The following is a 57,671-nucleotide window of genomic DNA, read 5'->3' as shown; positions in this document are numbered from 1 at the left end:
AAGGTCGGCGGCATAGGCGTGGGCGGGGCCCTCGGGGATCTCGCTTGCCGGGAATCGAGCGGCCGTCTGATCGCTCGTGAACCGGCTGGTCCCCGGGGCCATCCCGGAGGCGACCTGGACCGAGCCGTCATCGAGAACGACGAGGAGGTCGGCCGCACCTGGCCGGGTGAATGGGCCGAACGTGGCCGCCCGGGGGGCGCGGCCGAACGGTGGGCGGGCGCGGATCGGGTGAAATGGCTTGCCCAACACCGAGGTCCGCGCGATCTCGGAGGCGCCGTCGCCGTCTTGTAAGGCAACGAGATCGGCGCGGCCGTCGCCGTCGGCATCGCCCGCCAAGAGGTCCCAGTTGCCGACCGCCCAGTGGTTGGTCCAAATCTGCGGAGCGCTCAGGCTCAGGGCAGTCACCTCGTCGGCCCCGCTGGCCCCGCTGAGCAGCAGGAGGATGGTCCCGGTCAGCCTGATCGGCCACTGATGTCGGCTCATAACGGGTTCTTACCTATGTTGCCCGCCGATGAAGGGTCGAGGCATCCGGACCACGAGCCCTGGGACGGAACCGGATCTCGGCATCCCCGACGCCCCCAAGCAATGCCAACGATTGCAGCGTTGCTTGATTGGGAGGTCGTGTCGGGGTGTTCAAGCCCTCGGACTGACTCTATCATGATTACCATCGCAGATTGAATCCAGCAGAATGAACCTTTTCGACTTGCACACCCAGGGGTGATCTTATGATGCGGGAACGGTTCGCATCTCAAGCGGATGGACAGCCGGTATCAGACGCATCCGCACGGGGAACGGGGCTGGCGCGAAGCGCGAGCCTGGGGGGCGTTGTCGGCTTCCTCGTCTGGATCGGCATCGGTATCGGTCCGGCCTGGGCGCAATCGGCGGCCGAACCCAAAGCCGAATCCCCAAAGTCGGAGCCAGACGGCGCCCCGCGACTGATCAAAGGGCATACCGACTGGGTCTGGGGTCTCGCCCTTTCGCCCGACGGTAAGAAGCTGGTCACAGGCGCGGGGGCCAAGGATCACACGGCCCGCGTCTGGGACTTTGCCACGGGGGTCGAGCAGCAACGGCTCAACGTGCGAGGGGCCGTTTATAGCGTCGTGCTCCTGCCCGGCGGTCGCCGGGCCGCCGTCGGATGCGAGGATGGTTTTATCTATCTGTTCGACACCGAGAATGGAAAGTTGCTCGGCCGCCTTCAAGGGCACAAAGGCGAGGTGTTCAGTCTGTCGTTATCGCGGGATGGGCAGGTCCTGGCCAGCGGCAGCCAGGACGGCACTGCGCGACTCTGGGACCCGGCACAAGGGGGCGAGCTCCTTCGTCTCAAGGTCTCGGGACGGGAGGTCCGGGCCGTGTCATTCTCCCGCGACGGCCACTGGCTCCTGACCGGTGACTTCGACTCCTTGGGCCGGCTCTGGGACACGACGACCGGGCAAGAGGTCGTCCGCTACGAAGGGCACACCAGGGCCGTCGCCTGCGTGGCCTTCACGCCCAACGGTCGCCAGGTCGTTACCGGGAGCCACGATAAGTCGGTCCGACTCTGGGACACGGAGAGCGGGCGCGAGCTTGGCAACTTCGACGGTGTGGACGACCAGGTGTACGACGTCGCCGTCTCCCCGGACGGCCGCCGGGTCGCCGCCGGACTGGGCAATAAGAAGATCCTGCTCTGGGACGTCGCCCATGGAAAGCAGCTCGCGTCCTATAGCGTCAAGGAGGGGGGCGTCTTGAAGCTCCTCTTTACCCCCGACGGACGCAAACTCGTGGCCGGCTGTGGCGACGGCTCCGTCTGGATCGGCAACCTCCCCGCGAAGTTCCCGGGCGAAACCGCGTCCTCGACCAGCGAGAAGCCGCGCGGCAAGAGCCGGACGAAGAAGGGCAAACCGTGACACTGCTGTCGCGACCGTCAGTCGCGCGGCGACCTTGCAGCCCCGGAGGGGTGACCGTCGGAGCCAGCCTTCGCATATGACGGTCGCCACTTCGGGGCTGCAACATTAAATTTAGATTTGCTCTCGTCTTGCTTCCAGGGGCTTGCGCCCCTGGCCAAGCGCGGACCTAGACTTTCTTTGTATTGAGATATGCGTAAGCCTTGGGTGCCACGGGTTGTACCCAACCCGTGATCCAAAAACCCAGGCTATCGTTCACGGGTTGAGTACAACCCGTGGCACCCAACGGCGATTGCATCACCGCGGTCACCTATCAGAAAATCAAAGAAAACTGAGACCAATTGCTTACCTTAGTTCAAGTTTCGCATAAACAGGGACGGATCGGGAGCGGCCCGAGGCCTGTTATCGACCCCGGCGACCCCTTGATCAAGTGCGAGTGAGGGCCGAAATCTCCGGCCGATGTCGGCTCAGCCCGCGCGGCTGAGAAACTCGGTGAGCTGCGCAATCCAGGCTTTTAGGTCATACCGGTTGGATAGCGCTCCCTCGGTTTTCTCCTCATAGCTGACCCGCCTCAAGGTCGTCAGCAGGTCGGCAAACGAGGCCTCTTGCTTCTTCGGATACCACGGGCGGACCGGAAAACGAAGAAATCGATGACCGGTCTGGTGGAACCAAACCACCACCAAGCTGTAGAGAAACAACGCCATCGGCGCGGTTCGCTCGATGGCCTTGGGGAGGCGATTGGCGGGATCCTCGAGGCCGAGAAGTTGCTTGGTATTTTCAAAAGTACATTCGATTGCCCAACGGTACGAGTAGGCCGAGAGAATCTGCGGGACGGTCCAATCGAGCTTGGTGCAGTAGAACATCTGATCGGGACGTTTCCCCTGGAGGTCACGCACCAAGACGATCGTCAGGAGTCGGTCCTTGCCGGCCTTGTAGTAGAGGGCCTGGATCGTCTTGACCGCCAAGCTGGCATGGAGCCCGAACTGGTCAAAGTCGTGTGGGGTCCAGGGTTGATTCGCATCCTCGGCCCACTCCTTCATGCCGGGGAGGCGCTGGCCTTTCTTGCGGGGCGCCCCTTTGGATTTCTCCTCCTTGGGAGGCGCTGGCTCATAGAGGGCCCCCTTGGGATGGACATGGCTAATGAGATGGACCGTGGGCGGAAGTTGGCCGAGGATGCTCTGGCCCCCATAGGCGCTGTCGCCGGTGATGACGATCTCGTCGTCGGGGAACCAGTCCGCCGCCAAGTGGATCAATTCCATCGCGAGTTCGGGGCGGGTGCGATGATTGGGATCGGGCTTTGCCTTTTTCTTTTTCTGGTTCTTTTTGCCCTTGGTTAAGCCTTGGCGGTTGACATAGAGCCGCATGGCGATGGGCAAGGCAAAGACTTTGGTCGGTGCCCAGAACGGGTGGACGACGATCAGGCAGAGGACGACCCAGTCGTGTCCCCAACTGACGAGAGCTTTGGCTCGACTGGAGATGAGTGGGTCGTAGTGCATGCCGGCGCCGTAGAGGGTGAGTCCGCGTTTTCGGCAGAGGGTGTCGTCGACGGCCCAGTAAAAAGTGGCGCCCGGTGCGAGGATGGAGACGACAAGCTTGGCCAGGGACATCGAGAAGTGATCGAGGTCCCAAGCGGCATGGCTGAAGAAGCGATGGAAGCGTGACCAATGTCCGATGCCAACCTGGCCGCTGGAGAAGATGAGTTCGGTAATATAGCGGTGGCGATTCGAGAGGATCCAGCCGGAGGCGATCAAGGTGAAGGTGTGGAAGGAGGGATTGGTGAAGACGGGTGTGAATTGCTGTAGCAAGAGGAGGAAGGAGGGTGTAAGTTCCATGGGTCGGCGTCCTGTGTCAGGGGAAATTGTTCGGTGTAAGGCCCAAACAATTTGCCAAAAACTGACAGAGACGCCGACGTTTTTTTTGGAGCCCTATTGAATCTACAAGTCGGAATTTGACATTTGGGAAAAGTGCGAAACTTGAACTTAGGAACGGTCGTCGCTCCAGGGCTGCAACGGACCCGCTAGAGCGCCTCACAGTTGCATAGCATACGCCGCACGGTCCTGGAACCATCCGGCGATGTTTTCGGGGGTGACGTCATGCAAGGCCGAACCGAACGCCGCATAGACCGTCTCCTTCGTTCGCGCCGCCGCCGACCTCATCGCACCCTTGACCTTCGAAAACATCTCCTCAATCGGTGTCAGGTCCGGACTCCACGGCGGCAACGGCACCACCTCCGCTCCGGCCGTCTCGACGGCCTCGATCGCATCTTCCGACTGGTGCGGCTTGAGATTGTCCCAGATCACCACGTCCCCCGACTTCAACTCCGGGACCAACACCTGTTCCACGTAGGCCTCGAACACGTCGGTGTTGGTGGCGCCCGGGAAGGCCAACGTCGCCGTCACCCCGGAGAGGCGCATCCCGCTGGTCAGCGTGATCGAATCCCAGTGCCCGGGCGTCGTGGAGTAGACGCGTTCTCCCACCGGGGCGCGGCCGTAAGTCCGGGTCATCGCCGTGTTGGCCCCGCATTCGTCCACGAAAACCAGGCGTTTCGGGTCCACGCCAGCGAGTCGCTCGCAGAATTCGCGCCGCTGCTCCTGGACGTCCGGGCGGTCCTGCTCCTGGGCACGGGGCACCTTCTTCTTGCGTGGCAGCCCCAATTGGCTCAAGGCGCGCGAGATGGTCATCAGGCAGCACGAGAGGCCGAGTCGTTGGCGGCATTCCTCGAGTGTGGCATCGGGTTGCTGGCGGATCAATTCTCGAAGCCGTTCCAAGTCCTCGGACCCGAGCACGGCGGGGTTGCCACCGCCGTGCGGTCTGGGTTCGACCGAGCCGGTCGTGCGATGGAGTTGGAGCAAGCGTGTGACGAAGGAGATACTGACCAGGAACCGTTTCGCGATCTGGCGTACCGACCCGTCACCGCGCTGGATCGTCTCGAGGACCCGCAGTCGGAGATCTTGAGAATAGGGTGTCATCGGCCACCTCCTAACTCAGATCTCCTTTCAAATGGCGTGCCATCCAACTGTTAGGCGCTCTAACCGACTTCAGACACTGTCGCCACGTTACCGGGTTTTCCGCCCGGACCCGGGTGGTCCGGATCTATCCACCCGGCGCCTTGGCCACAGTGTCCATTGATCATACCTTTGTCAGGGCTTGGCGGAGGCGGTCTTCGTCGCCGCAGGCTGTGCGGGGGGCTCGATCTTGCGGATGACCTGGGCGTTCTGGCCGTTCCAGACGAAGAGGACGCTGTCGGCGCCACCGGCGGCGATGCGGCTGCCGTCTTTGGAGACGGCGACGCTGAAGACATAATCGCTCGGGCCACTGAAGGTGCGGAGCACGGCACCGCTGCCGCCGACCCGGCGCCGGCGCTGGCCTTTGGCGGCGGCTTCGGCATTGGTGGTGACGTTCCAGAAGCGGACGAGGTTGTCGCCCGAGGCGCCGGCGACTTCGCTCTTGCCGGGCACCCAGCGGACGGCCGTGATTTGCTTGCCGGCCGGCGGAAGCGTCAAGAGTTGCTCGCCCGAGTCAAAATCCCAGACCTTGATGACATTATCTGCGCCTCCCGAGACGAGTTCCTCGCCGTCGGCCTTCCAGTCGACGGCCAGGACGTGATGGGTGTGCCCCTCGAACGATTTCAGCTCCTTGCCGTCGGCCACATTCGTGACCTTGAGGAACTTGTCGGCCGCGCCCGAGGCGAGCTTGGTGCCGTCGGGGCTGAACCGGACGCCGAAGACGGTGTCGGAGTGGAGCGAGTCGAGTGCGCGCACCAGGGTGGCCTGCTCGACGTCCCAGATCTTGATCTCGCCCGACCGCGACGGTTCGCCACCGCCGGCGGCGAGGAGCTTGCCGTCGGGGCTGAAGTCGATCGAGAGGACCCGGAAGACGTGTGGTGTGAGCGGCTTCATCTCGGACCAAGTACCCTCGAAGGCCCAGGTTTTCAAGGTCTTGTCGGCCGAGGCCGAGACGAGTGAACCATCACTCGAGAAGGCGACCTTGAGGATCGGCTGGATCGCGGCGTTGTCGGGCGCGGAGTGGCCGAACGCGATCACGCCACGGCCGTCGGCGGTGTCCCAGACCTTGAGGCCACCGTCTCCCCCGGCGGTGACCACGCGATCGCCCTTGGGGGCAAAGCCGACCGCTTCGATTGGCCCGTTGTGGCCGGTGAGCGTCGTGCGGAGTGTCCCGGTGGCGAGGTCGAACAGGCGGGCATTCTTGTCGGCCGAACCCGTCAGGAGCGTCTTGCCGTCGGGGCTGACGGCGACGGTCAGGACCGGACCGGAGTGCTGGCCCTCGATCGACCGCGACGGCTTGCCATCCGCGACGGTCCAGAACCGGACCGTCGCATCGTCGCCGCCGGTGATGAGGAGCTGGCCGTCAGGCGTCACGGCCACGGTCTGAACCGGGCCGTTGTGGCCTGTGAGGACCAACGGATCGGTGAGCTTGACCTCGTCGGGGGTTTTCGCGGCCTGGAGGTCGGCTTCGGTGGGGAGCGTCCAGATCCGCGCGGAGCCGTCGGACGAGGCGGAGGCGAGCCGCGTGCCGTCGGGGAGGTATGCGAGGCCGTTGACAGGTCCCGTGTGCCCCTTCAGAGTGGCGGTGAGCTTGCCGTCGGCGGCATTCATCAGGCGGACGCTGTTGTCCTGGCCGCCGAGCGCGAGCGTTTTGCCGTCGGGCGAAAGCGCAATCGCCTGAACGGGTGCAGGGGCGTTCATCTGACGGACGAGTTTGCCGTCGGCCAGGTTCCAGACTCGGACCGTTTTATCGGGGGCGGCGGAGAAGGCGGTCTTGCCTTCGCCCGAAACGGCGAGCGCCTTGACGGGCTCGGTGTGCCCGGCAAGCGTCTTGTCGAGGCCGCCGCTCGGGACGTTCCAGAGCGTGACCACTTGATAGCTGCCGGCCGCCAGCCGCTTGCCGTCGGGGCTGAACCGGACCGACTGGATGATGTCTTTGTGGCCGCCGAGCGAGGCGATCTCGAGCCCCGAGGCGGCGTCGTAGACTTGCACCACGTTCGCCCGACCGGCGACGACTCGCTCGCCGCTGGCTGTCATGTCGACGGCGACGATCGGCTGGACACCCGGCGGCAGGGTGCCGAGCTCGATGGTTTTGGGCGTCTCTTCGGACGAGTCGTCCTTGGCGCCCGCGTCGATCCAGACTTTGATCAAGCCGAGCTCGGCGGACGTGAGCGGTTCATTGCCCTTCTTGTCCTTCGGCGGCATGACCGGTTCGACCCGATGCGCGGCCATCTTGAACAGGAGGCTTTCCTCGGCCTTCCCCGGCACGATCGCGGGGCCATGCTTGCCCCCTTTGAGCATCCCGGCCACCTCTTCGATGTCGAGCTTGCTCTCGGCCAGGGCCGCGCTATGACAGCCGACGCATTTGTTGGCGAGGATATCAGCAACATCATTGGCGTAGCTGATCGGCTCGGTCCGGGTCGGGACCGTCACCGGGATTGGCGTGGGGGCAGGGGCGGGAGCGTCGGCGGCCAGCAAGAGCAGGGCGACGAGGCAAAGGGCGTAACGCATTGGGATCTCTCTCCTCTGTCGGATGCGAGCGGCGTGAGACTTACGCCCTTATTTGCCAAGAGTCAGGACCAGCGGTTCATCCACCTCGATCGGCTCTCCCCGGACCGTCGCGACCGCGCGAACGGCCACTCCGGCCCCGGCGCCGACGGGGCTGTCGGCGGCCGCCTGGACCACGAACTTGGCCGTCGTCTGGCTGGCGCTGATCGTCACCGGCGGGGCCGAAAGCTTCAGGGCAGGGGGGGCGACGAGGGTCACGGTCAGGTTGTCGGCGAACCCACCGAGGCGGGCGATTGTCAGGTCCACTTCCAGGGTACCCCCTTGTTTGAGGGCTCCCCCTTGATTGTTCACCGTCAAGGTCAACGGCGCGGGGCGGACCACCAGCCGGATTGCGTTCGAGGGTTCGTTCAGAGTGATATTCGACTTTGTCTTCGCGTTCGGATCCTTACTGAACGGGAAGGGGCCGGTGCCTCGAACGAGGAACGTGTATTCGCCGGGCGCGACGGTCTTGGCCACAAAGAGCGGGAGAGTGCCGGTCGTCTCCGTCTTGGCGATGGTGGCGGTCCCATTGACGACGTTGGCGGGCAAGTCGGCGGCGGTGACGGTAACGGACTCGGCAAACGCGTTCCGTCGCGCCACCGCCAGGGCCAGGTTGAGCTGATGGCCTTGGGCCACGATGACGGTTTGGGGCGAGGCGGTGAGCGTCAGCGGGCCGGCTTCGACCACGGCCAGGACGAACCCACGACTCACTCGCGCGGGGGCCATGGTTGGGGTCGCTGCATTCCCCGGAGGCCAGATCATGGTTCCGGCGATCGCCGGGTGAGCGAGGTCCGGCCCAAGCTTGGTTGCCCCCGAGAAGTAACTGAGCTCCTCCTTGCGGTCGCCGAATCGGCTTCGTCCGACGAGCTGGACGGTGCCGACGCGAGGCTTGGCCGACTCCTCGGCCTCGAAGACGACCGGGGCCACGACCTGGCCCGCGGCGATCGTCACGGGCTCGCAGCGCACGCCGGGCGGCAAGTCGCGTGCCTCCACGCGGATCGGGCCGGCAAAGCCATCGGTCCGCCACGCCACCACGGTCGCGGTCGCTCTCCCCCCCGCGGCGATTGTCAACGAGTCAACCAGAGTGGCGCTGGCCGGAACCACGAAGAGCCGGAAATCGGGGCGTTCGGGGCGGATGTTGAGCCGGTAGACCAGCCTTGGGTCACCGCGTTGCGAGGAGTAGAGGTCGTTGACGACCACCTGGTAGGTGCCATCCTCGGGAACCTGCCAGCGGAGCGAGGCATCCACCGAGCCGACCCCGAACCGCGCTCCGCCCCCTTGGTCGGGCGTGTCCTCGGCCGAGCCCAGATCTTTCGGCGGGGCCTTATCGACGACCTGCTGGATCAGGAACGCCGGATCGGCGGGAGAACCGAGTCGCTCCGCCGTGGCCTCGATCCACCAGACTTCGCCCTTGCGCGCGGGGAATCGGTAGATGTCGCTGTCATTGGGAGCGCCGAAGCTGCCGGAGATGTCGCAGGGGAGCGTCACCGGCTGGGCGTGACCGTCGTCGTTGTTCGGCTCCGCCTCGAGCACGACCGGATCGGTGGCCTCGGCGATGAACAACGCGTTCGACGTTCCCGACGGCAGCGTGATAGCGTATTCGAACCCCCGGCGCGGGGCGGCCGGAGATGGGAAGAAGCGGAGCGAAGGGGCCAACGGATCGATTTCGCCCGAGGCGGGGGGCGTGATCGTGACGGTCTTCCGTTCGATCGGCCGCCCATCGATCCGCAAGTCGGGGGCGGGCGTTCCCCCGAGGTTGCGCCCGATCAGCGTGAACGAGGTGGGAACGCCGGGCGTGGCGACCGTGGGGAGAATCGCGTCGAGATGGGGGCCGTCGCTCAAGGTCAGGCGGTAGGAGTGGTCGGCCGAGCCTCCATAAACGACGTCGTGGACCTTGATATGGTAGCGGCCGTCGACGGGCAAGGTCAGGTCGAGGAACGGGTCGACCCCCAGCGCGTCGCGGCATTCCGCCAGCACTCGTCCGTCGGCGTTGAGCAGGTGGATCGTGGCGTCGAGCCGACTCTCGAGCCGTTCGGCGGTCAGTTCGATCAGCAACCGCTGGCCCGCCTTGCCGTCGAATCCGAAGACGTCGACATCGGCCGCGGTGATCAGGCCGTTGATGACCGAATTAAGTGCGATGACGTTGGCCTGACTGACCACGTTATTGGGCTCGGTCTCCACCGACTCGGGCCGGTCACCCAGAACGAACGTGCGGGGATTGGTCACTCCGTAGCTGCCGACGGCGCGGAGGTCGTGGTGGCCGACCGGGGTGCCGGGCGCGGCGACGACCCGAAACGTCGCTCCTTTGAGATGGAACGCCCGGAGCCCGGGATGATCGAACCAGAGGGTATGGACCCCTTCGAGGTCGGTTCCGTTGAGCGTGACGTCGACCGACTCGCCGACGCGGCCGCCGAGTCGAGAGAGGCTGTTGAGTTTGGCCTGGGGCCACTGGGCATGGACCGGCCTTGGGGATCCGAGCATCCCGAACAGCAGGACGATCAGAGTCGCGGAACGGAGGGGGGTGGTCATGGCCGCTCTCGAGGGCAGGGGCCTTGGCATCGTATCAACGGGCATCCGTTGATGGCAGGTAAGAGCGCAGGCAAACGATGAAGATGGCGGGCGCGGCTTATCCGCGGAGGAGTTCGGCGATGGGCTGGCCCTGATTGAGAACCGCCAGGGGACGGCCGGCTTCGTTGGGGAACTCCGCGGCGGGATCGATACCGAGGACGTGATAAACTGTACGGAGCAGGTCTTCGGGACGCAAGGGGCGATCCGTCGGCGCCTCCCCCTTCGCGTTGGTTGCTCCCACGGCTTGTCCGGTTCTGAGCCCGCCTCCCGCAATGAGAGCACTCATGCAGCCGGGCCAGTGGTCGCGTCCGCCCGTCCCGTTCACTCGCGGTGTGCGGCCGAATTCGCCCCAGACGACGAGCAGCACGTTCTGGTCGAGACCGCGATCGTGGAGGTCCTCAACCAGGCTGGCGATCGCCGCGTCGAGCGGCGGAAGCTGCTTACGGCACTGGGCGGCAACCTGGGAGTGGTGATCCCAGCCCCCGTCCGTGACCGTCACGAAGGTGACCCCGGCCTCGACCAGCCGGCGGGCGAGTAAGCAAGCCTGACCGATCGAGGTCCGGCCGTAGCGGTCGCGTATCTTTGATTCTTCGCGAGACAGGTCGAAGGCCCGACGCGCGGCCGGTCCGGTGACCATTGCGTAGGCCTCGGCCGTGAACCGGTCGATCCCTTCCATCATCCCCGAGGCATCGCGGCGACGGTCGAGCCGGTCGAGCTTGGCGAGCAAGTCGCGGCGGTCGTCGAGCCGGTCGAGCGAGAGGCCCTCGGGGGGCGCCAGGTTCGCGACTTTGGCCGTTGTGGCCGGGTCGCCATCGAGCGAGAACGGATTGAAGCCGGGGCCGAGATACGCGGCCTGCCCGAACCGAGGCGTTCGCGGGATCCCGGCGTAAGCCGGCAGCCCCGGCCGTCGCGCCCCGAGCACCCGGGCCGCGATCGAACCGGAACTCGGCCGCTCGTTGCCGCGCGGGGTCGCGTCGCTGGACGGATACCCTGTCATGACCCAATGCGTTCCGCCCGAGTGGTCGGAGGTCGTGTGGTGCAGGCTTCGTAAAATCGCCAGCTTGTCCATCACCCGCGCCTGGCGTGGAAAGAGCTCGCAGAAAGCGATCCCGGGGACCGCGGTCGGAATCGCCCGGAACTCGCCGCGGAACTCGGCCGGTGCATTGGGTTTCGGGTCGTAGGTCTCGATCTGGGACGGCCCGCCATCGAGGATCACCTGAATGACGGCCGTCTCGTTGCTCCGGTCGAGGCCACTTGCGCTGGCAAGGCGTGGAAACCCGGTCAACCCGGCCAGTGCGAGCCCCCCGGCGCGAAGGATGCTCCGTCGGCTCACCCCGGCGCAGGTCCTGTCGTACCCCCCGAACACCTCGATCATGAGTAGTGCCCCTCAACATCGAGCCGACCGCTTCGCCCAGCTTACCCGAGCCCGTTGCCGACGCCAATCGCACTCGGAGCGAGGACGTTCTCGCAGCGCAGCGGAGTAAGCGATCGGGTTACGCTCGGTATCTCGGATCGTCAATCTGTAACCGCTTACTCCGCTGCGCTGGGTGCCACGGGTTGTACTCACAATAGTGTCCGGGATTCCTGATGGCGAGGAGGCTTTTCGTCAGGACATCCCAGAATAATTCGATTTGAACAGCCTTGCAGCCGCCTCCTTCGGTTTGGAGGGCGATCCCGGCGCATGCCGCGGCATGACCTCGTCCGCAGCGCGTGGACGGGCCCTGATCGCTTATTTGGGTTTTTCGGCACGCTTCCGCGCAACGCGGTCACGCTGTAATTGGCACTGACGCTCCCGCTCGCGAAGGATCGGCATGATCTCGTCCATCGTCGCCGTTCCGTTGGCCACCATTCCCAGCAGGCTAAACATATACTTGCTGGGGCGATTTCCTGTATGGATGCACATGAGCGTGACGCCGATCACGGCGACGTAGAAGCTCAACAGCACACCCTCGCGGCTGTGACTGATCAGATGATCGAACCGGGCGTAGCTTTTCAGCCAGCGGAAAAACAGTTCAACTTGCCATCTATGACGATATAATACTCCGATGATTGATGCGTCAGGCTCGAGCAGGGTCGTCAAGAGGTAGACCGGATTCTCGGGGTCATCCTTGGGGACGCTGACCACTTCGCGAAGGACGATGCCCAGCGGTTTGCGATGCGTCGAGCCGGGAAAACGGACCAGTCGATCGGAGATGACGTCCGCGTCGCGGGCCTCTTGGGTGAGTTCCCTCGTCTCGGTCGTCTCGAGGTTGGGGGTGCGTTCTCCGGGTTTCCGGAACCGCATCACGAAATCCGCCGCCGGTTCTACGTGGGCCTTGATCAGCTTGAAGCTGAAGATCCCCCGGTCGTAGAGATGGATCGCCCCGGGGGTGATGGAGTACGCGGCGGTGGTCGCCTCGCTCTGGCCGGCCTCGGGGACGACGATCAGCTCGGGGAGCCAGGTTTGGGCATCGACATGGAAGTCGAGGCGAGCGCCGGTCTTGCCGCCGCGGCGGCGGACGCTCCAGGCCACTGAGGCGGCGGCATGAAGGAAGGTGCCATCGACGGCGAGGACCTGGCGGTGAAGCGAGCTCAGGGGATCGGCGGCCTGGTTCGGGTTGGGACTGGGCTTGAGAACGTTGCGTCGGAGCTGATCGAGGATCGGCTGCAAGCGAGTGTGGTCGGCCAACTTATTGAAGTCGGAGAGGGTGCTTTTGCAGAGTTTCTGGATCGAGAGGAATTTTTGGGCTTGTCGGGTTTGGCTGAAATCCTCGCTCGTCCTGAGGGTCCGCAGAGTGGGGTTGAAGAAGGCCAGGAGCATGGCAACGAAGACGTCGTCGAGGAAGAGGTCGCGGTTGCCATGGGGGTCCTGGTCGCGAAGTTGTGCGATGAGCCGTTCGATCGAATGGATGTGCTTGGCCCCGACCACTTGATCGGGCCAGATGGGCAAATCACGAGAGAGCCACCCCGGTGCCCCGACCCGTTCAGGTCGCTGGGAAGGGGGAGTGTCAACCAGGGGTGGTTTCTTGGCCGCCATGACGAATACTGTGGCCGACCGTAACCAAAAGCGCAAGCGAAGATTTGATGAAGGTCAATCCCGGACACTATTGTGAGTCCAACCCGTGGCACCCAGCGGCCTTTACATCCCCGCGATTACCTATCAGAAAATCAGAGAAAACCGAGACCGACGGCTTAGTTGCCGATTCTTGTTGATGTTTGTTTCAAGTATGTCGAGTTGTTTCAGTCGAGTGGCTCGCGCCGCCTTAAGGGAGGCCGGTATGCCCAGGCCCGTCATGACCCGATTGAATGGGGCATGAGGACAACGCATCGGACTTCATTCTCCTGGGTCGGTTTGTCGGGAGTCTCTTGCAATGCCATCGCCATCCCCGGGTATGGATCCGTACCTTGGGACCCTCGACGCTGGCCCGACGTTCATCACCGCATTATCTCGATCGCCAGCGAAATCCTCGGCTCGCTTCTTCGGCCCAAATATTTGGTCCGTATCGAAGAACGTGTCTATATCTCCGATGAAACCGACCCAGGGCGTTCGGGCAACATTCCCGAAATTCTCATTGGGATGAGACCCGGAGGGGACGCCAGGCCATGGGAAACCGGTGGAGACATCGCGGTTGACGTCGCCGAACCGATTGTGGCCACCACGCTCTTTGCGGAAGACATCCACGAGGCCCGGCTGGAAATCATCGATCGCGAACGGCGACACCTGGTGACCGTGATCGAGGTGGTGAGCCCCTCCAACAAGGTTTCCGGATCGCAGGGCCGACTGAGCTTCGACCGGAAAAGGCGAGAAGTCTTGAACTCACCGAGCCATTGGGTGGAAATCGACCTCCTACGCGGCGGTCCCCCCCAACCTATTCGTAAAATTATTCAGCCATGCGAATGCATGGTGCACATTTCACGTCAAGAGTCACGCCCCAAAGGACTCCTCTGGCCGATCCGGCTGTCGCAGCGACTCTCCAAAGTGACAATCCCCCTTCACGCCGGTGATCCCGACGTGCCGTTGGATCTCCAAGCCGTGTTGGATGTCGCCTACGAGCGGGCCAACTACGACCTGGAGATTGACTACCGGACCGAGCCAATCCCCCCTCTCGACCGCGAGTGGGACGAATGGAGTCAACGCCTGCTCCAAGAGAGAGGATTGCGTCAGCCGAAAGATTCTGTGCAATTTTATTGCATGTTTATGTGTAAATTAACAACGGCCCGATCCAGGGCTAGGAAGCCGCTCGCGACTCGATCCCACGGTCCCCCGTGGGAATGAAGTCTGGGACGCTCCGCGTCCTCGGCTTGCGACGGCCAGACGACGCGGAGCGTCGGGGAGTGCGCCTGTAATTGCATTGAATCCGCAGGGTGTGAGTTCCTGCCGAAGTGTTCTGGCACTTCGTAACCGAGGGTAACTGCGTCGCCGCGAGGCGGGGTGGGAAGCAACCGTAGGTGAACGATCAGTCCGTAACGCAAGTAAACTCGATTCGGCCGACTGTCGTGGCGAGCCTGCTCCTCGATGGCGAAGCCCAATTGACGCATGGCCCCTCAGAAAGGGCGTCCACAGTGATGTGGTCCGGTAAGACCGACGCACAAAACCCCAGAATGGCGTCGGGACGACAGTAGGTTGTTGGAGACGGAATGATCGGAAGGTTCGATGACGAAACACAGGGAGACCTGGACCTCGCCAAAGCCGGTGTTCATTGTCCCTGATAAGGATACGAAGAGCCGGGGGTCCAGGAGTCAGAGCACCCATAGTAGCGCAGAAGCCGGGTAACTCCGGTGGAGCGAAGGGGTGCAGGGAGGTGGAGACGCGATGTCCGATGCGAAGGAATTCCCACTGGAGGCAGTGCCCGCGAGGGCTAGGCGCGCCAGAGAGATCCCGATCCCATGGGTCTGGGTCGAACCGACGGTCTGGACGGAGCGGATGTTGACGGCCCTCATCGAGGGGGTCAAAGGTGGAGTCTGGTATAGCCTGATGGACAAGGTCCACCCGCAACGCGCCCTGTATACGGCATACTCTCGAGTCGCCGCCAACGAGGGTGCCGCGGGCGTGGACCACGTGACCGTGACGATGTTCGAGGACCGCCTGGAAGAGAACCTGAAGGATCTCAGCGACGCCCTGCGTACGGGAACCTACCGTCCGCAAGCGATCCGCCGACACTGGATTCCCAAACCAGGAAACCAGGAGAAGCGTCCGCTCGGGATTCCCACCGTCCGCGACCGGGTGGTCCAGACGGCACTCCGGCAGGTGTTGGAACCGATCTTCGAGCGTGACTTCGCCGCGCACAGCTACGGCTTTCGCCCCGGCAGGGGATGCAAGGACGCGCTGCGGCGGGTGGACGAGCTGCTTAAAGGCGGATTCACCCATGTGGTAGATGCCGACTTGAAGAGCGATTTCGACACGATCCCCCACGACCGCCTGCTGGCGCTGGTCGCCAAGAAGGTAGCGGACGGGAAGGTGCTGAACTTGATCGACGCGTTCCTGCACCAGGGCGTCCTCGACGACCTGGAGGTATCGACGCCCGAACAGGGGACGCCGCAGGGTGCGGTGATCAGCCCGCTGTTGAGCAACATCTACCTTGATCCGCTCGACCACCTGATGGCCGAATCGGGTTTCGAGATGGTGCGCTACGCGGACGACGTCGTGATCCTGTGTCGAAGCTCGGAGGAAGCGGCCCAAGCGATGGCGGTGGTGCAGGAGTGGACGGCCTCGGCCGGCCTGACCCTGCATCCCACCAAGACGCGGATCATCGCCGTCAGGACCGAAAGCTTCGACTTCCTGGGCTACCGGTTTGAGGACGGCACACGCCGCCCGCGACCGAAGAGCCTGGACAAGTTCAAGGAGACGGTCCGGACGAAGACCACGCGTACGACCGGGGGCAGCCTCTCCGCGATCATCGCTAGCCTCAACCCAACGCTTCGTGGCTGGTTTGAATACTTCAAGCACAGCCACAAGTGGACGTTTGAACGACTCGACGGCTGGATCCGCATGCGTCTGCGGAGTCTGCTCCGTAAACGGATGAAGAAACGAGGCCGCGGTCGTGGCACCGACCATCAACGTTGGCCCAACGCCTTCTTTGCCGACCATGGACTTTTCAGCTTGGAACGAGCCCATGAGTTAGCCAGTCAATCCTCTTTGAGGTAAAACCACCAACGGGAAAGCCGTATGCGGGAGATCCGCCCGTACGGTTTGGAGGGAGGGGGAGCGTAATCCGCTCTCCCTACCCCTATCGGCATTCCCACGGAGGACCGTGGGAACGAGGGGGATGCCTCGCTCGATGGCGGGTGGCTGGTCGTTGGAAATGAATGCCGCCTTCACTCGCCTCCCTGACGATAGTGGCGTGCCTATGCGTGAAGCGATGTCGTTCACGCTCACTTGGATGGCGATCCTTTTTTACTCGTGCCTGGCCTTCGTTGCACTCCTCTTAAGGAGCGATACTCCGGCCGCAATCTGGGAGAGGCCAACGACCCAGATCAGGCTCATCCACCTCACCATCGCACCGGGATTCGTCAACAGTGTGCTTCCGTCCGCTTGGCGGATCACGAAGCTTGCTCCCAGTGCCCGTTCCTCTCCGATCCAATGAATCAGCACCTGCATCGCATCTTCTGAACCCCAGAGCAGGACGAGGCCTCCGATGGTGCTCAGAAGTCCCACCAAACTACCCAGAATTCGAGGAATGATGGGATTGAGAATCATGACTGTGCCTATTTCTCTGGCTTTTCAGCAGAATCAGTGGGGGAAGCAGGCGCAGAGCGAGAAGAGAATTGGCCTTTTCGAGAGCGGTCACATAGCTTCTGAGTATCGGCTTTTACCCGACTCGAGACAAGCTGTGTCCGCACGTCAAGCGGCTTGGGACTGGAGGCGATGAGCCAACGCTCCAATCCGCGAGTTCCCTCGGTCAGTGGGATCCGGCCGGGGCCTTCCAAGAGTCTGGCAAGCCTTGTTTTGTCTCACGGAGTCGCAGGTTCGCAGGTGGCCACTCGGCCCCCCCATTGAGGCAACCCCTTCTTCCCCGAACCTCCCAAGCCTCCCCCCTGAAGAGCCTGGCCACTCGGACCCACTCCCAAGCCTCCCCCCTGAAGAGCCTGGCCACTCGGACCTTCGCTCGCGGACCTTCGCTCGGACCCCACTCGGACCCTACTCGGCCCCTCCCTCGGACCCCGGACCTGGCCATTCGAACCAACTGGACCTCGGACCAACTCGGACGACTTGGACCTACCCTCGGACCTACGGATTCTCGGAAAAAGACCCGACCGCGCTACGGCCTGCCGGCACTACTCCATTGGGAAGGCGAGGGTCGTCCATCGGTTCTTCGCCGCGAGAGGCAAGGACGTCCAGCCGTTGTCGTTGTTCGGCCACCGCGCGTACTCACGTCGCGGAACGGCGCTCGGGACGATTCTCAAGAAAGCGTTTCGTCGTTGGATCGGGCTCGACGCTGGCAAGGCTGGAGTCCTGCCCAACACAATTAAGGAGCAAGACGATGACCTTGAACATTCACGACCATGATCAACCAGCGCAACCCCCAGCGCCCGCGGGCACGCCGTCGGCCGGAGAGCGTGCCGGCCACACGTTGGGCCGTCGTTCGTTTCTGCGACGAGGAGTGGCTGCGGCCGGAACGGTGTCCGCCGGCGTCACGTTGCTGGGCGCTCAACGCGAGGCCCTCGCCCAATGGCACAGCGGCAGTCTCTTTCCGGGAGATGCCGCCATTCTCAGGTTCCTCGCGGCGTTGGAACTCATCGAGGCCGACCTCTGGCAACAGTACAACGAACTGGCGGGCATCCAGGGCGACAACGTGCCCGGCGGGTCCGGGAACAAGGCCTTCACGGATGCCGTCGCGTTGCTCGACACCGACATGGCTCAATATATTCACGATAACACCGAAGACGAGATTACCCACGAGCAGTTCCTCAACGCCTACCTCATGGCGTTCGGGGCGCCGCCGGCCAATCTCGACGCGTTTCGGCACCTGCCGAGCAGCAAGGCGACCGGCGCCCAGCAGATCGGCCGGCTCACCAACCTCACGCAGCTCACGGTGGACACCAGCTGGTGGACCCGATACCGCAACCCCGACAAGAACCCGGACCTCGACCCAACTTTCGTGTTTGCCCCAGTCATCCCGGGCCTGTTGAACGGGCAATTCACGGCCATTCCGAGAACCAATGCCGACCTCATGAACGACGACCACCTCAAGGCCATCGCCTTCACGGCGGGGTTTCACTTTGCGACGATCGAGCAGGGAGGGTCCAGCCTCTACCCGTCGCTGGCCCAGAGGGTGACACACCCCGAGGTCCTCAGGATCTTGCTCAGCATTGGTCCGACGGAGACGATGCATTTCCAGACGTGGCACGACAAGGCGGGAAACGCGACTCCGGTGACCGACCCCACCAACGGTCTGACGTTCCCGGACCTCTCGACCACCACGGAGGAGCTTTTCCAGAAGAACAAGATCATGCCGGAACCCACCCCGTTCCTGAGCCACCACCTCCCGCGCTGTTCGATCATCCGGCCGACCGAGACCCGAGGGGCTGCAATGGGGGCGCTGAGCTTTCTGACAGCAATGGGGCTCTTCCGCGGCCAGCCTCCCGCATTCTTCCACTACATGCGAGGGCTTGCCGTACAAGCGGACGCGGCCCGGCGCGGATCCGATCACCTCGAGGACGACTGAAGCGTGGCTCATGCCAATGAGGCTGTGATCAACCTAGATGTTTCATATGAATGTTGATTTCATCGTGCGGGACCTCGCCCGGGTCTCCTGAACACGCCTTGGGCACGGGCCGGATCCCCGTGCCCATTGGAAAACGGCGTGGGGCGGTCGGCACGCCGGAGGCCATCCAAACGCGTCGACGACCCCCCTTCGGCTCGTCGTCGGCCGGCCGGCCGCTCTTACTTCACGGCGAACCAACCGTGCTCCTCTCGGCTCAACGCCACTCCAATCCGCCCACGGCGAACGCTCATCCCGCGTCCATCGGCTCTTCCCCGACTCGAGACAAAGTGAGTCCGCACGTCAAGCGGACTGGGACTGGGGGGCATGAGCCGGCGCTCCGATCCGCGAGTCGTCCCAGTCAGTGGGATCCGGCCGGGGACTTCCAAGAGTCTGGCAAGCCTTGTTTTGTCTCACGGAGAATCTCAAGGATCGCTTCGCGGTCTTCCAACGCCAGGACCGGGTCGTCCTTCTTGGTCCCCTGACCGTTGAGGATTTCCCAGAGACGTTGATAGACGTAGTCCCTCACGGCGTCGGGAAGCGAGTCGAAGGCGCGGGAATAGATCAGGTAGCTGCACGGGTACCGGAAGATCCGGGTCTTGAGGTCGAAGTCGCGGAGCGACCGGCCCTTCGAGTCGCGGGGGCCGCGGGCGGCGAAGTCGGTCGTGAAGGAAGAGGTGCCTTCGATGGGGTCGGTCAGGCGGATCTCATCGCGGAAGAGCATATAATGGACCACGGCCTCGCCGACGCTCCGGATCCGGGACCGGGCGCTGCTGGACTCCTGATCGAGCGGCTCACCCAGGGCTTTGTTGAATTCTTTCTCATAGTCAAGCGCCATGCGCGTTTCCACACCCGCGCGGGCCAGGCGGTTGAGCATGCCGACCTGGTGCTCGAGAACCATCAACGCAACAATGTCACTATGGGGCGTCGGATAGAATGACGTGGTGAATCGCTCCTTGAGGTCGACCACGTTGACCCCGTCGGTATTGTCGATCTCCTCGGGCCTTCTCGGTCCTCGACTGATCATGTTCCCCATGTGCGTTTGCCGGCCGCTGGTGCCGGTCACATACCAGCCTCCCCAGCGCTCGGCGAGCGGGCTCGTGTGATCGGTGCGGAACGTGCCACTGGCCAGGAGCGGTAACCCCTGGCGGTCCACGAAGACGGAACGGACCAGGTGGCCGGGAATCCCTTGATTGGTCGAGGAACTATGGCAGAGCAGGCAGGACTCGGTCTGTCGCTCCGGGCCGGCCTTCTCTTCACGCGTTTGCTCGAGCGTATAGTAGGTGGTGCCGATCGCGTCGTCGACGGCCGAGATTTCAATGACCTGGCCGCGGAGGCAGAAGCCGACCATCACCTCATCATTGAAGTAGATCGCGCGCGGCGTCTTGGGCGAGATCCGCTCGCGTTGCAGGCTCGTCTTCGAGAAAACGAGGACTTGGGACGACTCCGGGATGTCGAGCGCACGGAGCAGTGACCGTAAGTACCCGTGCTCCGTCGCGAACTCGAGCTTCGTCGCTCCCGTGGCAAGCCGCTCCTTGAGCTGCGTGACCGCGTTGCGCGGTTCCGACGAGCTGTAGTGAATCGGGGCACGCTCAATGTCCTGGCCGGAGACCGTGGTCCCGGCCGCGAACGCCGCTAACCCAACCAGCAGGACGCGGAGTCCTCGCCGGGGCGCGACCGTTACCAACAACTGACGCACCGCCGAAGGTCGGGCACTTGCTGCCATCGTTCACCCTCATCCATGGCTTCTCGACATCCACGGACCGATTTGTGCAGAATTCTCGAATCGATGGTAGGATGTCTCGGCTGGGAATGCGACTTTTAATCTGCATTGAGAATCCATATTATAGGGTCGGGGCCGTTTGTCAACCTGTGGTCGAGTTGCTGAGGCGTCTCCGTGCATCTGACTCAATTCTCCGACTACAGTTTGCGGCTGGTGATCTACCTGGCCTGTCACCCCGGGCAAGTGGTCTCGGTCGACGAGATCAGCCGGGCGTTTGGGATCTCGAGGCATCATCTGGTGAAGGTGGTGCAGACGGTCACCGAGCTTGGGGTGGTCGAGTCTCAGCGGGGACGGGGCGGCGGGATGCGGCTTGCGATGAACCCGGCCGAGATCAACATCGGCTGGTTGATCCGGCACACCGAGCCCCATTTCCACCTCGTGGAATGCTTCGATCCCGAGACGAATACCTGCCCGATTTCGCCCTCCTGCGGGTTGAAAGGGGCGCTTCAACGCGCCCAGCAGGCTTTTCTAGCGGTCCTTGACGAGTATACCCTCGACCAGTTCATGACGCGGCGAGCTGATCTGGTCGTTTTGCTTGGGGACTACTTGGAGCAACACGGCAGAGGCGACGTACCAAGAGGCGATCACTGATTGAAGAGAAATTCCTTGGTGTTGATCAAGGTCCAGATCAGGTCTTCGTAGGCCTGGCGAACTCGGCCCTCGGGTCGTAAGCGGTTGATGTGGGCCAGGCAGACGGCTTGTTCGGCGTCGGACGGGGGGCGGGAGAGGGCGACCCGATAGAGCGAAGCGATCTTGGCGCGATCGGGTCGGGGATCGTTCGCCAGGAGCGCTGCGCGGCCTTCATCGGCACTGAGCTGGCGTTGCAGGGTCGGGGAGTTCAGCAGGAGGAGGCTCTGCGAGAGGCTTGGGTCGGTCACGCGCTCGCATTCGCAGACGCTTTCACGTTTGGGGCGACCGAAGGTCTCGAGCAGAGCTGAGGCGTACCCGTCGTCGGGAAGCTGGGTCGCCCGGAAGTTGCGGGGCAGGCCTTCGAAAGGGTCGGGACTTCCCGTCACGGTGCCGATGGCGTCGAGCAAGACTTCGGCGGGGAGCCGGCGCGGGGCATATCGGGCGTAGTTCTGGCGGTCGCGCTCGTTACCCGGGGTGGGGAGGCTCGAGCGATCGTAAGCGCGGCTGGTCGCCATCAGGCGGAGGAGTTGTTTCAGGTCATGGCCGTGGCGGACGAAGTCGGCGGCCAGGAAGTCGAGCAGCTCGGGGTTGGAAGGCGGGTTGCTGGCGCGCATGTCGTCCTCGGGCTCGAAGAGTCCTCGGCCGAAGAGGTGCTTCCAGTAGCGGTTGACGATCGCACGGGCGAGGAACGGGTTGTCGGGTCGGCGGAGCCAGTTGGCCAACTCTTCCCTGGGGTCGTGGTGCGGGCCGAGGTTGGGCTGCTCGGATCCGCCGAGCACGCGAGGCGCATAGGTTTTGCCGGTCAGAGGGTCGGTCGCCTGGCCCTCGGGGAGGACGAAGATCCGCGGGGTCACGGGGTCGGGCCCGGGCTTGCGGCCGACCCGGGCGAAGTGGGCGGCGAAGCCGTAATAATCATCCTGGCCCCAAGATTCAAACGGATGATGATGACAGCGGGCGCATTGGAGCCGGACCCCGAGGAAGAGTTGGGCGGTATCATCAACCTGCTCCTCGAGCGTTTTTGCGTGCCGGAACCAGACGACGGGGGGGGACGCCGCGGAATCGCCTTTCGCCGTCAGGATCGCGGCCGCGAACTGGTCGTAAGGCAAGTTCTCGGCCAGGGCCTCGCGGATCCAGGCATGGAACGCGAACGTCCCGGGTTGGGAGAGCGCGCCGAGGCTCCGCTTGTTCCGCAGGATGGCCGACCACTTCATCGCGAACAGGTCGGAGTATTCAGGGCGGTCGAGGAGCCGGTCGACCCACTGGGCCCGCTTACTCGGGTCGTGGCTGGCCTCGAACGCGGCGACTTCGCCCGGGTCAGGCAGGATCCCGCAGAGGTCGAGTGCCGACCGGCGCGCGAACTCGGCGTCCGTGCAGGTTGCGCTCGGGGGGATGCCCAACTCGCGGAGTTTGCCAAAGATCAAGGGGTCGATGGGATTGGTCGACGGAGGTGCGTCCCAGGGGGTGGGGTGATCAAGCCGCGGGACGATGAGGCGGGCGACCGCCACTTGCCCCCCGAACCGGGCCATGATCGCGGCCTCTCCGACGCCGTCGAGCACTGCGACCCGCCCCGATTCATCGACGGCGGCCAGGTCGAGTGCGTTCGACTGGTACTGCGCCAGGTGGGTGACGTCGGCCTCGGAACCGTCGCTGAGCTGGGCGGTCACGCGGAGTTGCTGTGTCCGTTTGGGCTCGATCCGCCGGCGCGCCGGGGTGACTTCGATTTTGAGGACTGAGGGACCCTGAGTGGGGTCGTAGGGCATCCCTTGCGCGATCCAGCGGGCGAGGGTTCGGTATTCGGGAGAATCCCTCGCAAATTTTCGGCCGCCGCCGTGGCCGAGCTCCGCCGTCGGTTTGCGGAGGAGCAGGCTCGCCGCCGGCGCGGCGGGAAAGACCCGGCGCCCTCGGCTGTCGCGGACCAGGCTCTCATAGTCGAACCGAGGGTCCGAGCCGAGCAGGCTGAGCCGAAATCCGTTCTGTCCGCTCGCCTTGCCGTGGCAGGCGCCGGAGTTGCATCCTTGTCTCGCAAGGATCGGCATGACTTCCGCGGTGAATGAGACCGGCCGGCGGTCGGCGAAGTCGTCCACCACGACCCGAACGCTTGCAGAATCCCCTTCATGATCGATCGTGATCCTGGCTTCGCCCGCGCCGGTCGGTCGGACTCGTCCCTGGCGGTCAACCACCGCGACCGCAGGGTTGAGGCTCTTGAAGTGCAACGAGCCGTCGTGAGTCAGGTCGCTCATCGGCCGATCGCTACCGCTCGTTTTCGAAACGAGGATTTGGGCCCGGCGATCGGACCCGAGGAGCTGGATTTCCGCGGGCTCGACGACGAGGCTTGCCGGGCAAGCCGGCAGGGCGAGCGCGTGCAGCAACAGCCATTCGAGAACGAGACAGGATATCGCGTTGCGTCCGGCGATGCTCATCCCGGCAATGTGCCGCGCCTCGGGCCGCTTGGCAATGGGAACCGGCCTGGCCCGGCCGGTTCGGGACGATCGCACGGAGGAACTCCCGGGAGATTCCGTGCGCGCAACTAGCCGGCTTCCCCTACAATGGGGCAAGTGGTGAATGATCTCAGACAGAGGACGAGTGTTCCTCGGGTCCCCTGGCCGTCTGTCGTTGTCTTTCGGAGAGGTCGAGTCCGATGTCCTATCAATTCTCGAAGATCGAGGATGCCCTTCAGGCCATGTCCGAGGGGCGCGTGGTCATCGTGGTCGACGACGAAAGCCGTGAGAACGAGGGCGATTTCGTTGCCGCGGCCGAGCGGATCACGCCTGAGACGGTCGAGTTCATGATCACGGAGGGACGCGGGCAGTTGTGCGTTCCGATCATGCCCGACCTGGCCAAGCGGCTCGATCTGAATCCGATGGTCGAGACGAACACCGCGCCGCACGGCTGCTCGTTCACGGTCATGGTCGACCACAAGACGTGCCGCACCGGCATCAGTGCCGAGGAGCGGGCGCGGACGATCCGCGCGATCGTCGATCCGACGACTCGACCGACCGACCTGGTCCGTCCCGGGCACGTCCCGGCCCTGATCGCCAAGGAGGGGGGAGTGCTCCGCCGCGCGGGGCACACCGAGGCCACGGTGGACCTGGCTCGCCTGGCCGGTCTCGCTCCGGCGGGGGTGCTGATCGAGATCCTCGACGGGACCGGCGTCGCCAGCCGCGAGCGGCTCCACGAGATCGCCGCCAAATTCAACCTGCCGATCGTCTCAATCGAGATGCTGATCGGTTATCGCAGGCGCCGGGAGAAACTGGTGCATCGCCTGGCCGAGGCCGAGCTCCCTTCCCGCTACGGCAAGGGGCGGGTCATCGGCTACGGGGTCAAGCACGAGCCCGAGAACAACCCGATCGTGTTCGCGATGGGCGACCTGCTCTCGGTCGAGGCGCCCCTGGTGCGGATCCACTCGTCGTGCTTCACCGGCGACTTGCTCGACTCGCTGCGCTGCGACTGCGGCGACCAGCTCCACCTCGCCCTGGAAATGATCGGCCGCGAAGGGGTGGGGGCCTTGCTCTACCTGCCGCAGGAGGGGCGAGGCATCGGCCTGATCGAGAAGTTCAAGGCGTATGAGCTTCAAGACCAGGGGATGGATACCGTCGAGGCCAACCAGGCACTCGGCTTTCCGGCCGATCCCCGCGACTATGGCGTGGGACTGCAAATCCTCCAGGATCTCGGCCTGACCAAGGTTCGGCTCTTGACGAACAACCCCAAGAAAGTTGATGCCTTCGTCATCCAGGGGCATGGCCTCCAGGTGGTCGACCAGGTGCCGATCATCGCTCCCGAAGCGTCGGAGCGAACCAAGTATCTGGACACCAAGCGCGATAAAATGGGCCATTTGCTGCCGACTGGCGAACGGAATGGACCGCGCTGATTGGAGGAAAAGGGGGCGGAGAGCGCTCCGGCCGGCTGGTTTCGGGGTTGCTCTTCGTGCGAGAATCAGGTTTTGTTCCTCCTTGCGAGCGGGCTCAGGCCCGGGCGAAGAGAAGAGTCGTTGGTCCGAATTACCCGAAGGACATACCGTCGTGCATTCTTTCTCACCCCGAACCATGCTCTGCGGGCTGGCCTGTCTGGTGGCGCTGGCTGGTGGAGCGGCGAAGGCGGCCCATGCCGAGGCCCCTCCGGCCGATCCCAAGGCGAAGCAACTGCTCGACGAGGTGATCAAGACGTACAAGGGGCTGACCTCGTACGCGGATCAAGGGAAGTTCGTGCTCAACATCAGCGAGAACGGCAAGCCGAAGAACCAATCTTCACCGCTTCGCTTGACGATCGCACGCCCGAACAAGGTCGATTTCGACGCCGGCCTGGTCCGGTTGGTCAGCGACGGCAAGACCCTCACCACGTCGGTCGAGCCGCTCAAGCAGTACCTCACGGCCGACGCTCCCAAGGCGATCAGCTTCGAGACGTTCCGCCAGGGGCCGGCCGGTTCGGCCATCTTCGGCGGGCCGACCGGTCCGCCGATGCTCATCCTCTTGAACCTGCTGGTCGGCGAGGATCCGGCGAAGGTCATTGAGGAACTCGACGCAACGCTCAAGTTCGGTCCGGAGCGCAAGGACGGCCTGTCGCTCATGCTCGACCGCAAGGAAGGGCCCGACTTCGAGATGGTGGTCGACCCGGAAACGAAACTCCTCAAGAAGATCAACCTGGTGATCGACCCGGAAATCTTGGCCAAGACCGCCGCGGGCGGGTCCAAGATCACGATCGATCAGTTCGGCTGGGACGCCGGTACGGTCTCGACCAAGGCCGCCGCCGCCGATGCCTTCGCGTTCGCTCCGCCCAAGGAGTTCAAGAAGGTCGACTCGTTCGCGCAAGCCAATGCGGAGGATCCCAGCGCGGTCGCCCAGCAACTCGTGGGCAAGGCTGCCCCCGACTTCACCCTGACGGTTCTCGACGGTGCCAAGACCAGGACCGTCTCCAAGGCCGACCTCGCGGGCAAAGTGGTTCTGCTCGACTTCTGGGCGACCTGGTGCGGCCCGTGCATCAAGGAGCTTCCCGAGGTCCAGAAGATGATCGAAGGCTACGCCAAGGACAACAAGGACGTGGTCATCGTCGCGCTCAGCCAGGACGAAGAACCGCGCGAGCTTCCCGAGCTCCGCAAGCATGTCGAGAAGACGCTCGAGGAGAAGAAGGTGGTTCTGACCGGCACCAAGGTCGGCCTGATCGCCCTCGACCCCACGCAAGCGATCGGCAACGCCTTCAAGGTCCAGGCGATCCCGACGCTCGTCATCCTCGACGGCAAGGGAATCGTTCAGGCCGCGTACGTCGGTCAGCAGACCGGTGAGACCCTCAGCAAGGACATCGACGCCCTGCTGGCGGGAAAGTCGCTTCTCAAAGAGAAGGCCGAAGCGGCCGCCACCAAGAAGGACTGATCCTTCGCGATCGTCTCATCTGAACATTCAATCGTTCACCGCGATTTGGCCGGGAACCGACGCAAGAGTCGGTCTCCCGGCCCTTTTTTTTCAACGACCCGATACAGGGCTAGGAAGTCTGGGACGCTCTGCATCCTTGGCTTTCGCGGGCCAGACGACGCGGAGCGTCGGGGAGTGCGCCTGTAATTGCATTGAATCCGCAGGGTGTGAGTTCCTGCCGAAGTGTTCTGGCACTTCGTAACCGAGGGTAACTGCGTCGCCGCGAGGCGGGGTGGGAAGCAACCGTAGGTGAACGATCAGTCCGTAACGCAAGTAAACTCGATTCGGCCGACTGTCGTGGCGAGCCTGCTCCTCGATGGCGAAGCCCAATTGACGCATGGCCCCTCAGAAAGGGCGTCCACAGTGATGTGGTCCGGTAAGACCGACGCACAAAACCCCAGAATGGCGTCGGGACGACAGTAGGTTGTTGGAGACGGAATGATCGGAAGGTTCGATGACGAAACACAGGGAGACCTGGACCTCGCCAAAGCCGGTGTTCATTGTCCCTGATAAGGATACGAAGAGCCGGGGGTCCAGGAGTCAGAGCACCCATAGTAGCGCAGAAGCCGGGTAACTCCGGTGGAGCGAAGGGGTGCAGGGAGGTGGAGACGCGATGTCCGATGCGAAGGAATTCCCACTGGAGGCAGTGCCCGCGAGGGCTAGGCGCGCCAGAGAGATCCCGATCCCATGGGTCTGGGTCGAACCGACGGTCTGGACGGAGCGGATGTTGACGGCCCTCATCGAGGGGGTCAAAGGTGGAGTCTGGTATAGCCTGATGGACAAGGTCCACCCGCAACGCGCCCTGTATACGGCATACTCTCGAGTCGCCGCCAACGAGGGTGCCGCGGGCGTGGACCACGTGACCGTGACGATGTTCGAGGACCGCCTGGAAGAGAACCTGAAGGATCTCAGCGACGCCCTGCGTACGGGAACCTACCGTCCGCAAGCGATCCGCCGACACTGGATTCCCAAACCAGGAAACCAGGAGAAGCGTCCGCTCGGGATTCCCACCGTCCGCGACCGGGTGGTCCAGACGGCACTCCGGCAGGTGTTGGAACCGATCTTCGAGCGTGACTTCGCCGCGCACAGCTACGGCTTTCGCCCCGGCAGGGGATGCAAGGACGCGCTGCGGCGGGTGGAGGAGCTGCTTAAAGGCGGATTCACCCATGTGGTAGACGCCGACTTGAAGAGCGATTTCGACACGATCCCCCACGACCGCCTGCTGGCGCTGGTCGCCAAGAAGGTAGCGGACGGGAAGGTGCTGAACTTGATCGACGCGTTCCTGCACCAGGGCGTCCTCGACGACCTGGAGGTATCGACGCCCGAACAGGGGACGCCGCAGGGTGCGGTGATCAGCCCGCTGTTGAGCAACATCTACCTTGATCCGCTCGACCACCTGATGGCCGAATCGGGTTTCGAGATGGTGCGCTACGCGGACGACGTCGTGATCCTGTGTCGAAGCTCGGAGGAAGCGGCCCAAGCGATGGCGGTGGTGCAGGAGTGGACGGCCTCGGCCGGCCTGACCCTGCATCCCACCAAGACGCGGATCATCGCCGTCAGGACCGAAAGCTTCGACTTCCTGGGCTACCGGTTTGAGGACGGCACACGCCGCCCGCGACCGAAGAGCCTGGACAAGTTCAAGGAGACGGTCCGGACGAAGACCACGCGTACGACCGGGGGCAGCCTCTCCGCGATCATCGCTAGCCTCAACCCAACGCTTCGTGGCTGGTTTGAATACTTCAAGCACAGCCACAAGTGGACGTTTGAACGACTCGACGGCTGGATCCGCATGCGTCTGCGGAGTCTGCTCCGTAAACGGATGAAGAAACGAGGCCGCGGTCGTGGCACCGACCATCAACGTTGGCCCAACGCCTTCTTTGCCGACCATGGACTTTTCAGCTTGGAACGAGCCCATGAGTTAGCCAGTCAATCCTCTTTGAGGTAAAACCACCAACGGGAAAGCCGTATGCGGGAGATCCGCCCGTACGGTTTGGAGGGAGGGGGAGCGTAATCCGCTCTCCCTACCCCTATCGGCATTCCCACGGAGGACCGTGGGAACGAGGGCGATTCCTCGCTCGATGGCGGGTCGTAGATCGAAAATGGTCCGCAAGAGCGAACCCTACGAGAGAGATTTATGAATCGTCGCATGCATGCTATGGATTATTGTTTTGTTCTATGAATAGAGGTGTGAAGTTTTGCAAATCGAGAGTCGGCAGAGTTCTCTCGGAGTCGGCTCTTATTTCCTTTGGATTCCGTCGAGCGGTTCGAGGTCACGAACCGTGATGAGCTGCGCTCGGAGCGACTCATTGTAATGAACGCTTCCTCGGACGCCGACATTCCGCGCGGTCAGCCGTGATGGATCGAGCCCGGCCGGGATGTTCAGGTAGGCGATTGCCGTCCCCTTGGGGCCGATCAGGGCGAAGACCTTCTGGCCGTCGACCTTGTGGGATGACGGTTGGATCATCCCCTTGGCGTCGTAGGGACGCTGCTGCGGCTCCTCGGCCCTGGCGAGTCGTCGCAAGTAGAGGGCAATCTTGCGGTCACGGTTTCGGCTCTTTTCCAGGATCGCCTCAAACTTTCGAGCGGATTCCGCGGCCGCTTCATGGCGCGCGACCAGGTCGAGACGCGCCTGGATCGCCTGGTTCGAGGCCGAGTCGGTGGCCCGTTTGAGCAGGGCCTCATAGCGCAGGCGGATCGAATCGAGCCGCCAGTGCTCGATCGAGTCACGAAGGATCGCGCGATGGCTCAACTCGATCCGCGCGATCTCCGCCGCGATCTCCGGAGGAGGGTCGGGCAGGGATCCCACCGCCGCGAAGCCGGCCTGCGTCTCCTGAGCGGGTTCGGCGGCATTTTTTGTGGCGGAGTCCCATTCGACCCCCTCCGCGCGGATGTGGCGGACATCGCGCGCCAGGGGAGCGATGGCACGCCAGGTCTTCTTGCCGAAGGTCAGGGGGGGCCGATCGATGAGCCGAACCTTCTGATCGCGCGACAGCGACCCGTGCGGCGGCCCTGGCAGCTTGGCGTCGGGAATGCCCGAGCGCACCTGCGTTTGCGACACGTCGACCTTCGCTACGCCGAGGCCCACCGGAGGGTCGATCGCTGATTGCTCGATCCAGAGGAACGAGCCGGGCGGGGGCTCGATCGTCAGCCAGCCGTCGTTGTCGACCGCGCGCACGACCACCCGGTCTCCCTGCTGGAGCTGCCCCGAGGCCACCGAGCGATCGTCCGGCTCGTCGAAGACGTCGAGCTCGGGCGCGATCACGACGGCGGCTCTGGGCAGGTCGGCAGCGGAGCCGGCCGGTCCCATCACCAGCAAGCCGAGCACTAGCGCGGCGAATCGCGGGTCGTACCAAGGCAACGAACATTCCTCCCGAATCCGAGCGGGAGCCGAGAGATAAGATAGGTCAAGCCGGGGTGATAGCCGAGAATGGGAGGTGCGTCAAGCCGAAGGTCCGCAGTCTCGACGGCCCCGTAGGTGTCGCGATAAGCTGAACAGGCTGGGAGCCTCGATCCGCCCCGACTCTTCTCTTTGGAATTTGCGCGATGACGATTCCGCACGACGCCGGCCACCCCCTCCATCGTCCGAGGCGGCTTCGCGGCCATTCCCGGCTCCGCGACCTGGTCCGTGAGCATCGGCTCACCGTCGATGACCTGATCTATCCCTTGTTCATCTACCACGGCACGAACCTCCGCAGAGAGATCGGCTCGATGCCCGGCCAGTACCAGCTCTCGCTCGACCGGCTCGGCGAGGCGGTGGCCGAGGTCGTCGAGCTCGGGATTCCTTCCGTCCTCCTGTTCGGAATTCCCGAGCACAAGGACGCCCTGGGGTCGGCCGCCTCGCAGGATCGGGGAATCGTCCAGGAAGCGGTCCGGCTCATCAAGCGGCAGGCCCCCGAGCTGCTCGTGATCACCGACGTCTGCTTCTGCGAGTACACCGACCACGGCCATTGCGGTCCACTGACCGAGACGGCGGGGCGGGTCGACGTCGACAACGACGCCACCTTGCCGCTGCTGGCCGAGCAAGCGGTCAGCCATGCGCGGGCCGGGGCCGATGTGATCGCCCCCTCGGGGATGATGGACGGCATGGTCGCTGCGATCCGCTCCGGACTCGACGGCGCGGGGTTCCCCGGGGTGCCGATCCTCTCGTACGCGGCCAAGTTCGCCAGCGCCTACTACGGCCCGTTTCGCGAGGCCGCCGAGAGCACCCCTTCGTTCGGCGATCGGCGGACCTACCAGATGGATTCCGCCAACAGCGACGAGGCGATCCGCGAGGTCGCGCTCGACCTGGCCGAAGGGGCCGACATGGTCATGGTCAAGCCGGCCTTGGCCTACATGGACATCGTGCGCCGGGTCAAGGACGAGTTCCGGGTGCCGGTCGCCGTCTACAATGTCTCGGGCGAATACGCGATGGTCAAAGCCGCCGCCGCCAACGGCTGGGTCGACGAGAAGCGGATCGTGCTCGAGACCCTCACCGGCTTCAAACGCGCAGGGGCTGATATGATTATCACCTATCACGCACTCGACGCGGCGCGGTGGCTCCGCGAGGCTTGATCCTGACCGCGGAAGCGACTGAATCGCCAGCCTCGGCTCTTTGTTGACGGCTTGGCGGTAGTCGGGGTGGCTGGGGCGATCGTTCGCGGCCTCAGCCACCCGGTAGGCTAGCCGATCGGGCTGTTGGCTGTCACAGTGGTTCTCGACCGGTTCCGGGTGAGTCATCCCGCGGAGCCGAGCAGGGCGAACCAGCAGGCCATCGAGGCGGGCTCGGGGACCGGTTAAGGCCGGTCAAGTCCGGACGCAAACGTGGCGCTGTAGCCCGCATCGACAACTGAGGTACCGTCGGAAAGAGTGAGGTCATCCAACCCAAGTGTGAGGTTGTCGTACCGGATGGACGACTCCTGGTTGCTCCACAGGTAGGCCTTTGCGCTCGCCTTGATTTAGCCGTTTGATGTTGCGCATTCGCCGCGACGCCATGGAGCCGGGAGGGATGATCGATGCCCTTGAATCGAAGATTCGGTAACACCCCTTTGGGACTGATGGTCGCCATCGTCTGTATTGCGCTCTTGCTTGCCATTCTGAAGCATGGCATCCAGTCTTGGGGGCGGAGTGAATTACTTACGTTGAACATCGGGATTCTCGTGCTCGCCTCGATCCCGATGGCGATCTATGGACCGAGCCACCGCCGGGCCTTCTGGGACGGGTTTGCCTGCTTCGGCTGGGTCTACTTGATTGTGACTCTTGGTCCTGCTCCATGGGATGCCTCGGCCGAGCCACCTCCTCTGCCAACCACTCAATTCTTCGACTCACTCTATCCTCGGATCTATCCCAACGTCCGATTGCAACTCCGTCGCGAAGAACCCTGGGACTTGGAATTCAGGCTCACTCAGCATCGTTTGCGGTATCAACAATCGTGCCATGCGATTGCGAGTCTTCTCTTCGGACTCCTCGGTGGAATTATGCTCAAGATCCTTGCCGCTCGCCGTGAATAGAGGCAGAGGCTTGCCATCGGCGAACGACGACCAGGCGGCGTGGATCGTTCACCTCAGCTGTGAATTGATTGAGCCTTGTCAGCAGAATCCGTTAGCCGGCTTTTCCTCGTCAAATTCTTCAACTGCCGCGGCATCGAATTGATTCGAGACGCCTCGAGATGAGGAGGCGAGCAATTCGTGGGGTTGTGGCAAGAGGCCCGAATTTCCACGGTGACGATCTATTGGGGGGCTAGCAGACTTGGTAGCCTTGAGAGATTGATGGTAGCTCCCGTTCCTTGGGAACGTTCGCTCCTGTGAAGGTCATGCATCGAGGAGTGGCGGAGCCGTTGCTCGCTGAATTTTATTGCATCCGTCCCCGATCTCCTGGGCCATTGATTGTTGGTGCAGCGACGATCGATCGATATTCCGACGGCGTGCCTACCACGCCCGAACTGTGAGCCCGATACGACCATGGAACCGAAGACTCCGGCGACGTCGAAGCCCGAATACGACCTTTCCCGCAGCCACGCGGCGTTCGTTCGCGCCTGCAAGGTGATTCCTGGCGGGGTCAACAGCCCGGCGCGGGCGTTTGGGGCGGTCGGCGGCGAGCCGCCGTTCATGGCCCGCGCGGAGGGGGCTTACCTTTACGACATCGACGGACATCAGTACATCGACTACATCGGCTCGTGGGGGCCGATGATCCTCGGACATGCCCACCCGACCGTCCGGGAAGCGGTGGTCGAGGCACTCGAGCACGGGTCGAGCTTCGGGGCGCCGACGACGCGCGAGGTCGACATTGCCGAGGCGGTCGTCGCGGCCGTGCCGTCGATCGAGAAGGTTCGGTTTGTGTCGTCGGGGACCGAGGCGACGATGTCGGCCATTCGCGTGGCGCGGGGCGTCACCGGGCGGAACAAGATCGTCAAGATGACGGGGCACTATCACGGACATGTCGATGCCCTGCTCGTTCAGGCCGGGTCGGCCGCGACGACGCTCGGTTTTCCCAACAGCCCGGGAGTCACTCCGGGCGCGATTGAGGATACGATCCTCTGCCCGTTCAATAACGCCTCGGCAGTCGCCGCCGCGTTCGACCAGTTCCCAGGTCAGATTGCGGCGGTCATCCTCGAGCCGGTGGCGGGGAACATGGGGCTCGTCCCCCCGCGGCCCGGCTACCTCGAGAAGCTGCGCGAGATGACCCGGACGCAGGGTGCGATGCTCGTGTTCGATGAGGTCATGACCGGCTTCCGCCTCGCGTTCGGAGGCGCCCAGGAGCGGTTCGCGATCGATCCCGACATGACTGCGCTGGGCAAAATCATCGGCGGCGGGCTGCCGGCGGCGGCGTACGGGGCGAAGTCGTCGGTGATGGACTTCGTCTCACCGGCCGGGCCGATCTATCAGGCGGGGACGCTCTCGGGCAACCCGCTGGCGATGGCCGCCGGGCTGGCGACTGTCGAGATGCTCCGCGAGTCCCCCCCTTACGAGCGGCTCGAGGCGATCTCGGCCCGGCTCGAGGACGGCTTGCGGCGGGCGGCCAGCGATGCGAAGGTCCCTCACGTCGTTCAGCGCGTCGGTAGCATGCTGACCCTCTTCTTCAACCAAGGCCCGGTTCACGACTACGAGGACGCCAAGCGGAGCGACACCGCCTTGTTCGGCCGTTTTTTCTGGGAGATGCTGGCGCGCGGGGTCTACCTGCCTTGCAGTCAGTTCGAGGCGGCCTTCATCTCGGCGGCGCACACCGAGGCCGACATCGATCACACGGTTGACGCGGCCAGGGATGCCCTCCGCGCGATCGTCGGTTGAACGGCTGGCGGTGTCTCGCCTCCTTCGATCTTATCGCCCGTAGCGGATGACGATCTCCTGGCCGTCTTGCAGGAGCAGGTTGCCGAACTGCTGGCTGGGTCGGCCGTCGACCGTCATCGTGATTTTCTCGCCGCGGCGGGCGGTATGGCCGAGGATCGTTTTCTTACTGAACGGCTGTCCCCAGATCGTGAAGAAGTCGCGGAGCTTGAACGGCATCTGCTGGGGCGACTCGACGTGGAGTGTTCCGTCGGGAGCGTGCGTATGGATCGGCAGGGCGCCGTTGGGCTGGATCCCGACACCGGCCGGGATTGTCTGGGCCTGGCCGTTGATCACGATCGACAGGTGAGGGTGGATGTGCTCAGCAAGCGTGGTGCCCTCGGCGACCGGCGTGAGCAGGAACGCGCGGGTGACCTTGGTTGCGCTGAGCAGAGTTCGCCCTTCCAGGCAATCGAATTGCGGACTGTGCCGGACCGTGCTCATGTCGTTCCTCGACGTCTTGAATAGAATGCGGGACGCTCACGGTCCCTGGAGACTCAAGGTCGTCCTTGGGTCGTACAACCCTGATTATCGGTCGGCTGTTCAGGACCCGAATCTCGCGTCGAAGACAAGTTTTCAATGATTCAAGTCATTGCGGGCGATTGCCGAGAGGCTTGCGTTGACAGGTCCGGCGGTTCCGGCTAAAGTTCCGCCGCACGTCGCGACTTGCCGCGACGGGACGGTTGCGAAGCCGAAACACCCATACGACTAGGCCACAGAGAAGACTTCCGCTCCGCCTCGTTTGACGGCGGTCTGGGCACGTGCTCGGGCGATCCCAAGGACGGGGACGCATTCCGGCACGGGTCCGAATTTTGACGGGCGAGGGTGGATCATGGACGATGTCCCCGCCGGTCCGGCGTACCCGGAGCCGCGGAGGCCGCCGCTTTCGGTCGTGATCCCCGTGCATAACGGAGGTCTCGACTTCGAGCGCTGCCTCCGGCGGCTTCGTGAATCGGACCAAGCTGACTTTGAATTAATCGTCGTCGATGACGGTTCAGCCGACAATTCGGCCGCCCTGGCCGAGTCGTATGGCGCTATTGTTGTTCGCCACGAGACCGCGCTAGGACCCGCGGCCGCACGGAACCTCGGAGCGCACACCGCGACGGCTTCGATCATCTTCTTCCTCGACGCCGACGTCGCCGTTCATCGGCAGACGCTGTCTCGGGCCGTGAGCCGATTCGAAGCCGACCCAAACCTTTCCGCCCTCTTCGGTTCGTATGATGATGCGCCAACGCATCCGGGGGTGATCAGTCAGTTCCGCAACCTCCTCCACCACTTCGTCCACCAGCAGGGCGAGTTCGTTGCCGAGGCCAGGCCCGCACGCACGTTCTGGACCGGCTGTGGCGCGATCCGACGCCAGGACTTCCTCGACCTCGGGGGCTTCGACCCGCACCTCTACCGCCGCCCCGCCATTGAGGACATCGAATTCGGCTATCGCCTGACCCGTGCCGGTTGCCAGGTCATCCTCGCTCGCGACGTTCAGGCCACGCACCTCAAGCGTTGGTCGCTCGGCTCCGTCATCAAGACCGATATCTTTCAGCGCGGCGTTCCTTGGATGCTGCTGATGAAGCGGTCGGGCATCGTCGAGACCGACCTCAACGTCAAGAACGACCAGAAGCTTTGCGTCGCCGCGGCCGGGCTCATGACCTTGGCCATGCTTGCCGCGCCCTGGCGTCCGGAATTGCTCGGCATCGTCGTCGTTTGCTTGGCTCTGATTGTGAGCATGAATCGGCAGTTTTACCGGTTCCTGGCGCGGCGACGTGGCTGGCTGTTCGCGGTCGCCTCGCTCTCGCTCCATTATTTGTATTACTGTTGCTGCGGCCTTTCCGTCGTGATTGCCCTGGCACTCTGGCATATCTCGGTTCGACGTTCGTCTGCGACCGCGCCGCAGCTCAATCCGAACTCCGGGGTTCGCCGCGACTTCGCCACAGGTGCGGGGACAGGGACAACGTCGCCAAGACCGAGCAAGAAACAGGCAAGGAGGCCCTCGCGATGGACAAACCGGTGAATGTGGCCGTCGTCCGGAGCGACAACCGCCGCGGGGCCGCCGCCCAGGCGCTTGCGCTGATTGCCGATGACCTTCGTGCGTGCGTGACCCCCGAAGTCCTGGTCAAGCCGAACCTCGTCAGCCATCGGTATCAGCTTCCTTCAACGCATGCCGACATCCTCTCGGCGACACTCGACGCCCTGTTCGCCGCGGGAGCGCGTCATGCCACCGTGGCCGAGGGGGCCAGTGACGCGACGGCCGGGTTTGCCCGGTTCGGCTACCAACGCGAAACGTTCGGCCGACCGGTCGACTTCCTCGACCTCAATCGCGATGAGAACGCGTGGGAGCCGATCGAGCTGACCGGCGTCGACGGCAGCACGCGGGTCGCTCGGCTTTCGCATACGATCGACGCCGCGACCTGCCGGGTTTCGCTCGCCCTGGCCAAGACGCACGTCACCGCGATGGCCACCTTCAGCCTCAAAAACATGCTCTCCAGCATCCACCTCGCCGACCGGATCATGATGCACGGTCATGCCGCGGGGGGGAACGGATATCGCGGCTGGAAAAAGTGGGTCGTCGACTTCCTCAAACAAGACAACTTGGTCGTCAATCGGCTGACCCGACTGATGGGCCGCGTCAAGAACGCGCGGACCGTCTTGCGCGGGCTGGCCGGACGCGACACGTTCGAGGCGCTCTCGGCGGCCGATCTCGCCTACCTCCACTCGGTCGCGGCGATGAACCGCAACCTCGTGGCGCTGGCCAAGCGGGTGAAACCCCACGTCAGTGTGGTTGATGCGTTCACGGCCATGCATCGCGAAGGACCGAAGCACGGTACCCCCGTGCGGCTCGGCATCGTAATCGCGGGGACCGACGCCGTCGCGGTTGACGCCGTGGCAGCCGCCGTGATGGGCTTCGACCCGCTGCAAATCGGTTATCTACGCTATGCCCAGGACGCCGGGCTGGGCGTCGCCGACCTGGCGGCGATCAACGTCCTCGGCGATCCGATCGCTCAGGTCAAGCGATCGCTCGTGCCGCACTCGAACCACGTGGTCCAGCGTCACTGGGATCGGCTGTCGACCTCGGTTTATCGAGGGCCGCACGGCAGTAGGGCCCATTGCCCCGGGAAGGTCGGCTCGTCATGATGCGAGTCGACGACGAGACTGGGCCTCAGGCGACGGTGAATCAGGCGGGTCGCCAAGCGGGCTCGCCCACGGTGTCCGTGGTGGTCGCCTCGATCGAGGCGAGCGTGACGATTGCCGCGAGCCTGGCCCGGTTCGTTGAAGAAGCCGGCATGCAGGGTGAAGTGATACTTGTCGATGCATCGCGTGATGGAACCGCCGATCGGGCTCGCGACCGCTTTCCCGGTCTGCGGATCCTCCGCAAGCCACCCGGCAGGTTGGCCCCCGAGCTTTGGCGCGACGGCCTGAATGCGTCCGATGCGCCTCTCGTCGCGTTCTCGACGGCGCAGATGATCCCGGCTCGCGGTTGGCTCGAGTCCTTGCGTGGATGCCTCGAATCGACCGGGGCCGCGGCCGTCGGGGGCCCGATCGATCCCGCTCCACGGCTCTCCGCCGTCGATCGGGCGGTCTATCTTTTGCGCTATGTGAATTATTTGAAGCCACTTCCGAGCGTGGCGCAGACCGAGCCTCCCGGCGACAACGCGCTCTATCGCCGCGATGCGCTCGTGGGGCTCGAAACGGTCTGGGAGGCTGGGTTCTGGGAGGTTGAGATCCACCGTCGGCTTCGCGACCGAGGCGCGACGCTGGGGATGGCCAACGAGGCCGTGGTCGAGTTTCAGGGGGGAGGAGGCCTGGGCTTGGCCTTGCGCCAGCGCAGGGACCACGCCAGGCATTACGGGGCGGCGCGAGGGGGGCGGATGACGCGAGCCGAGCGGTTGATGCGTTCGGCCGCTGCGCCTCTGGTCCCGGCGCTTTTGATTCGGCGGATTACCGCGGCTTTGGCCCAGCGCGGTCGAGGGATTGGGCCTTGGCTGTCGGCCCTGCCTTCCTTGTCGCTCTTGCTGGCGGCCTGGTCGGCGGGCGAGACAACGGGAACGTGGTTGGGACCCCCCGCGCGAGGGCGGACGGTCGCATGACGAACGACTGAAGGCGTCTACTCAGAGGAGGCGGGCATGGAAGCCAACGGGCTCGGAGTGGGATTCCTGGTGGTGGGGGCGGGGTTCCTCGGAGCGCAGCGCGCGGCCGCGATCATGGCGGCGCGAGGCTGCCGGCTCGTCGCGGTTCATGACGCCAACGCCGAAGTCGCCAAGGTTGTTGGCCGCCAGCACGGGGTCCGCGTCGTCGCCGACTACGCCTCCGCGCTGTCGTGGGATGAAGTCGACGCCGTCGTGATCGCCACGCCGCACGCCGACCACTTCGAGCAGGCGCGCATGGCCCTGGAGGCCGGTAAGTGGGTTCTCTGCGAGAAGCCGCTCACCGTCCGGCCGGAAGATGCGCTCCAGCTTGCCCTCCACGCCGATGAGCTTCAACTCCGCCTGGCCACGGGTCTGAATCATCGCTTCTATCCGCCGATCCGTGACGCCTTGACCCTGGTCGGCGACTGGGCGATCGGCCGGGTTGAAAGTGTGACGGCCGAGATTGGCCACATGGCCTCCGCCGATTTTCTCCGGAGCTGGCACACCGACGTCTCCCGGTCGGGGGGAGGCACGCTGATGGACAACGGTCCGCATGCCTGCGACCTGATCCGCCGCTTCCTGGGCGAAGTGGTGGCCGCGCGGGGAAGCACGGGCAATCCGTTGGGCTTGCCCGAGGGGTGCGAGTCGGAGGCCACCGCCTCGTTCCGCGGCCACGATCGAGGGACCGCGGAGGTTCGCTCCTCCTGGGCCCTTCCCAAAGGCTACTTGACGATCGACATCCGCGGGACCGAGGGCCGATTGCATGTCGAGACCGCCCCTTGGAAGCTGACCGGCGTGCTCGAAACCGGCCGGCGGATCACCAAGCGGTATCTGGCGGAGCGCGTCTCCGAACGGCGGTTCCGCGGGCTCTTCGGCTGTGAGCGATCACTTGTTCGTGAGATGGAAGCGTTCGTCACCGAGCCGGCGGGGGCACAGCCCCGGTTGGAAGCGACCGGTTGGGACGGCTGTCGCGTGACCGAGATGATCGACGCGGTCTACCGCTCGAGCGCGTTGGGCCATGAAATCCCACTCGAAGAACGGCTGGTCCCGATTCCGGCCGACGAGCGGGTTGGCGTGTCTCAGGAGCGCTGGGGATGAGGGCCGGCGGCTTGCCGATCCTGACCTATCACGCGTTTGACACGTCGGGAAGCGTCACCGCGACCGATCCCGCCTGGTTCGCCGAGACGCTTTCGGCACTGACCCGTGCGGGCTTCCAGGCGGTGGACCTTGCGTCCTGGATTGCTCGCGGCCGTCCCGTGGTCGAGCGCGGATACGCCCTGACGATCGACGACGGGCTCCAATCGATCTTCGAGGTGGCCGATGTGGTGGCCCGGCACCGAGCCACCGCGACCGTCTTCCTGGTCACAGATCGGATCGGCGGCGACAACGCCTGGCAGGGCCAGCCCGCGGACGTTCCTCGAGGACCGTTGCTTTCCTGGTCCGAGCTCGAATCGTTGGAGCCGCTCGGATTCCGGTTCGCCGCGCACGGGCGCACCCACGTGCCGCTCGACCGCTGCGATGACCGACAACTCGACGACGAGCTACGCGGGGCCCGCAACGCGATCGAACAACGTCTCGGTCGCCCTTGCCCTCTGTTCGCCTACCCGTATGGTCGGGCGACCCCGAGGATCCGCCAGGCCGCTCGGCGTCACTTCGCCGCGGCCTTCGGCACCCGGCTCGATACGGCCAATCACGAACAGGATCTCCATCAAGTTTCGCGGATCGACGCCTACTATCTCCGCTCGCGTCGCGTTCTCGATCGTCTGGTCACCGGCCGACTCCAAGGCTGGCTCCGGATGAGGCGCACCTTGCGGGAAGGGCGGGGGGCCATGACTTATCCCTTCTCCTGGAGACTTGCCTGAGAGCATGGATGAGCATGTGTTTTTAGGGTGGGCGCGGCCCACCAGGTCTTTTGACTGACAAGTGGCTTTGGACGGAGCGGGGAACCCTTCTTTTCTCGGGGGTGAATCAAGGTGGGCCGTGCCCACCCTGCAAGAGTCAGGCTAGCTTCTCACACACGTTTTTCGCGAACTCCACTCTTGGGAATCCGCAGAAGTCCACGGGAATCTCGAAGCTTAATGGATCATCATCATTGGGTCGAACAAGGCACGACGCTCGCATGCCCGGCTTGCCGAGGGATGCTGCTCGACCGTACCGAGGGGCCGGTCTGCATCGACTGCTCACGCTCGTTTCCGCGGGTGGCGGGGTTGGTCGATCTCCGGCTGAATTCGGACCGCTACCTCGACCTCGAGGCCGAGCGGGCGAAGGCCGAGCGGCTGCACCTGTTGGAGCCCGAGACGGACTTGCGGGGCCTGGCGGAGGCGTACTACGCGATCACCGATGATGTGCTCGATGCGCGTCGCGGTCGGTTCTTGCGGCACATCGCCGGGGCCGAGGCCCGCGGTGAAGCGCTCGCCGCGCGGTTGCCGCGCGAGGGCTCGATCCTTGAGGTCGGCTGCGGCACCGGGGGCCTGCTCGTGCCGGCCTTGCGGTCGGGACGGTCGATCGAAGGGGTGGATATTGCGTCGCGGTGGCTGGTGGTGGCGAGGAGACGGCTGGCCGATCGAGGGCTGACGGGAACGCTCGTCGTTGCTTCGGCCGAGCGCCTTCCCTGGTCCGACGGCCAGTTCGACGCAGTGGTTGCCGATAGCCTGATCGAGCATCTCGACGACCCGGCGCAAGCCTTGCGAGAGTGGGTCCGCGTGCTCCGTCCCGGGGGTCGCCTGATCGTCTGGTCCCCCAACCGCTTCACGATCACGACTGACCCGCATGTCGGGCTCTGGGGCCTGGGCTGGCTGCCGAGAACCTGGGTTCCCGGCTACTTGCGGCTGCGGCGGCGCCAGGTTTGGCCGCCGCGCACCCTCTCGGCCCACGAGGCAGGAAAACTCGCTCGGGCGGCCGGCCTGCAGAGGGTCGAAGTTGACGTGCCGGGCGTGCCCGAACACTGGGCCCGTACGCTCCCCGTGCGCCAGCGACGCGCGATCCGGGTCTATTCCGCGGCGCGGAAGTTCGGTCTCACGCGGGCCGTCCTTCGCGCCATCGGCCCGCTCTGGGAGCTGACTGCGACCAAAGGGGAGGCGGCATGACCACGACGGCTCGCCTTGCGAGTGCCGCCGATCGTGTCGGCCGGAAGGCTCCGAAGCCAGCGTCCCGGCGTCCGAAAGGGCTGCGCTGGGTGCTCGTGGCGGAGTTGCTGGCCAACTTTCTCGGTTTCGCCGTGATGGTTCACCTGGCGAGGCGCCTGGGCCCGGCGAGCTTCGCCCGGTTGGAGTACGCCGCGGCCGTCGCGGCCTGGCTCCTGGTGGTGGTGCGCGGAGGGGTGGACGTCATCGTCTATCGCGAGGCCGCGCGCCGGCCTTCGCTGATTCGACCACTCACTGATGTTTTGATTGGTCTGCGCGGGTTGGCCGCATTGACCGGTTATGCGTTGGTACTGGGCTTGGCCTTGCTGGCCGGTCCCGAGCGTGGCCCGGTCGTGGCGATCGCCGGCCTGATCTTGTTCCCTTCGGCGTGGGTCACCGATGTCGGCCTGCGCGTCTCGGGGCGTTTCGGCTGGATTGCCCTGGCACAAGGGGTGCGGTCCTTGGCCTATGTGGGCCTCGCGGTGAGCCTGGTCCGGAACCCGGGCGATCTCCCGCGGGCGGCCTGGTGCCTGGTTTTCGCCGAAGTCGCGGGCACGATCGTTCCGTTGGCCTGGCATTCGTGCCAACTCGGCTGGCCCCGCATCCGCTTCCGAAAAAAGGCCTGGATCGTCGTGGCTCACCGAGGCGCCATTGCGGGTGTGACCCGGTTCGGCCGGGTCAGTCTCTATGGAGCCGACTTGCTGGTGCTCGGCTGGTGGGCCAGCGCGGAGCTTGGCTCGTACGCCGCTGCGCGGCGAATCGTCTTTGGGTTCGTCGCCTTGGGGCTCGTCCTTCCGGCGTCGCTGGCGCCCGCGATCGCGCGGCAATGGGCGGGCGGGGCGAATCTGGCCCGCGGCTTGATCGAGGATTCGCTGGTCCGAATCTGGGTGCTCAGCCTTCCCGCCGTACTCGTGCTGATGGTCATGGCGGGGCGCTGGATGCCGCTTTTGTTCGGCGAGCGCTATCGAGGGGGCGGCCCCTGGCTCGTCTTGATCGCGGCGCGGTTGCCCTGGCTGTTGACGGCGAGTTTCATCCAGGCGTCTCTGACCGCGTGCCGCCGCGAGTCCTGGGTTTTCGACCAGACGGTCGGTCTTGTGCTCTTGGCCCTGGTTTTGGTGCCCGCCGCGGCCGTCTTGGCGGGTCCTTGGGGAGTGGGCTGGGCCTTGCTCGCCATCGAAATCATCGCGGCGGTCGGCGGCTTGCGGATGCTGGCCAAGCTCGGTTTGTCGCCCCGGTGGTATCTCTGGCGGCATCGCTTGCGAGGGCTCTTGCCATGACGGCCGTTCTGACGATCGAACAACCGGCCTACTTCGATCGGCTTGCCGAAGTCGAGGCCGCGCACTGGTGGTCGCGTGGAATGTGGCGGCTCGGGGCCCACTGGCTGGACGCCGCGCTGCGCGGTTGCCAGGGACTGGCCGCGCTCGACGTCGGCTGTGGCACGGGGCAAACGGCGCTCCGGCTGGCCTGCCGACCCGAAGTCGGTTCCGTCGTGGGACTCGACCCCAGCGCCGAGGCCCTTGCTCATGCCCGGCGGCGGCACACCTTCCCCTTGGTCCGAGGGAGCGCCCTCGACTTGCCGTTTAACGATTCAAAGTTTGATGTCATTACGTGTTTTGATGTCTTGCAGCATCTCCCTCAAGACGGTGATCGTCGCGCGGTGGGCGAACTGCACCGGGTGCTCGCGCCTGGTGGAGTGGCGCTGGTGCGTTCGAACGCCCAGGGGTGGACCTCGGCGTCTCCCGCGGTTGAGGGAGGGTACAGACTTGGCGACCTCGTGAAGCTTTTTGAGGCCTCCGGGTTCACGGTCAGGCACGCGACCCATGCGAACTGCCTTCCCGCCTTGGTTCAGGAGTTGCGCGGTCGCCTGGCCCGGCCGGGTCGAGGTGGGCCGAGCAGCCATCCCTCGGGGGGCGGTCTCAAAATTCAGTTGCCGCACCCGTGGGTGAACCGGGTGATGGGCGGTGTCGCCACCGCCGAGGCGGTGGTCGCGGGGCGATTGAGTACGCGGTTGCCGTTCGGACATAGCACGATGCTTTTGGTGTCTCGCCGTCACGATTGAGAGCCTGTTTACCCTCGAATTGCCTACGTCTGGATGGCCGCTGATCCACCCGAACGTAAGTTGCTGTCGGAACGGTCGTCCCTTCGGGGTCCAAGCCATCCAGCCAAAGCGGAGGTCTTCGCCATGCGAGTCGGAATCGATGGAAGCTGCCTGGCGAACCGACGCGGGTTTGGTCGCTTTGCCCGACAGGTCCTGGACGCGCTGGCGGATTTGCCAAACCCGTATGAGATCGTCGTGTTCATCGATCGACCCTCGGCGGCAAACGTCTCAGTCCCCGATGGTTTCGAGACGGTCTTGGTTGACGTGGGCGAGGCGCCGACCAGCGCGGCATCCGCGGCCGGTCGGCGGCGGGTCCGCGACATGCTCGCGATGGGCAAGGCGGTGGCGGGCGCGGGCATCGACCTGATCTATTTTCCGGCGACCTACACGTTCTTCCCTGTCTGGAACGTCAAGCATGTCGTGGTCACGATGCACGACACCCTGGCACTCGCCCACCCTGAGCTTGTTTTTCCAACCTGGCAAGGGCGGTTCTCCTGGATGCTCAAGGAGCATGCCGCCGCCTGTTGGGCCGATCGGATCGTCACCGTTTCGGAGTCAGCCCGCCGTGACCTGATCGCCTGGTTCCGTCTCCCGGCGGAGAAGGTCTGCGTGGTGAGCGAGGGGCCGGACGCCGAGTTTTGGCCTCGGCCCCAAGGTCCGGAATCGGACGCGGTCCTGGCCCGCCACGGGCTCGCGCCGGGGACCCGTTACGTGCTCTATGTCGGGGGATTGAGCCCTCATAAAAACCTATCACGGCTGATCGAAGCGTTCGCCAGCGGCGCTCCCGCGGATGTGCGACTGGTTCTGGTCGGCGACACCGGCGACGTGTTCCACACCCACGTCCCCGAATTGCGGGCGGCGGTCGAGCGGTTCGGGCTGGACGGCCGAGTCCACTTCACCGGGTTCGTCCCTGACGAGGACCTGGCTTATCTCTACAGCCGAGCCTACGTGCTGGCCCAGCCTTCGTTGATGGAAGGGTTCGGCCTGCCTCCGGTCGAGGCCATGGCCTGCGGCACTCCGGTGATCTCGAGCACGGCCGGTTCTTTGCCCGAAGTGGTCGGCGATGCGGGCATCTTTTTTGACCCGACCGAGGTGGCCGCGATCGCCGGCGCCGTGCGCGGGATCTTCGAGGACCAGGCCGGGCGCGACGCGTTGGCGCACACGGCCTTTCGCCGGGCGTCTCAGTTCACCTGGGCGAACTCCGCCCGGGCCTTGCTCGCGGCGTTCGGAGAATTCGACCCGGGATGGGATCCGCGGCAGACCGAATCGATTCTCCATCTGAGCCATCGGACGCCGCGCAGCCTTCGCGGCGATGCGCAGCAGGCGCTGGTCGAGGCGCAATTTCCGGTTTCCGAGCACTGACGATAAGCCAGTGCACGTGTTCAAGACCAAGTTTAAGCAAGCGACATCGAGGACGGATCGGTCCCCCCCTTTATTGGAAACCAGGCCCTTGTAGGGACCGAGGCCCCGGTTTCATGAGACGTTCGGAGGAAGCCGCCATGAAATTCTGCATGCTCACGACCTTCTTTGGCAGCCACAGCTTTGGAGGCGACGCCGCCTTCGTCGACCGGCTGTCGCGGGCCCTGGCGCGGCAGGGGCACGAGGTCCATGTGATCCACTGTCGCGACGCCTTCGAGGCGTCGCGCGGCGACCAGACTCCGCGTCCTTACTCGGCTCCGCCGGGCGTGGTGATCCACCCGCTCGAGAGCCGGGCCGGTGTGTTGTCCCCCTTGGCCACGCACCAGACCGGGCGGCCGTTGTTCAAGGCCCGGGCGATCGGCCGCCTGCTGCATGACATTCGCCCGGACGTCGTCCACTTTCACAACCTTTCGCTGATCGGCGGGCCCGGTCTGCTCCAGATCCCCGCCCCGGGCGCCATCAAGTTCATGACGGCCCACGAGCACTGGCTCGTCTGCCCGTTACACGTTCTCTGGAAGCATGACCAGAGCGTCTGCGAGCGGAGCGAGTGCGTCCGCTGTTGCGTGAAGTCGCTCCGGCCGCCCCAGCTCTGGCGTATGACCCCGCTCCTGGACCGATCGCTGCGTCATCTCGATGCCTTGATCTGCCCCAGTCTTTCGACCCGGCGCGAGCACGCCCGGCGCGGGATCGTGGCCCGGATGATGCACCTGCCCTACTTCTTGCCCCACGACTATACGGGAATGCCGGCCGCCGCCACGCCCACGCCCGCCCGGCCGTATGTTGCCGCGGCTGGCCGGCTCGAGAAGATCAAGGGGTTTCAGGACGTGATCGAGGCGATGCGACGCCTGCCGGGCCTGGACCTGCGGATCGCCGGCTCGGGCCAGTACGAGGCTGAGCTTCGGGAGCAGGCACGCGGTCTGGACAACGTCCTCTTCGAGGGCCGGCTCGATGCCGCCAACGTCGCGGCCTTGTTTCGAGGGGCACGCGCCGTCGCGGTTCCCTCCCTGGTCTATGAAACGTTCGGCTACGTCGTGCTCGAAGCCTTTGCCGAGCGTGCTCCGGTGGTCGTACGCAACCTGGGTGCCCTACCTGAACTGGTCGCCGAGAGCGGCGGCGGACTCGTCTTCGACTCACCCGATGGGCTGGTCGAGGCCTTGGGCAAACTCGCGAGCGACGACGACCTGAGACGAACCCTGGGTGAGAACGGCCATCGGTCCCGTCACGGGATCTGGTCCGAGTCCGAGCATCTTGACCGCTACCTTGCACTGATCGACGAGCATCAGCAACGCCATCGCGAACGCCAACGCACCGGCCCCGCACTCGCGCGGGCCGTGGCCGCCGTCAAGCGACGAGAGCCGGTCTTGCTCCCCGAGGAGGCGTTTGAGCCTGTTCGGTGATGGGGGAGAGAACACGCAAGAGGATTCGTATCAAGATTTGTTGCTTTGTAGGGTGGGCACGGCCCACCAGGTTTTTGGGAATGGGCGAGGCGGTCTCACCCTCCAAGGCAACGTGCTCACCCGTTCCGCGGAGTGAGCGCCGCGGCCCTGATGAGTTCGTCTTTGACTTCGTGGGCGAACCGAGCCCGACTGAACTGCGCGACGTGATCGAAGCCCCGGGCAATCCGCGTCCGCCGCTCCTCCTCGTTGGTTGCGAGGACCCGTAACGCCAGGGCCATGGCGGGTGCGTCTGCCGAGTCGAGATACCAGGGGGCGTCTCCGCCCGCTTCGATCAGGGCACTGTTGCGGAGCGTCACGACCGGGCAACCGCTGGCAAGCGCTTCGACGACGGGCAGACCGAAGCCTTCGTAGTCGGACGGATAGAGCAGGGCGATGGCCCCGGCCAATAGGCCGCGGAGAGTTTCTTCCGAGACGTGCCCGGCGCGAATCGTGCCGTCGGCCGGGCCCGGCAAGTCGCCCGGGTCGTCGGGCCCGACGAAGACGAGCCGGTGGCCGGGGTGTTCGCGTCGGTGGCTGGCGAAGGCCTTGAGGATCGCGGGGACGTTGCGTCGGCGTGACCGTTTGCCGATAAAGAGAAAATAGGGAGAGGTTTCCACGCCCACGTGTCGGCGTGCCTCGATCACTTCCGAGGAGTGGTGGGGCAGGGGGCGGAACTCGGGTTCGGGGCCGGGATAGGTCACCCGGATCCGCTCCGGGGGGACGCCGTGGACGCGGGCCACGTCGTCGGCAGTCGCCTGCGAAGGGACGAGGATCCGGTCGGCCCGCCGCGCGGCCAGGCGGTATCGCCAGCCGAACCGCCAGCGCACGAGCCGAGGGAAGCTCTCGGGAACGACCCAGGGCAGGGTGTCGTAGATGACCAGCACCGTCCGACCCCGCCAGGGCAACGGCATGAGGTTGGCGGGCGCGAATAAGAGGTCGTCGGGGCGGAGCTCGCGCGCGAGTCCGAACCATTCCCAGCCGAGGCCCGACCAGCGCTCACCGACCACCTTGGAGACGAGGCCGTCGATCCGGGGAACGCGGTTCCGTCCCCCGGGTTCGCGCAGAACGACCAGCGTCTCCGCCATGGGGAGACCGGTCAGGGCCCACTCGGCAAGGAGGCTCTCAAGGCAACGGCCCACCCCCGTCCGCTCCTCCGTGAGCCGCTGGCCATCGATCACCAGACGCATCGTCTTGGGTTCCTTGGTCTTTGGGCGTTCTCCGTCGGTTCGGATTGTCCAGTTTTCCTCAAGATCCGCCAGTCGAACCGGCCGGATGATGAGCGGTCTCGGTTCTTTTTGGGGAATTCGAGTGGTTTGCGAAATTGCGGTTCGCCTCTTTGGCGGAGCATGCTACAATCCTTCGGTTGGAAAAAAAACGAAGGGTACACCCCACCGGCTTGAGGCCGAGATCCTACCTCGCGAGCCATCTGCCCGTTGGTCTCTTTGCGCTGTCTCATCTTTTCGCACTCGGTTTGTTGCCGGTGCGGACTTCTTTGGCGCGACAAGGCCGACAACTACGCAAGCCGCGTCCGAGAACGGACAACCGTTAGTGTTGTCCCGTCCGCGCCACAAGTCGGGGTGAGAAGGAGTTAAGTTTGCAGAAGACGACGACTGGGACCTCGACAGTAACAGCATCTGAGGGGTTCCCCGCGCTGGGTGTCAGCGAGTTGACTTTGAAGGCGTTGGACCGCGCTGGCTTCAATGAGCCGAGCCCGATTCAGCAAGCGATGATCGCTCAAGCGATTGCCGGCCGAGATTGCCTGGGCAATGCTCCGACCGGAACGGGCAAGACCGCCGCGTTCTTGGTCCCGATCTTGGAAAAGGTCGACGAGAACGACCGTCGGGTGCAGGCCCTGATCTTGGCGCCGACGCGTGAGCTGGTCATCCAGATCAGCCGAGAGTTCGAGAAGCTTTCCTACGGGCGACGGGTCCGGGGCGTGGCGGTGGTCGGCGGCGAGCCGATTCTTCGCCAGCAGCGGATGCTGGGTGCGGGATGTCAGGTGGTCGTGGCCACCCCGGGACGTTTGATGGATCTGATGGCCCGTCACGCGATCCGGCTCGACAAGGTGCAGATGGTCGTCCTCGACGAGGCGGACCAGATGCTCGACATCGGATTCCGGCCCGCCGTTGAGACGATTCTCAAGTCGGTGCCGAAGACGCGGCAAACGTTGTTACTTTCGGCAACGATGCCTCCCGAGGTTCGCGAACTGGCGCAGACCTACCTGGTCGATCCGGTCGACGTCCGGCTCATCCGAGAAGATGAAGACGCGACGATCCCGGCGATCCGCCAGTCGTACCTGATGGTGGCCGCCGAGCGGAAGTTCGAGTTGCTCATCAAGCTGCTTCGCCGTGAGGCGCCGCCGCGAGCGATCGTGTTCTGCCGAACCAAGCGTGGAGCCGACCGGGTGGGCATGTTGCTCCGCTCCGAGGGGCTGCTCGCCGACACGATGCACGGCAACCTGAGCCAGGCGCAGCGCAACCGGGTCCTTCAAGGGTTCCGATCGGGCCGCCTGACGATCCTGGTTGCCACCGACGTTGTCGGCCGTGGCATCGACGTTCGTGGGGTCTCGCACGTCGTGAATTTCGACCTGCCCGAGGATCCGACGCACTACGTTCACCGGATCGGCCGAACCGGCCGGATGGGGAGCGACGGTGTGGCCTTCTCCTTGGTGCTGCCCGACCAGGGCAAGCTGCTCGATCAGATCGAGCGCTGCATTTCGCGAGAATTGGAAGCCGATCAGGTCGAGGGAGTGCCGGCGCCGCCCCGACCTTACTTCCGCCCTCAGCCCCGCCAAGGTGGTTTCCGCCGCGGTCCTGGTCCCCGACATAACAACGGGAACGGGAATGGCAACGGCAATGGGAATGGCAACGGCAATGGAAACGGTGGTGGCCGGTTCCCGCGTCGCGCCGTCTCTTCGTCGCAGGGCCTCCGCCGTCGCCGTGATCGCGAGCCCCAGGGCGCAGGTCGTGGTTGAGCTTGAGCGGACGGCATGACGAGCGTTCACAAAGACCCGCGGACGAGAGGGAAACCTCTTGTCCGCGGGTTCTTTTTTTTTCATGGATTCGGAAAGCGCGGTCCTCGCCGGAACGCATTCCCAATATTTTCGTGAACGCCGCGAAAAAAAATGTAGCAGTCACGCCTCCCAGAGACACTACTTGGCGAAGGCCCACAGTACGGGAGCGGGAGAGGAAGTGCGGATGCCGGCGAAACTGACGAGTGGGATCGCGCGGGACCTGGAGACGCTGTTCGAGACCGGCCTCAGCGGCGACTGGACTGACGGCCAGCTCCTGGAACAGTTTCGATCCGGACCTGGTCCGACCGCCGAGGCCGCCTTCGCCGCGCTGATTCGCCGGCACGGGCCGATGGTCTTGCGCGTCTGCCGCGGCGTCTTGAACGACGAGCACGACGCCCAGGACGCGTTTCAGGCCACGTTTCTCGTCCTGGTGCGGAAGGCCGGATCGATCCGCAATCGCCTCTCGGTGGCGAGCTGGCTGTACGGGGTGGCGCACCGTGTCGCTTCGCGGGCCAAGGTTGACCTGGCCCGACGACGAACTCATGAACGCCGAGCGGCCGCGCTGATCAAAGAGTCACAGAACGACCTGGCGAGCGGCGTTCGGGCCGAGCAAGCGGTCCTGGACGAAGAGGTCCACCGGCTCCCAGAAAAGTACCGTGCCTTGCTCGTGCTCTGCTACCTCGAGGGACTGACCCAGGACCAGGCGGCCGCATCCCTCGGCTGGCCGTCAGGGACAGTCCGAGGGCGGCTCTTCCGGGCGCGCGAACTCCTGCGGTCACGCCTGTCACGCCGTGGTTTTGTGCTACCCGCGGGGGTTATGACGGCTGGGATCGCACCCCGGGAGGATGCGGTCGCCCCCGCGATCCTCTTTGGCTCGACGTCCCGCGCCATCCTGCTTGCCGCCTCGGGGAATTCCACGGCCCCCGGCGCGGTCTCCGAGTCCGTCGTCGCCCTGGCCGGCGCGACTTTGAAGGCCATGTCCGTCGCCGGGATCAAATCCGCGCTCGTCCTGTTCGGCCTTGGCCTCGCCACGGCCTCGATTGCGGGACTGGCGGTGCAATTCGGACCGTCCCCGCGCCTGCCGATTCCTGTCAGGCTCGAGAAGCCCGCAATCGCAGTTGCGCCCGTTCCCACGCCGGTCGTCGTACCGACACCCAGGCCGGTTCCGTTGGTCATCGCTCGTCCCGAGTCTAAGACGCCTCCTTCCGCGCCAGGAGCGGTTTCCCCGGTCATCGCCAATCGTGGTTCGGTGGCCGTCGGATACCCGCTCGAGAACATCGAGATCGACGGCGGACTCGCGGATTGGCCCAAGGACAGGATTCGCTACCCGGTTCAGAAGCTTTTCGAGGGGACGGGATTCGCCGACCTGGGAGGCGCCGACCTCGCAACGAGTCCCGACCTCAGCCCGTCGTTTTCGGTCGGCTATAACCTGAGGCAACAGCTCATCTACTTGGCCGTGGTCGTCCGTGACGACAAGCTGGTCATCGGCCACACCAGTCATATGGATACCGACGCCGTCGAGGTCTACATCGATGGCCTCAGGAGCGAGCGGCGGGTCTCGAGTACGGTATCCAATCCCTTTTGGGACTCCGTCGGCCTCTCGGACCTTCCCGTTCAGCAGTACATCGCGATCCCAGGTCCGGGGAAAATCTACGGGACGAAGTATGACACCAACCCGATTGTGATGGCCGGTGACGTCAAGAAGACCCGAACGAAAATGGCCTTTCGCCGTGTCGGGGACGTGACGACCTACGAGTGGGCGATTCAGCCGTTCGACCGGTACCCCGACCAGCCGACCCATTTGGAGGTGGGGAAACGGATCGGTTTCGACCTGGCCGTGGCCGACAAAGACGTCCCCGCGACGTCGCATCAAGGGATGAACGAGCCTCCCGCCGATCGCCTGGTTTGGGCCTACTGGGGGCCTTGGTGGACGGGTATTAAAGTGTTCAATGCCGGTAACCTCGGGGAATTGATCCTCGCCGCTCCACGATGAAGGAGCGTGACAGTCAGGGGACAACGGACGCTAGGTCCGCCCTGAACCCCGCTCCTCCAAGATTGTTGACGTTCGCTGTTCGACCTCGGCCCTGGGCCACCGAGGGGGATTCTACGTCCGCCCTCGATTTCCTCGAAAAAGGAGCCATTGATGATCCTCAAGACGCTCCCGCAGCGACCCGGCTCTGGGGTCTTGACGAGCAAGGTCCTTGTCCATCTCGGTGGCTGGATCTGCGGCGCAGCCTTGCTCTACTGGGTCGCCTCGCAGGCCGGGCCGCGGACCGGGACCGCGATCGTCCATGTCACCGAGCCCGATGTGGCCGTCAGCGTCGGTAGCCAGATGTTTCGGGTCGACGCCAGCATCCACGAACCGCTCGTCTGCGACCTCCCGGCCGGAGAGCACCGGCTCAAAATGATGCGGGGCACGACCGTGCTTTACGACGAGACCTTCTCGATTGTTGGGGGCGAGGAACACGTGCTCACCACCTGGAGGGCGCCGACCGAGAGCGCCCGCGGAGCTGAGAATCGAACCCCAGGGCAGCCCGAACCGATCTCGCCCGAGTAATCGCTTTGGGTCGTCCTGCCTGAGTGAGTCTGGGGCGAGCGAACCGCTCGCGGCGAATCACCTGACTTCATGAATCCAACCGTGGGCCTGCGGCTCGGATGGCGGGCTCGACGTCGTTGAACCGGGTGAAGTTTTTGCGGAACAGTTGGGCGAGACGCGTCGCCTGGGTGTCGTAGGCGGCACGATCGGGCCAGGCAGCGCGTGGGTCGAGGATCTCGTTCAGCACGCCGGGGCAGGCCGTCGGATACTCGAGTCCGAAGATCGGATCGACTGCGAAGGACACGTGGCGCGTCGTTCCTCCCAGGACGGCGTCGACCAGGGCGCGGGTATGCCGGAGCGCGATCCGTCGCCCTTGGCCGTACCCCCCTCCGGTCCAACCCGTGTTCAGCAGCCAGGCTTCCACCTTATGCCGCCGCATCTTGGCACCGAGCAGGTCGGCGTAGCGATTCGGCGGCAGGGTCATGAAGGGGGCGCCGAAGCAGGCGCTGAAGACGGCCGACGGATCCTGGCTGAGCCCCCGCTCGGTCCCGGCAACCTTGGCCGTGTAGCCGGAGAGAAAGTGATACATCGCCTGTTCCGGCGTGAGCCGAGACAAAGGGGGGAGCACCCCGAAGGCGTCGCAGGTCAGAAAGATGATCCGGCGGGGATGTCCTCCTTGTCCCCCTGGCACGTGGTTCGGAATCGACTCGATCGGATAGGCTGCGCGGGTGTTCTCGGTCAGGGACGCATCGGCGAAGTCGGGAACCCGGGTTTTGGGGTCGAGCACGACGTTTTCGAGCACCGTGCCGAACCGGATCGCCTCATAGATCTCGGGCTCGTTGAGCCGGTCGAGGCGAATGCACTTGGCGTAGCACCCCCCTTCAAAGTTGAAGACCCCGTCATCGCCCCAGCCATGCTCGTCATCGCCGATCAAGGCGCGAATCGGATCGGCGGAGAGGGTCGTCTTGCCCGTGCCCGAGAGTCCGAAGAAGAGCGCGACGTCGCCGGTGTCTCCCACGTTGGCCGAGCAGTGCATCGAGAGCACGCCCTGGCGCGGGAGCAGGTAGTTGAGGATCGAGAAGACTGACTTCTTGATTTCCCCGGCATACTGAGTGCCGCCAATCAGCACCAGCCGTTTCGCGAAGTTCAGGACGATGAAGACCTCGCTTCGAGTGCCGTCCCGGTCGGGAACCGCCAGGAAATCGGGGGCCGCGATGATCGTGAACTCGGGTCGGTGGCCGGCGAGCTCCGCGGTCGTGGGCCGGACGAAGAGCTGGTGGGCGAACAGGGCGTGGTATGCCCGCTCGCAGATGACCCGGATTGGCAGGCGATGGGTGGGGTCAGTCCCCCCAAACGAGTCCTGGATCCAGACTTCGCGTCCTTCGAGGTGGGCGATCAGGCGGCGATGAAGCGCATCGAACCGGTCGGGATCAAAGGGAAAGTTCACCTCTCCCCAGTCGATCTCGGACTCGCTCGACGGCTCCCGGACAATAAACTTGTCTTTCGGGGACCGGCCGGTGTACTTCCCGGTCTTGAACACCAGGGCCCCTTGGTCCGACAGCTCCCCTTCGCCGCGTCTCAGGGCGTGCTCGGCGAGCACGGCTTGCGAGGCGTTCCAGTGCTGGGGCCCAAGGCCTCGCCATCCCTGGGCTTCCAGGGTCAAACGGCCTGTTTCGGCCGTCGTTCGATCGGATGGGGCGTCCATCGAGCCTTGATCCCATTTGAAGGTGACAACCCAAGGGCGGGGCCTCCCGTGCCTCGACCCCGCCTCATCATCCTTCGTAACATGGCCCGCGCGGTTCGGCAAGGGTAGGCGCTGACCATGTCGATTCTTCGCACTCGGAATTCCGGTGTCGCTGAGCAGGCTCGCACCCGTCGGTGGCGATTCGGCGGGCCTGCTCGAAGCCGCGCTCGCCGCGGATGGATCGGAAGGTCGTTGCTCCTTGGCGGTCGAGCCGGGGAGTCGCGAATGCCAAGGCAACGAATCATTTGATGTCGATTTGAATAGACGTGTTGCCGGTGGGCGGAATGACGACCTCGAGACCGGAATTCTCGGGCTGGGAGTATTTCTCGGGAATGAGATACTTCGGCACGGAGTCGCCCCCTTTCGTCGGCACGTCCTCGGTCGAGATGACGCCGACCCGGTGCTTGCCCGCGACAGCGCCGTCGCCGTCGTTGTAGGTGGTGAGGGTGAAACTGCCGTCCTTGATGATCCCGGTCGCGGGCCGCCCCGTGTCGGGCAGGAAATACATCGTTCCTTGACTTACGGGGTTACCCTTGTAGGTCACTTTACCGGCCGCGGCGACCGCCGGTAGCTCATTCTTGTCTCGACCTCCACACCCTGAAACGGCGACCCACGCCCCCGCCAACACCAGCACGAAACCACGATGATCAGACCAACGCACCAACACCTTCATGTCGTTCCCCTGGCCGCTTCACGGCGGAATTTGATTGGACTCGATCCGGTCGGACGATATGGTACGCCGAGTTCGTGAACGCGGCGAGGCTTGGGTGGAACTTGAAACCTCGGAAACCAGGGTGGAACAGCACTCCGGCTCGCGCGAGCCGCGAGCCGGAGGAGAATCCCTTGGGGGTTTTCGGGTCGAGACACGGGTCGTTCCACTCACGATGGGAACGCGCCGGTTGCTGAAATCAAGATAGCGAACAATAGATCAATAGCTATCGGAGCTGATGACCTCGCCGTCCGCGCGTGAGGAGAGGGCTTGGTAGGTGGCGAGGTTGATCGAGTTCTTGATGAACCGGACCGAGCCGTCGACGAAGAGGAAATTGGCCCCGCCCGAGTGGCGGCTGCCGAAAGCATTGTTCATTCCACAGGGATTGCCTCCCGACGCCAACCCGCTACTCGGCAGGGTATTCAGCGGGTTCCGGGTCGTCCGGAAGTTCGAGCCGAGACGGAGGGTAACGGTCCAGACGTTGAACTGGTTCTTGGCGCCCGTGCACTTGCCGACTTGGGTGCCATACCAGGAACCGTCGTTGTCGTAGGTTGTCTCGCCGACCGCGAAGGTGTTGCTGCTACCGTCGGTGAAGCTGCGAATGCGATGCGGGACACCGTAGTCGGCGAAGCCGTTGTTGAAGTGTTTGATGTCGGTCGTGGCATACATGCCGTAGGAATCCGCGCCGGAGTTGGCGCCTCCGAGGGATCCCGCGCACGACGAGTACGACGAGGGTGCCAGATTCGCGAGGTGCGGGATGTCGTTCCGTCCCGAAGTCAAAGTGGAAAAGAGGGGTTGCTGCCGGCCGTCGCTCGGGCAAACAAAGACCGACAGCGTGGTCGACGCCACGGTGGACTGCGCCAGCGGGAGGCACGAAGCGGCGTAGACGCCACTGACGCCCGGATCGTTGAACGTGAGCAGGAAGTTCCAGGCATTGGCAAGCGGCTGCTGCTCGAGTTGTGGCAAGACGGAGACCCAAAGGCTCATGGCGTTGGAGTCGTTATTGCCCGAGTCGCTGCCCGGACGGGCACTGGGGAAGGTGCCCCCGACGTCAAGGTAGTTGTGTAGGGCCAGCCCCATCTGCTTCAGGTTGTTGGAGCATTGACTCCGCCTCGCTGCCTCGCGTGCCGCCTGCACGGCCGGCAGGAGCAGGGCAATCAAAACCGCGATGATCGCGATCACCACAAGAAGTTCGATGAGCGTGAATCCGCGACGACTCATGTCTATAAGCTCCGGTAAAACAGAGATAAAGCCCTGAGGAATGACGTGTGGTTCAAGTCTCGGAACGGAGAATGAGAATCAATAGGCGTCGGCGCTGATCACCTCGCCGTTCGCCCTGGTGCCGAGCGACCACCATGTATTCCGATTGACGGTGTTCTTGATGAACTTGACGCTGCCGTCACCCATCAGGACGTTAACCCCTCCGGAGTGGTAGCTGTCTGCCTCACCAAACGTCGATGCCGACCCTGAGCCATTGCCGGAGCAGTAGGACCATTTCGAGGAGTTGGGCATGGCCAAGGTGTTGAAGAGCGTGAAGGCCATCGAACCGTGGATCCAGTTCTTCCCTCGCTGGGCATCGATCGTGGCCGAACGGTTTTGCCAGGCCGAGTCGCACGACGCCAGTGCCGTGATGACCGCGTTGGGATTGGTCCAAGCATCGGCAAACTCGCCGGCGGCCGCGCCCGCGACGTTCGTGAGGCCGATGTTGATCTGGCCCAGAATGGATTTCGGGTTTCCCACGGTCGACTCGGAAAATGCGATCGTGTTCGATGTTCCATCCAGCATGTCCCGAAGTCCGTAAACCCGTTGGTAGGCAAATAAGCCGGTCGTCGTCAGGCTCGACATGACGGGGGGGGCCGGCCAGGTGGACGTATTCGCATTCGTCAGGTTGGAGGTGGTGCCGACGGAGCCGAAGTAGTTATTGCAATTGATGTAGGCCTCGGCCGAATTCACGTCGGAGGGACAGAGAAAGACCGAGACCTGGGCATTCATTGCCGTGCTCTGGATGGGATACTGTGGCGTCCCCGTCCCTTCGTCGATCCCCCAACTGAAGTTGATCGAATTGTAGATCGCATTCTGCTCCAACTGGGGCAAGAGGGCCGCGTGGGCACTGATCCCTTGTTTGGAAGTGTAGGTGCCGGGCATCCCGGTCAGGCAGTTTCCCGAACCCATGGGAAGCGAGCCGTTGATGTCATGATAGTTGTGCATGGCGAGGCCAAGCTGTTTCAAATTATTAACGCATTGGGACCGCCGCGCCGCTTCGCGGGCGGCCTGGACGGCCGGCAGGAGCAGCGCGATCAGGACCGCGATGATCGCGATCACGACCAACAATTCAATCAACGTAAAACCACGACGATACATGATGAAACTTCCCCTCTCTCGGTAGGCCGAATCAGCAAAAACGAATAAAATGAACGGAATGGCGCTGAGCCAAGTCCAGGACGTGTCTCCCCCGCCCGAGAGGATTCACGGGTCGTTGGTTCGCCCTGAAATTGTGGAAATCCGCCACGACGAAACACGGATGTGCTACGACGTGCCGAGACGTTGTCCCGGGTCTGATAATTAAAATTGAGACGGCACGATCAAACGGGACAGGCTGGATCTTCTTCGAAACATCAGGATAGCGCGGATCGATACGAGTTTCAAGACAGGTGATTTCGAATTTGCTTGAATTGTCCTGTGTACTGATCACTGGTCGACTTGGGGGCTGAGTCGCGTGCATTTTCATCGATTCCAATCACTTGGAGCGATTGGGAGTCCTGGGATCGAACTCACGTCGACTTGATCCTGGCATATCTCGTGAAGGAATCCCTGGCAAACCAGGGAATCATTCCGATCGCTCAGGGCCTAAGGTTTACTCTGTCAATCACTTCCGTTTGCCCGTCGGGGCGTGGCCCGGTGGCGAAGCCAGGCGATTCCGGGCTACGCTCGACGTTGGTTCGGCCCCCAAGGCTCGCCTCGTCTCGCCCTTGCCGAGCGATCAGGAACCGATTTCCCGCTTCGTCCTTGGTGGTGATTTTCAGACATGGATGCAGGGGTGAAATGAAGCGGCCATGAAGTCCTGAGTCGCTTCCGACCATTGCCGTTCATGAGGCGTTGGGGTTCGGCTTCGTGAAGCTTTGGTCACTTGGAGACGCGCCCGGGCCGAGAACGAGCAATCACGATCGCCTGGGCAAGCCGGACCCGAGCGTTGAGTGAAACCGAGCGATGGGAGGTGAGGCCTGCGAGCGGGAGGGGGTCGGTGGTGAGCAGGGCGAGGAGGACCGCGGCCGAGGCATCACCGCCGGGGGCCTCGATCGCGCGGGCCAAGGCGTCCTTGGCGTGGCGTCGCGCCTCGGGGTCGTTCGCTTCGTCGAGCCACCAGGCGCCCCATTCCCGCCGAACCGCGGGGTCGTCGGGCTGAGAACGGAGGAGTCCCTCAAGTCTGCGCCGGCTCTCCGCTCGGGTCTCAGGTAGCTGCCTGAGCCAGCGTGCGCGAATGATTTGCGGGATCTCCCCTGCGTGGCGGGGGCCGTTCAGGCGATTCAGGACGAGAGCAGCGAGGCGGTCGTGGACCGGGCCTTCGGCCAGCAGGGTCGTGACCCGAGCGCTGGGGCCTTCGCCAAGCGCTCGGACGTCGTCCAGGGCGTTGATCGCCGGCTCGAGGCTTCCTTCGGCCAGAAAAGCTAACGCCAGTTCG

41 protein-coding genes (2 of these 41 cut by a window edge) are annotated in these 57,671 nt (G+C 64.2%); 24 read left to right on the top strand and 17 right to left on the bottom strand.

Going from position 1 to position 57,671, the window contains the following annotated elements; all coding sequences use genetic code 11:
- Positions 1 to 483 carry the 5' end (the start) of an FG-GAP-like repeat-containing protein gene (locus tag BUS42_RS13370; protein ID WP_074307341.1) on the bottom strand. The gene continues 2,520 nt to the left of window position 1, outside the view, so only the first 483 of its 3,003 coding nucleotides appear in the window; its start codon is at positions 481 to 483; its stop codon lies off the left edge, out of view.
- A 242-nt stretch (positions 484 to 725) separates the two neighbouring features.
- On the opposite strand from BUS42_RS13370, the gene BUS42_RS13365 reads away from it, so the two are divergent.
- A complete protein-coding gene (locus BUS42_RS13365; RefSeq protein ID WP_074307340.1) occupies positions 726 to 1,883 on the top strand; it encodes a WD40 repeat domain-containing protein in 1,158 nt (385 codons plus the stop codon).
- Between the two features lie 464 nt (positions 1,884 to 2,347).
- On the opposite strand, the gene BUS42_RS13360 is transcribed toward BUS42_RS13365, so the two are convergent.
- The 6 genes from BUS42_RS13360 to BUS42_RS13335 form a co-directional block, all read right to left on the bottom strand.
- The gene (locus BUS42_RS13360; protein WP_074304624.1) at positions 2,348 to 3,712 is read right to left on the bottom strand and encodes an IS701 family transposase; all 1,365 of its coding nucleotides are present in this window, start codon (positions 3,710 to 3,712) and stop codon (positions 2,348 to 2,350) included.
- Positions 3,713 to 3,907: 195 nt separating this feature from the next.
- The gene (locus BUS42_RS13355; protein ID WP_074307249.1) at positions 3,908 to 4,849 is read right to left on the bottom strand and encodes an IS630 family transposase; all 942 of its coding nucleotides are present in this window, start codon (positions 4,847 to 4,849) and stop codon (positions 3,908 to 3,910) included.
- Between the two features lie 171 nt (positions 4,850 to 5,020).
- Positions 5,021 to 7,396, bottom strand: a complete 2,376-nt coding sequence (locus BUS42_RS13350) for a WD40 domain-containing protein (protein WP_074307339.1) — start codon at positions 7,394 to 7,396, stop codon at positions 5,021 to 5,023.
- Between the two features lie 48 nt (positions 7,397 to 7,444).
- Positions 7,445 to 9,961 (bottom strand): PPC domain-containing protein, encoded by a 2,517-nt coding sequence (locus tag BUS42_RS13345; protein WP_074307338.1) that lies wholly within the window; start codon positions 9,959 to 9,961, stop codon positions 7,445 to 7,447.
- Positions 9,962 to 10,058: 97 nt separating this feature from the next.
- Positions 10,059 to 11,375, bottom strand: a complete 1,317-nt coding sequence (locus BUS42_RS13340) for a DUF1501 domain-containing protein (RefSeq protein WP_074307337.1) — start codon at positions 11,373 to 11,375, stop codon at positions 10,059 to 10,061.
- Between the two features lie 354 nt (positions 11,376 to 11,729).
- Positions 11,730 to 13,016 (bottom strand): IS4 family transposase, encoded by a 1,287-nt coding sequence (locus BUS42_RS13335; protein WP_254053484.1) that lies wholly within the window; start codon positions 13,014 to 13,016, stop codon positions 11,730 to 11,732.
- Positions 13,017 to 13,292: 276 nt separating this feature from the next.
- Between BUS42_RS13335 and BUS42_RS46430 the strand changes: the two genes are divergently transcribed.
- From BUS42_RS46430 to BUS42_RS13315, 3 genes are all read left to right on the top strand, one after another.
- Positions 13,293 to 14,255: a DUF4058 family protein gene (locus tag BUS42_RS46430; RefSeq protein ID WP_143206319.1), complete on the top strand. Its 963-nt coding sequence runs from the start codon at positions 13,293 to 13,295 to the stop codon at positions 14,253 to 14,255.
- A gap of 537 nt (positions 14,256 to 14,792) precedes the next feature.
- Positions 14,793 to 16,124, top strand: coding sequence for a group II intron reverse transcriptase/maturase (gene ltrA, locus BUS42_RS13325; RefSeq protein WP_074306715.1), 1,332 nt, complete (start codon positions 14,793 to 14,795; stop codon positions 16,122 to 16,124).
- A gap of 1,336 nt (positions 16,125 to 17,460) precedes the next feature.
- A complete protein-coding gene (locus BUS42_RS13315) occupies positions 17,461 to 18,645 on the top strand; it encodes a hypothetical protein (RefSeq protein WP_216821033.1) in 1,185 nt (394 codons plus the stop codon).
- A gap of 397 nt (positions 18,646 to 19,042) precedes the next feature.
- Here the strand turns inward: BUS42_RS13315 and BUS42_RS13310 are convergent, their stop codons facing one another.
- Positions 19,043 to 20,407, bottom strand: coding sequence for a hypothetical protein (locus BUS42_RS13310; RefSeq protein ID WP_074307333.1), 1,365 nt, complete (start codon positions 20,405 to 20,407; stop codon positions 19,043 to 19,045).
- Between the two features lie 171 nt (positions 20,408 to 20,578).
- Here BUS42_RS13310 and BUS42_RS13305 point away from each other — a divergent pair, with 171 nt between their 5' ends.
- The gene (locus tag BUS42_RS13305; RefSeq protein WP_074307332.1) at positions 20,579 to 21,055 is read left to right on the top strand and encodes an RrF2 family transcriptional regulator; all 477 of its coding nucleotides are present in this window, start codon (positions 20,579 to 20,581) and stop codon (positions 21,053 to 21,055) included.
- Here the strand turns inward: BUS42_RS13305 and BUS42_RS13300 are convergent.
- Complete coding sequence (locus BUS42_RS13300) at positions 21,049 to 23,589, bottom strand: DUF1549 and DUF1553 domain-containing protein (protein WP_254053483.1); 2,541 nt, start codon at positions 23,587 to 23,589, stop codon at positions 21,049 to 21,051. The two genes, BUS42_RS13305 and BUS42_RS13300, sit on opposite strands and share 7 nt — an antisense overlap.
- Positions 23,590 to 23,732: 143 nt before the next feature.
- Between BUS42_RS13300 and BUS42_RS13295 the strand changes: the two genes are divergently transcribed.
- The 3 genes from BUS42_RS13295 to ltrA (BUS42_RS13285) all read left to right on the top strand — a co-directional run bounded on the left by BUS42_RS13295 (position 23,733) and on the right by ltrA (BUS42_RS13285) (position 28,441).
- Positions 23,733 to 24,962, top strand: coding sequence for a bifunctional 3,4-dihydroxy-2-butanone-4-phosphate synthase/GTP cyclohydrolase II (locus tag BUS42_RS13295; protein WP_074307331.1), 1,230 nt, complete (start codon positions 23,733 to 23,735; stop codon positions 24,960 to 24,962).
- A gap of 151 nt (positions 24,963 to 25,113) precedes the next feature.
- Entirely contained in the window at positions 25,114 to 26,457 is a 1,344-nt protein-coding gene (locus BUS42_RS13290) for a redoxin family protein (RefSeq protein WP_254053482.1), read from the top strand.
- A gap of 652 nt (positions 26,458 to 27,109) precedes the next feature.
- Positions 27,110 to 28,441 carry a group II intron reverse transcriptase/maturase gene (gene ltrA / locus BUS42_RS13285; RefSeq protein ID WP_074307329.1) on the top strand — a complete coding sequence of 444 codons (1,332 nt, stop codon included), beginning with the start codon at positions 27,110 to 27,112 and terminating at the stop codon, positions 28,439 to 28,441.
- A 291-nt stretch (positions 28,442 to 28,732) separates the two neighbouring features.
- Here ltrA (BUS42_RS13285) and BUS42_RS13280 read toward each other — a convergent pair whose 3' ends face one another.
- The gene (locus tag BUS42_RS13280; protein WP_074307328.1) at positions 28,733 to 29,854 is read right to left on the bottom strand and encodes a hypothetical protein; all 1,122 of its coding nucleotides are present in this window, start codon (positions 29,852 to 29,854) and stop codon (positions 28,733 to 28,735) included.
- A gap of 185 nt (positions 29,855 to 30,039) precedes the next feature.
- Here BUS42_RS13280 and hemB point away from each other — a divergent pair, with 185 nt between their 5' ends.
- From hemB to hemL, 3 genes are all read left to right on the top strand, one after another.
- Positions 30,040 to 31,047: a porphobilinogen synthase gene (hemB, locus tag BUS42_RS13275; protein ID WP_074307327.1), complete on the top strand. Its 1,008-nt coding sequence runs from the start codon at positions 30,040 to 30,042 to the stop codon at positions 31,045 to 31,047.
- Positions 31,048 to 31,487: 440 nt separating this feature from the next.
- On the top strand, positions 31,488 to 31,982 hold the full coding sequence (locus tag BUS42_RS13270) for a hypothetical protein (RefSeq protein ID WP_074307326.1): 495 nt from the start codon (positions 31,488 to 31,490) through the stop codon (positions 31,980 to 31,982).
- A 450-nt stretch (positions 31,983 to 32,432) separates the two neighbouring features.
- Entirely contained in the window at positions 32,433 to 33,758 is a 1,326-nt protein-coding gene (gene hemL / locus BUS42_RS13265; RefSeq protein WP_074307325.1) for a glutamate-1-semialdehyde 2,1-aminomutase, read from the top strand.
- Positions 33,759 to 33,788: 30 nt separating this feature from the next.
- Here hemL and BUS42_RS13260 read toward each other — a convergent pair whose 3' ends face one another.
- A complete protein-coding gene (locus BUS42_RS13260; RefSeq protein ID WP_074307324.1) occupies positions 33,789 to 34,238 on the bottom strand; it encodes a hypothetical protein in 450 nt (149 codons plus the stop codon).
- A gap of 388 nt (positions 34,239 to 34,626) precedes the next feature.
- Between BUS42_RS13260 and BUS42_RS13255 the strand changes: the two genes are divergently transcribed.
- The 10 genes from BUS42_RS13255 (at position 34,627) to BUS42_RS13210 (ending at position 45,951) form a co-directional block, all read left to right on the top strand.
- A complete protein-coding gene (locus BUS42_RS13255; protein ID WP_074307323.1) occupies positions 34,627 to 35,802 on the top strand; it encodes a glycosyltransferase family 2 protein in 1,176 nt (391 codons plus the stop codon).
- On the top strand, positions 35,787 to 36,923 hold the full coding sequence (locus BUS42_RS13250) for a DUF362 domain-containing protein (RefSeq protein ID WP_074307322.1): 1,137 nt from the start codon (positions 35,787 to 35,789) through the stop codon (positions 36,921 to 36,923). Before BUS42_RS13255 ends, BUS42_RS13250 begins: the two co-directional genes overlap by 16 nt.
- Positions 36,920 to 37,876, top strand: coding sequence for a glycosyltransferase family 2 protein (locus tag BUS42_RS13245; RefSeq protein ID WP_074307321.1), 957 nt, complete (start codon positions 36,920 to 36,922; stop codon positions 37,874 to 37,876). The genes BUS42_RS13250 and BUS42_RS13245 overlap by 4 nt, the downstream gene beginning before the upstream one ends.
- A gap of 36 nt (positions 37,877 to 37,912) precedes the next feature.
- A complete protein-coding gene (locus BUS42_RS13240; protein WP_074307320.1) occupies positions 37,913 to 39,013 on the top strand; it encodes a Gfo/Idh/MocA family protein in 1,101 nt (366 codons plus the stop codon).
- Positions 39,010 to 39,777 carry a polysaccharide deacetylase family protein gene (locus BUS42_RS13235; RefSeq protein WP_074307319.1) on the top strand — a complete coding sequence of 256 codons (768 nt, stop codon included), beginning with the start codon at positions 39,010 to 39,012 and terminating at the stop codon, positions 39,775 to 39,777. Before BUS42_RS13240 ends, BUS42_RS13235 begins: the two co-directional genes overlap by 4 nt.
- A gap of 216 nt (positions 39,778 to 39,993) precedes the next feature.
- A complete protein-coding gene (locus BUS42_RS13230) occupies positions 39,994 to 41,001 on the top strand; it encodes a class I SAM-dependent methyltransferase (protein ID WP_074307318.1) in 1,008 nt (335 codons plus the stop codon).
- Positions 40,998 to 42,314, top strand: a complete 1,317-nt coding sequence (locus BUS42_RS13225) for an oligosaccharide flippase family protein (protein WP_074307317.1) — start codon at positions 40,998 to 41,000, stop codon at positions 42,312 to 42,314. Before BUS42_RS13230 ends, BUS42_RS13225 begins: the two co-directional genes overlap by 4 nt.
- Positions 42,311 to 43,096, top strand: a complete 786-nt coding sequence (locus BUS42_RS13220) for a class I SAM-dependent methyltransferase (protein ID WP_074307316.1) — start codon at positions 42,311 to 42,313, stop codon at positions 43,094 to 43,096. The genes BUS42_RS13225 and BUS42_RS13220 overlap by 4 nt, the downstream gene beginning before the upstream one ends.
- Positions 43,097 to 43,219: 123 nt before the next feature.
- Complete coding sequence (locus BUS42_RS13215) at positions 43,220 to 44,497, top strand: glycosyltransferase family 4 protein (protein WP_074307315.1); 1,278 nt, start codon at positions 43,220 to 43,222, stop codon at positions 44,495 to 44,497.
- Positions 44,498 to 44,610: 113 nt separating this feature from the next.
- Positions 44,611 to 45,951 carry a glycosyltransferase family 4 protein gene (locus tag BUS42_RS13210; protein ID WP_254053481.1) on the top strand — a complete coding sequence of 447 codons (1,341 nt, stop codon included), beginning with the start codon at positions 44,611 to 44,613 and terminating at the stop codon, positions 45,949 to 45,951.
- A gap of 116 nt (positions 45,952 to 46,067) precedes the next feature.
- Here BUS42_RS13210 and BUS42_RS13205 read toward each other — a convergent pair whose 3' ends face one another.
- The gene (locus BUS42_RS13205; protein WP_074307313.1) at positions 46,068 to 47,177 is read right to left on the bottom strand and encodes a glycosyltransferase family 4 protein; all 1,110 of its coding nucleotides are present in this window, start codon (positions 47,175 to 47,177) and stop codon (positions 46,068 to 46,070) included.
- Between the two features lie 407 nt (positions 47,178 to 47,584).
- On the opposite strand from BUS42_RS13205, the gene BUS42_RS13200 reads away from it, so the two are divergent.
- The 3 genes from BUS42_RS13200 (at position 47,585) to BUS42_RS13190 (ending at position 51,560) form a co-directional block, all read left to right on the top strand.
- Positions 47,585 to 48,964, top strand: a complete 1,380-nt coding sequence (locus BUS42_RS13200) for a DEAD/DEAH box helicase (RefSeq protein WP_143206318.1) — start codon at positions 47,585 to 47,587, stop codon at positions 48,962 to 48,964.
- A gap of 223 nt (positions 48,965 to 49,187) precedes the next feature.
- Entirely contained in the window at positions 49,188 to 50,996 is a 1,809-nt protein-coding gene (locus BUS42_RS13195) for a sigma-70 family RNA polymerase sigma factor (protein WP_074307311.1), read from the top strand.
- A 150-nt stretch (positions 50,997 to 51,146) separates the two neighbouring features.
- Complete coding sequence (locus BUS42_RS13190) at positions 51,147 to 51,560, top strand: hypothetical protein (protein WP_074307310.1); 414 nt, start codon at positions 51,147 to 51,149, stop codon at positions 51,558 to 51,560.
- Positions 51,561 to 51,627: 67 nt separating this feature from the next.
- On the opposite strand, the gene pckA is transcribed toward BUS42_RS13190, so the two are convergent.
- The 5 genes from pckA to BUS42_RS13165 all read right to left on the bottom strand — a co-directional run.
- Positions 51,628 to 53,244: a phosphoenolpyruvate carboxykinase (ATP) gene (gene pckA / locus BUS42_RS13185; protein WP_074307309.1), complete on the bottom strand. Its 1,617-nt coding sequence runs from the start codon at positions 53,242 to 53,244 to the stop codon at positions 51,628 to 51,630.
- Positions 53,245 to 53,524: 280 nt separating this feature from the next.
- Positions 53,525 to 53,956, bottom strand: a complete 432-nt coding sequence (locus tag BUS42_RS13180) for a hypothetical protein (protein ID WP_074307308.1) — start codon at positions 53,954 to 53,956, stop codon at positions 53,525 to 53,527.
- 255 nt (positions 53,957 to 54,211) lie between these two features.
- The gene (locus tag BUS42_RS13175; RefSeq protein WP_074307307.1) at positions 54,212 to 55,213 is read right to left on the bottom strand and encodes a DUF1559 domain-containing protein; all 1,002 of its coding nucleotides are present in this window, start codon (positions 55,211 to 55,213) and stop codon (positions 54,212 to 54,214) included.
- Between the two features lie 78 nt (positions 55,214 to 55,291).
- The gene (locus BUS42_RS13170; protein WP_074307306.1) at positions 55,292 to 56,353 is read right to left on the bottom strand and encodes a DUF1559 domain-containing protein; all 1,062 of its coding nucleotides are present in this window, start codon (positions 56,351 to 56,353) and stop codon (positions 55,292 to 55,294) included.
- 762 nt (positions 56,354 to 57,115) lie between these two features.
- Positions 57,116 to 57,671, bottom strand: the end of a protein-coding gene (locus BUS42_RS13165) for a glycosyltransferase family 39 protein (protein WP_254053480.1). It continues 1,427 nt past the right edge of the window; only the last 556 of its 1,983 coding nucleotides appear in the window; its start codon lies off the right edge, out of view; the stop codon is at positions 57,116 to 57,118.

It is taken from the genome of Singulisphaera sp. GP187 (genome assembly GCF_900129635.1).
Lineage (GTDB): Bacteria > Planctomycetota > Planctomycetia > Isosphaerales > Isosphaeraceae > Singulisphaera.
The sequence above is the reverse complement of the archived record's forward strand: the minus strand, read 5'-3'. Positions and strand labels throughout refer to the sequence as shown.

What these genes read in the sequence shown, in the direction of transcription:
- BUS42_RS13365 (WP_074307340.1), top strand. Translation starts at nt 726, where the DNA reads ATGATGCGGGAACGGTTCGCATCTCAAGCGGATGGACAGCCGGTATCA.
- BUS42_RS13360 (WP_074304624.1), bottom strand. Translation starts at nt 3,712, where the DNA reads ATGGAACTTACACCCTCCTTCCTCCTCTTGCTACAGCAATTCACACCC.
- BUS42_RS13355 (WP_074307249.1), bottom strand. Translation starts at nt 4,849, where the DNA reads ATGACACCCTATTCTCAAGATCTCCGACTGCGGGTCCTCGAGACGATC.
- BUS42_RS13350 (WP_074307339.1), bottom strand. Translation starts at nt 7,396, where the DNA reads ATGCGTTACGCCCTTTGCCTCGTCGCCCTGCTCTTGCTGGCCGCCGAC.
- BUS42_RS13345 (WP_074307338.1), bottom strand. Translation starts at nt 9,961, where the DNA reads ATGACCACCCCCCTCCGTTCCGCGACTCTGATCGTCCTGCTGTTCGGG.
- BUS42_RS13340 (WP_074307337.1), bottom strand. Translation starts at nt 11,375, where the DNA reads ATGATCGAGGTGTTCGGGGGGTACGACAGGACCTGCGCCGGGGTGAGC.
- BUS42_RS13335 (WP_254053484.1), bottom strand. Translation starts at nt 13,016, where the DNA reads ATGGCGGCCAAGAAACCACCCCTGGTTGACACTCCCCCTTCCCAGCGA.
- BUS42_RS46430 (WP_143206319.1), top strand. Translation starts at nt 13,293, where the DNA reads ATGAGGACAACGCATCGGACTTCATTCTCCTGGGTCGGTTTGTCGGGA.
- ltrA (WP_074306715.1), top strand. Translation starts at nt 14,793, where the DNA reads ATGTCCGATGCGAAGGAATTCCCACTGGAGGCAGTGCCCGCGAGGGCT.
- BUS42_RS13315 (WP_216821033.1), top strand. Translation starts at nt 17,461, where the DNA reads ATGACCTTGAACATTCACGACCATGATCAACCAGCGCAACCCCCAGCG.
- BUS42_RS13310 (WP_074307333.1), bottom strand. Translation starts at nt 20,407, where the DNA reads ATGGCAGCAAGTGCCCGACCTTCGGCGGTGCGTCAGTTGTTGGTAACG.
- BUS42_RS13295 (WP_074307331.1), top strand. Translation starts at nt 23,733, where the DNA reads ATGTCCTATCAATTCTCGAAGATCGAGGATGCCCTTCAGGCCATGTCC.
- ltrA (WP_074307329.1), top strand. Translation starts at nt 27,110, where the DNA reads ATGTCCGATGCGAAGGAATTCCCACTGGAGGCAGTGCCCGCGAGGGCT.
- hemB (WP_074307327.1), top strand. Translation starts at nt 30,040, where the DNA reads ATGACGATTCCGCACGACGCCGGCCACCCCCTCCATCGTCCGAGGCGG.
- BUS42_RS13270 (WP_074307326.1), top strand. Translation starts at nt 31,488, where the DNA reads ATGCCCTTGAATCGAAGATTCGGTAACACCCCTTTGGGACTGATGGTC.
- hemL (WP_074307325.1), top strand. Translation starts at nt 32,433, where the DNA reads ATGGAACCGAAGACTCCGGCGACGTCGAAGCCCGAATACGACCTTTCC.
- BUS42_RS13260 (WP_074307324.1), bottom strand. Translation starts at nt 34,238, where the DNA reads ATGAGCACGGTCCGGCACAGTCCGCAATTCGATTGCCTGGAAGGGCGA.
- BUS42_RS13255 (WP_074307323.1), top strand. Translation starts at nt 34,627, where the DNA reads ATGGACGATGTCCCCGCCGGTCCGGCGTACCCGGAGCCGCGGAGGCCG.
- BUS42_RS13250 (WP_074307322.1), top strand. Translation starts at nt 35,787, where the DNA reads ATGGACAAACCGGTGAATGTGGCCGTCGTCCGGAGCGACAACCGCCGC.
- BUS42_RS13245 (WP_074307321.1), top strand. Translation starts at nt 36,920, where the DNA reads ATGATGCGAGTCGACGACGAGACTGGGCCTCAGGCGACGGTGAATCAG.
- BUS42_RS13240 (WP_074307320.1), top strand. Translation starts at nt 37,913, where the DNA reads ATGGAAGCCAACGGGCTCGGAGTGGGATTCCTGGTGGTGGGGGCGGGG.
- BUS42_RS13235 (WP_074307319.1), top strand. Translation starts at nt 39,010, where the DNA reads ATGAGGGCCGGCGGCTTGCCGATCCTGACCTATCACGCGTTTGACACG.
- BUS42_RS13230 (WP_074307318.1), top strand. Translation starts at nt 39,994, where the DNA reads ATGGATCATCATCATTGGGTCGAACAAGGCACGACGCTCGCATGCCCG.
- BUS42_RS13225 (WP_074307317.1), top strand. Translation starts at nt 40,998, where the DNA reads ATGACCACGACGGCTCGCCTTGCGAGTGCCGCCGATCGTGTCGGCCGG.
- BUS42_RS13220 (WP_074307316.1), top strand. Translation starts at nt 42,311, where the DNA reads ATGACGGCCGTTCTGACGATCGAACAACCGGCCTACTTCGATCGGCTT.
- BUS42_RS13215 (WP_074307315.1), top strand. Translation starts at nt 43,220, where the DNA reads ATGCGAGTCGGAATCGATGGAAGCTGCCTGGCGAACCGACGCGGGTTT.
- BUS42_RS13210 (WP_254053481.1), top strand. Translation starts at nt 44,611, where the DNA reads ATGAGACGTTCGGAGGAAGCCGCCATGAAATTCTGCATGCTCACGACC.
- BUS42_RS13205 (WP_074307313.1), bottom strand. Translation starts at nt 47,177, where the DNA reads ATGCGTCTGGTGATCGATGGCCAGCGGCTCACGGAGGAGCGGACGGGG.
- BUS42_RS13195 (WP_074307311.1), top strand. Translation starts at nt 49,188, where the DNA reads ATGCCGGCGAAACTGACGAGTGGGATCGCGCGGGACCTGGAGACGCTG.
- BUS42_RS13190 (WP_074307310.1), top strand. Translation starts at nt 51,147, where the DNA reads ATGATCCTCAAGACGCTCCCGCAGCGACCCGGCTCTGGGGTCTTGACG.
- pckA (WP_074307309.1), bottom strand. Translation starts at nt 53,244, where the DNA reads ATGGACGCCCCATCCGATCGAACGACGGCCGAAACAGGCCGTTTGACC.
- BUS42_RS13180 (WP_074307308.1), bottom strand. Translation starts at nt 53,956, where the DNA reads ATGAAGGTGTTGGTGCGTTGGTCTGATCATCGTGGTTTCGTGCTGGTG.
- BUS42_RS13175 (WP_074307307.1), bottom strand. Translation starts at nt 55,213, where the DNA reads ATGAGTCGTCGCGGATTCACGCTCATCGAACTTCTTGTGGTGATCGCG.
- BUS42_RS13170 (WP_074307306.1), bottom strand. Translation starts at nt 56,353, where the DNA reads ATGTATCGTCGTGGTTTTACGTTGATTGAATTGTTGGTCGTGATCGCG.